Source organism: Pustulibacterium marinum (assembly GCF_900116665.1).
GTDB lineage: Bacteria > Bacteroidota > Bacteroidia > Flavobacteriales > Flavobacteriaceae > Pustulibacterium > Pustulibacterium marinum.
This window is the reverse complement of sequence record NZ_FPBK01000012.1, coordinates 1-57,671: the sequence shown is the minus strand read 5'-3', so window position 1 is coordinate 57,671 and position 57,671 is coordinate 1. Positions and strand designations below refer to the sequence as shown.

General features: G+C 35.7%; 50 protein-coding genes and 1 tRNA gene (1 of these 51 running past the window's edge). 29 read left to right on the top strand and 22 right to left on the bottom strand.

All coding sequences use genetic code 11. The features are described from left to right. The 14 genes from BM383_RS14380 to BM383_RS14315 form a co-directional block, all read left to right on the top strand. On the top strand, positions 1-253 hold the 3' portion of the coding sequence (locus BM383_RS14380; protein WP_093025845.1) for a xylulokinase. 1,241 nt of this gene lie to the left of the window's left edge; 253 of the gene's 1,494 nt are visible here — the last part of the coding sequence; its start codon lies beyond the left edge, outside the window; the stop codon is at positions 251-253. 2 nt (positions 254-255) lie between these two features. Then, positions 256-1,578 carry a xylose isomerase gene (gene xylA / locus BM383_RS14375; protein ID WP_093025844.1) on the top strand — a complete coding sequence of 441 codons (1,323 nt, stop codon included), beginning with the start codon at positions 256-258 and terminating at the stop codon, positions 1,576-1,578. 42 nt (positions 1,579-1,620) lie between these two features. Beyond that, a complete protein-coding gene (locus BM383_RS14370) occupies positions 1,621-4,752 on the top strand; it encodes a SusC/RagA family TonB-linked outer membrane protein (RefSeq protein ID WP_093025843.1) in 3,132 nt (1,043 codons plus the stop codon). Positions 4,753-4,759: 7 nt separating this feature from the next. Further along, positions 4,760-6,355: a RagB/SusD family nutrient uptake outer membrane protein gene (locus BM383_RS14365; RefSeq protein ID WP_093025842.1), complete on the top strand. Its 1,596-nt coding sequence runs from the start codon at positions 4,760-4,762 to the stop codon at positions 6,353-6,355. A gap of 30 nt (positions 6,356-6,385) precedes the next feature. Further along, positions 6,386-8,242 (top strand): hypothetical protein, encoded by a 1,857-nt coding sequence (locus BM383_RS14360; protein ID WP_177229134.1) that lies wholly within the window; start codon positions 6,386-6,388, stop codon positions 8,240-8,242. A gap of 67 nt (positions 8,243-8,309) precedes the next feature. Then, a complete protein-coding gene (gene galB, locus BM383_RS14355; RefSeq protein ID WP_093025841.1) occupies positions 8,310-10,790 on the top strand; it encodes a beta-galactosidase GalB in 2,481 nt (826 codons plus the stop codon). 11 nt (positions 10,791-10,801) lie between these two features. Next, on the top strand, positions 10,802-12,364 hold the full coding sequence (locus BM383_RS14350) for a GH39 family glycosyl hydrolase (RefSeq protein WP_093025840.1): 1,563 nt from the start codon (positions 10,802-10,804) through the stop codon (positions 12,362-12,364). A gap of 17 nt (positions 12,365-12,381) precedes the next feature. Next, complete coding sequence (locus BM383_RS14345) at positions 12,382-14,778, top strand: glycoside hydrolase family 31 protein (protein WP_093025839.1); 2,397 nt, start codon at positions 12,382-12,384, stop codon at positions 14,776-14,778. Between the two features lie 100 nt (positions 14,779-14,878). Next, on the top strand, positions 14,879-16,885 hold the full coding sequence (locus tag BM383_RS14340; protein WP_093025838.1) for a glycoside hydrolase family 97 protein: 2,007 nt from the start codon (positions 14,879-14,881) through the stop codon (positions 16,883-16,885). 49 nt (positions 16,886-16,934) lie between these two features. Next, positions 16,935-19,100 carry a glycoside hydrolase family 3 C-terminal domain-containing protein gene (locus BM383_RS14335; protein WP_245766597.1) on the top strand — a complete coding sequence of 722 codons (2,166 nt, stop codon included), beginning with the start codon at positions 16,935-16,937 and terminating at the stop codon, positions 19,098-19,100. 6 nt (positions 19,101-19,106) lie between these two features. After that, positions 19,107-21,347, top strand: coding sequence for a glycoside hydrolase family 3 C-terminal domain-containing protein (locus BM383_RS14330; protein ID WP_093025836.1), 2,241 nt, complete (start codon positions 19,107-19,109; stop codon positions 21,345-21,347). A gap of 9 nt (positions 21,348-21,356) precedes the next feature. Beyond that, positions 21,357-22,817 (top strand): cellulase family glycosylhydrolase, encoded by a 1,461-nt coding sequence (locus tag BM383_RS14325; RefSeq protein WP_093025835.1) that lies wholly within the window; start codon positions 21,357-21,359, stop codon positions 22,815-22,817. A gap of 37 nt (positions 22,818-22,854) precedes the next feature. Beyond that, on the top strand, positions 22,855-24,366 hold the full coding sequence (locus tag BM383_RS14320) for an alpha-L-fucosidase (RefSeq protein WP_093025834.1): 1,512 nt from the start codon (positions 22,855-22,857) through the stop codon (positions 24,364-24,366). A 3-nt stretch (positions 24,367-24,369) separates the two neighbouring features. Further along, positions 24,370-25,881 carry a family 43 glycosylhydrolase gene (locus tag BM383_RS14315; protein WP_093025833.1) on the top strand — a complete coding sequence of 504 codons (1,512 nt, stop codon included), beginning with the start codon at positions 24,370-24,372 and terminating at the stop codon, positions 25,879-25,881. 32 nt (positions 25,882-25,913) lie between these two features. Here the strand turns inward: BM383_RS14315 and BM383_RS14310 are convergent, their stop codons facing one another. Continuing rightward, entirely contained in the window at positions 25,914-26,795 is an 882-nt protein-coding gene (locus tag BM383_RS14310) for an AraC family transcriptional regulator (RefSeq protein WP_093025832.1), read from the bottom strand. 219 nt (positions 26,796-27,014) lie between these two features. Between BM383_RS14310 and BM383_RS14305 the strand changes: the two genes are divergently transcribed. Continuing rightward, on the top strand, positions 27,015-27,608 hold the full coding sequence (locus BM383_RS14305; protein WP_093025831.1) for a T9SS type A sorting domain-containing protein: 594 nt from the start codon (positions 27,015-27,017) through the stop codon (positions 27,606-27,608). A gap of 129 nt (positions 27,609-27,737) precedes the next feature. Here the strand turns inward: BM383_RS14305 and BM383_RS14300 are convergent, their stop codons facing one another. Further along, the gene (locus BM383_RS14300) at positions 27,738-29,090 is read right to left on the bottom strand and encodes an NAD-dependent succinate-semialdehyde dehydrogenase (protein WP_093025830.1); all 1,353 of its coding nucleotides are present in this window, start codon (positions 29,088-29,090) and stop codon (positions 27,738-27,740) included. 145 nt (positions 29,091-29,235) lie between these two features. Between BM383_RS14300 and BM383_RS14295 the strand changes: the two genes are divergently transcribed. Next, complete coding sequence (locus BM383_RS14295) at positions 29,236-29,643, top strand: glyoxalase (RefSeq protein WP_093025829.1); 408 nt, start codon at positions 29,236-29,238, stop codon at positions 29,641-29,643. Position 29,644: 1 nt separating this feature from the next. Here BM383_RS14295 and BM383_RS14290 read toward each other — a convergent pair whose 3' ends face one another. Then, complete coding sequence (locus BM383_RS14290; protein ID WP_093025828.1) at positions 29,645-30,316, bottom strand: DUF2461 domain-containing protein; 672 nt, start codon at positions 30,314-30,316, stop codon at positions 29,645-29,647. Between the two features lie 97 nt (positions 30,317-30,413). Here BM383_RS14290 and epsC point away from each other — a divergent pair, with 97 nt between their 5' ends. Beyond that, complete coding sequence (gene epsC, locus BM383_RS14285; protein WP_093025827.1) at positions 30,414-31,199, top strand: serine O-acetyltransferase EpsC; 786 nt, start codon at positions 30,414-30,416, stop codon at positions 31,197-31,199. After that, positions 31,192-32,076: a cysteine synthase CysM gene (cysM, locus tag BM383_RS14280; protein WP_093025826.1), complete on the top strand. Its 885-nt coding sequence runs from the start codon at positions 31,192-31,194 to the stop codon at positions 32,074-32,076. The genes epsC and cysM overlap by 8 nt, the downstream gene beginning before the upstream one ends. A gap of 110 nt (positions 32,077-32,186) precedes the next feature. On the opposite strand, the gene corA is transcribed toward cysM, so the two are convergent. Then, complete coding sequence (gene corA / locus BM383_RS14275; RefSeq protein ID WP_093025825.1) at positions 32,187-33,263, bottom strand: magnesium/cobalt transporter CorA; 1,077 nt, start codon at positions 33,261-33,263, stop codon at positions 32,187-32,189. A gap of 96 nt (positions 33,264-33,359) precedes the next feature. On the opposite strand from corA, the gene BM383_RS14270 reads away from it, so the two are divergent. Continuing rightward, positions 33,360-33,890 (top strand): 5' nucleotidase, NT5C type, encoded by a 531-nt coding sequence (locus BM383_RS14270; protein WP_093025930.1) that lies wholly within the window; start codon positions 33,360-33,362, stop codon positions 33,888-33,890. Between the two features lie 26 nt (positions 33,891-33,916). Here BM383_RS14270 and BM383_RS14265 read toward each other — a convergent pair whose 3' ends face one another. The 11 genes from BM383_RS14265 to hisG form a co-directional block, all read right to left on the bottom strand. Continuing rightward, entirely contained in the window at positions 33,917-34,375 is a 459-nt protein-coding gene (locus BM383_RS14265; RefSeq protein WP_143106428.1) for a hypothetical protein, read from the bottom strand. 56 nt (positions 34,376-34,431) lie between these two features. Beyond that, positions 34,432-35,073 carry a thiamine diphosphokinase gene (locus tag BM383_RS14260; RefSeq protein ID WP_093025823.1) on the bottom strand — a complete coding sequence of 214 codons (642 nt, stop codon included), beginning with the start codon at positions 35,071-35,073 and terminating at the stop codon, positions 34,432-34,434. Beyond that, entirely contained in the window at positions 35,073-35,672 is a 600-nt protein-coding gene (gene hisIE / locus BM383_RS14255) for a bifunctional phosphoribosyl-AMP cyclohydrolase/phosphoribosyl-ATP diphosphatase HisIE (protein WP_093025822.1), read from the bottom strand. Before hisIE ends, BM383_RS14260 begins: the two co-directional genes overlap by 1 nt. A 9-nt stretch (positions 35,673-35,681) precedes the next feature. Continuing rightward, entirely contained in the window at positions 35,682-36,848 is a 1,167-nt protein-coding gene (locus tag BM383_RS14250) for an esterase (protein ID WP_093025929.1), read from the bottom strand. 78 nt (positions 36,849-36,926) lie between these two features. After that, positions 36,927-37,682: an imidazole glycerol phosphate synthase subunit HisF gene (gene hisF, locus BM383_RS14245; RefSeq protein WP_093025821.1), complete on the bottom strand. Its 756-nt coding sequence runs from the start codon at positions 37,680-37,682 to the stop codon at positions 36,927-36,929. Positions 37,683-37,712: 30 nt separating this feature from the next. Beyond that, positions 37,713-38,435, bottom strand: coding sequence for a 1-(5-phosphoribosyl)-5-[(5-phosphoribosylamino)methylideneamino]imidazole-4-carboxamide isomerase (gene hisA / locus BM383_RS14240; protein ID WP_093025928.1), 723 nt, complete (start codon positions 38,433-38,435; stop codon positions 37,713-37,715). 65 nt (positions 38,436-38,500) lie between these two features. Continuing rightward, a complete protein-coding gene (gene hisH, locus BM383_RS14235; RefSeq protein ID WP_093025820.1) occupies positions 38,501-39,085 on the bottom strand; it encodes an imidazole glycerol phosphate synthase subunit HisH in 585 nt (194 codons plus the stop codon). Between the two features lie 78 nt (positions 39,086-39,163). Beyond that, complete coding sequence (hisB, locus tag BM383_RS14230) at positions 39,164-40,300, bottom strand: bifunctional histidinol-phosphatase/imidazoleglycerol-phosphate dehydratase HisB (protein WP_093025819.1); 1,137 nt, start codon at positions 40,298-40,300, stop codon at positions 39,164-39,166. Then, positions 40,297-41,352, bottom strand: coding sequence for a histidinol-phosphate transaminase (hisC, locus tag BM383_RS14225; RefSeq protein WP_093025927.1), 1,056 nt, complete (start codon positions 41,350-41,352; stop codon positions 40,297-40,299). Before hisC ends, hisB begins: the two co-directional genes overlap by 4 nt. A gap of 50 nt (positions 41,353-41,402) precedes the next feature. Further along, positions 41,403-42,686: a histidinol dehydrogenase gene (hisD, locus tag BM383_RS14220; RefSeq protein ID WP_093025818.1), complete on the bottom strand. Its 1,284-nt coding sequence runs from the start codon at positions 42,684-42,686 to the stop codon at positions 41,403-41,405. After that, a complete protein-coding gene (gene hisG / locus BM383_RS14215) occupies positions 42,686-43,543 on the bottom strand; it encodes an ATP phosphoribosyltransferase (protein WP_093025926.1) in 858 nt (285 codons plus the stop codon). Before hisG ends, hisD begins: the two co-directional genes overlap by 1 nt. Before the next feature lie 403 nt (positions 43,544-43,946). Between hisG and BM383_RS14210 the strand changes: the two genes are divergently transcribed. After that, the gene (locus BM383_RS14210; RefSeq protein ID WP_143106427.1) at positions 43,947-44,438 is read left to right on the top strand and encodes a hypothetical protein; all 492 of its coding nucleotides are present in this window, start codon (positions 43,947-43,949) and stop codon (positions 44,436-44,438) included. A gap of 62 nt (positions 44,439-44,500) precedes the next feature. Here the strand turns inward: BM383_RS14210 and BM383_RS14205 are convergent, their stop codons facing one another. Next, positions 44,501-45,349 (bottom strand): DUF2911 domain-containing protein, encoded by an 849-nt coding sequence (locus BM383_RS14205; RefSeq protein WP_093025816.1) that lies wholly within the window; start codon positions 45,347-45,349, stop codon positions 44,501-44,503. 140 nt (positions 45,350-45,489) lie between these two features. On the opposite strand from BM383_RS14205, the gene BM383_RS14200 reads away from it, so the two are divergent. The 3 genes from BM383_RS14200 to BM383_RS14190 are packed head-to-tail and all read left to right on the top strand — an operon-like array spanning position 45,490 to position 48,174. Continuing rightward, positions 45,490-45,987, top strand: coding sequence for an SRPBCC family protein (locus BM383_RS14200; protein WP_093025815.1), 498 nt, complete (start codon positions 45,490-45,492; stop codon positions 45,985-45,987). 2 nt (positions 45,988-45,989) lie between these two features. Then, the gene (locus BM383_RS14195; protein ID WP_093025814.1) at positions 45,990-47,294 is read left to right on the top strand and encodes a cryptochrome/photolyase family protein; all 1,305 of its coding nucleotides are present in this window, start codon (positions 45,990-45,992) and stop codon (positions 47,292-47,294) included. A gap of 40 nt (positions 47,295-47,334) precedes the next feature. After that, entirely contained in the window at positions 47,335-48,174 is an 840-nt protein-coding gene (locus BM383_RS14190; RefSeq protein WP_093025813.1) for an OmpA family protein, read from the top strand. On the opposite strand, the gene BM383_RS14185 is transcribed toward BM383_RS14190, so the two are convergent. From BM383_RS14185 to BM383_RS14170, 4 genes are all read right to left on the bottom strand, one after another. After that, a complete protein-coding gene (locus tag BM383_RS14185) occupies positions 48,154-49,014 on the bottom strand; it encodes a type IV pili methyl-accepting chemotaxis transducer N-terminal domain-containing protein (protein WP_093025812.1) in 861 nt (286 codons plus the stop codon). The genes BM383_RS14190 and BM383_RS14185 overlap by 21 nt on opposite strands. A 73-nt stretch (positions 49,015-49,087) precedes the next feature. Beyond that, the gene (gene murA / locus BM383_RS14180; RefSeq protein ID WP_093025811.1) at positions 49,088-50,398 is read right to left on the bottom strand and encodes a UDP-N-acetylglucosamine 1-carboxyvinyltransferase; all 1,311 of its coding nucleotides are present in this window, start codon (positions 50,396-50,398) and stop codon (positions 49,088-49,090) included. 16 nt (positions 50,399-50,414) lie between these two features. Further along, positions 50,415-51,074 (bottom strand): DUF4290 domain-containing protein, encoded by a 660-nt coding sequence (locus BM383_RS14175; protein WP_093025810.1) that lies wholly within the window; start codon positions 51,072-51,074, stop codon positions 50,415-50,417. Positions 51,075-51,133: 59 nt separating this feature from the next. Then, positions 51,134-51,421, bottom strand: coding sequence for a DUF493 family protein (locus tag BM383_RS14170; protein WP_093025809.1), 288 nt, complete (start codon positions 51,419-51,421; stop codon positions 51,134-51,136). Positions 51,422-51,545: 124 nt separating this feature from the next. Between BM383_RS14170 and BM383_RS14165 the strand changes: the two genes are divergently transcribed. The 5 genes from BM383_RS14165 (at position 51,546) to BM383_RS14145 (ending at position 56,081) form a co-directional block, all read left to right on the top strand. Further along, complete coding sequence (locus BM383_RS14165; protein WP_093025808.1) at positions 51,546-52,088, top strand: AAA family ATPase; 543 nt, start codon at positions 51,546-51,548, stop codon at positions 52,086-52,088. Further along, a complete protein-coding gene (locus tag BM383_RS14160) occupies positions 52,088-53,986 on the top strand; it encodes a RecQ family ATP-dependent DNA helicase (protein ID WP_093025807.1) in 1,899 nt (632 codons plus the stop codon). Before BM383_RS14165 ends, BM383_RS14160 begins: the two co-directional genes overlap by 1 nt. Further along, positions 53,983-54,939 (top strand): methionyl-tRNA formyltransferase, encoded by a 957-nt coding sequence (gene fmt, locus BM383_RS14155; protein WP_093025806.1) that lies wholly within the window; start codon positions 53,983-53,985, stop codon positions 54,937-54,939. Before BM383_RS14160 ends, fmt begins: the two co-directional genes overlap by 4 nt. A gap of 178 nt (positions 54,940-55,117) precedes the next feature. Beyond that, on the top strand, positions 55,118-55,390 hold the full coding sequence (locus tag BM383_RS14150; RefSeq protein ID WP_093025805.1) for an HU family DNA-binding protein: 273 nt from the start codon (positions 55,118-55,120) through the stop codon (positions 55,388-55,390). A 127-nt stretch (positions 55,391-55,517) separates the two neighbouring features. Further along, positions 55,518-56,081 (top strand): YqgE/AlgH family protein, encoded by a 564-nt coding sequence (locus BM383_RS14145; RefSeq protein ID WP_093025804.1) that lies wholly within the window; start codon positions 55,518-55,520, stop codon positions 56,079-56,081. On the opposite strand, the gene BM383_RS14140 is transcribed toward BM383_RS14145, so the two are convergent. After that, complete coding sequence (locus tag BM383_RS14140) at positions 56,078-56,923, bottom strand: aminotransferase class IV (RefSeq protein ID WP_093025803.1); 846 nt, start codon at positions 56,921-56,923, stop codon at positions 56,078-56,080. The two genes, BM383_RS14145 and BM383_RS14140, sit on opposite strands and share 4 nt — an antisense overlap. Positions 56,924-56,977: 54 nt before the next feature. Then, on the bottom strand, positions 56,978-57,361 hold the full coding sequence (locus BM383_RS14135) for an START-like domain-containing protein (protein WP_093025802.1): 384 nt from the start codon (positions 57,359-57,361) through the stop codon (positions 56,978-56,980). Between the two features lie 155 nt (positions 57,362-57,516). On the opposite strand from BM383_RS14135, the gene BM383_RS14130 reads away from it, so the two are divergent. Continuing rightward, positions 57,517-57,590 (top strand) — tRNA-Met (locus tag BM383_RS14130). Positions 57,591-57,671: the final 81 nt, after the last annotated feature.

Sequence of the window (57,671 nt, the reverse complement as noted above, 5' to 3'; positions counted from 1 at the left end):
CAACTTATTCTTGAGTCCCGTATTCCGTGAGATATTTGTAAACACTACCGATACGGCTTTAGAATTGTACAACACTTCTGGTGCCGAAGGTGCTGCGAGAGGCGCTGCCTTTGGTTATGGTTACTACAAAAGTTACGAAGAAGCATTTGAAAATCTTGAATGTTTAGAGCGAATAGAACCAACTGCTGCATTAACAAATCAATACAAAGAAATATACAATAACTGGAAACATCACATTAATACAGAACTATAATTATGGACACTACCAAACAATCATTTTTTAAAAGTATAGATAAAATTGCTTTCGAAGGAAGAGAAAGTGATAATCCGTTAGCCTTTAAATGGTATGACGAGAACAAAGTTGTTGCAGGAAAAACGTTGAAAGAACATTTACGTTTTGCAATGGCTTACTGGCACACATTTAACAATAAAGGTGGGGATCCGTTTGGTGCACCAACCGAAACATTTGCTTGGGACAAAAAAGAAAACGTAATAGAAAGAGCAAAAGACAAAATGGATGCTGCTTTTGAATTTGGAAGCAAACTTGGTGTTCCTTTTTACTGTTTTCATGATGTAGATGTAGTAGACGAAGCTCCAACCCTAGCGGAATTCGAAAAGCGTATGGAAACGATGGTAGACTACGCAAAAGAGAAACAAGCAGAAAGCGGCATCAAACTACTTTGGGGAACTTCTAACCTGTTTAGCAATCCTCGTTTTATGAACGGAGCTTCTACAAACCCAAATTTTGATGTGGTTGCCTATGCTGGTGCACAAGCAAAAATTGCTATTGATGCTACCATTGCTTTAGGCGGTGAAAACTACGTATTCTGGGGTGGTCGTGAAGGCTATATGAGTTTATTAAATACCGATATGAAACGCGAGCAAGAACATTTGGCTCAGTTCTTAACTATCTGTAGAGATTATGCTCGTAAAAATGGTTTTGAAGGTACATTCTTAATTGAACCAAAACCAATGGAACCTACCAAGCACCAATATGATTTTGATGCAGCTACATGTTTAGGTTTCATGAACAAATTCAATCTTCAGGATGATTTTAAGCTGAATTTAGAAGTAAATCACGCTACGTTAGCCGGTCATACTTTTGAACATGAATTACAAGTTGCAGTAGATGCAGGTAAATTAGGAAGTATAGATGCCAACAGAGGTGATTACCAAAACGGATGGGATACAGACCAGTTCCCTATTGATCTGTTTGAAGTTACACAAGCTATGTTGATTATTCTTGAAGGTGGCGGAATTCAAGGTGGAGGAATCAACTTTGATGCAAAAGTGAGAAGAAATTCTACCGATTTAGAAGACAAATTCATCGCACACATTTCTGGTATGGACATTTTTGCAAGAGGATTGATCATGGCAGATAAAATTCTAAAAGAGACTAAATACAAATCACTTAGACAAGAGCGTTACGCAAGCTTTGACAGTGGTAACGGTGCTGCTTTTGAAAAAGGAGAACTTTCACTAGAGCAACTTTCACAAATTGCAAAAGCTAGCGGTGAACCTCAGCAAATAAGCGGAAAACAAGAACTATATGAACAAATAATAGCAAACGCTATTTAATTCAATTTTTTTCAAACAAATAACAGTAAACCTTAATTAATTATGAGAACAAAATATCTTATCTCTCCAGGAAAAATATTTTTCTGTCTGATGGTTTTGGGTTGTTTACTTGGTTTTCAACGTGCAAACGCACAAGACAAAATCACAGTAACAGGTGCAATTACCGGAGCTGAAGACGGAATGTTATTACCGGGAGTAAGTGTTATGGAAAAAGGTACCTCCAATGGTACTGCTACAGATTTTGACGGGAACTACACTTTAAGTGTGGCTCCCGATGCTGTATTGGTGTTTAGTTACATTGGTTTTGTTACCAAAGAAGTTTCAGTAAACGGTCAAACCGCAATCGATGTAGTTTTAACTTCTGATACTCAACAATTAGACGAAGTAATTGTTGTAGGGTATGGTACTCAGAAGAAAGAATTAGTTACCGGAGCTAACGTACAAGTTTCTGGTGATGATCTTCAAAAACAAAGTACCACTAGTGCATTACAAGCTTTACAAGGACAAACAGCAGGGGTGCAAATTACCTCTACATCCGGGCAACCTGGTGATGGTTTCAATGTATTGATTCGTGGTGCAGGTTCTACAGGAAGTAACTCTCCTCTTTACGTAGTAGATGGAGTTTTAACAGATGACATTTCTTATTTGAACAATGCAGATATCGAAAGTATTTCTGTATTAAAAGATGCTGCTTCTGCTGCAATTTATGGTTCACAAGCTTCTAATGGGGTGGTTTTGGTAACTACCAAAAAAGGTAAAAAAGGCCATGCTCAAATTACTTTTGACCAGTACTACGGTATTCAGCAAGTTGGTAGAACTACAGACATGTTAAACTCTACAGAATATGCTACATTAATTAATGAAGCTTCCTTAAATTCTGGTAGTTCTGTAGTATTTTCTAATGAAGACATTGCTAACATTTCAACAAACACCAACTGGTTAGATGAAATGTTTACAGATGCTAAAACAGAAAATTACACACTTGGTATTACAGGTGGTAGTGATGCTTCTTCATACTCTTCTTCTATTTCTTATTTGAATCAAGAAGGTGTTGTAGGTGGTGAAGATCTTTCTAATTATGAGCGTTATAATTTCCGTTTCAATTCAGATCATAAATTATATAACGATCGTATTACCTTTGGTCAAAACTTAAGTTTTGCGTACATCAAAAACAACGGAATTGGTGTTGGCGGTATTGCAAACAACTCTTTGCGAAGTGCGTTCAATGCAAGTCCATTAGTTCCAATGTATGATGCCGATGGAAATTACTACAATACTTCAGGCGATAGCGCGGTATATTTGGCAGGGTTCTCTAACCCATATGCTTCTATGTTGTATTCAAATCAAAATGCTTATGAAACTCAAAAACTTTTGGGTAACATTTATATGCAGTTTGAATTGTTAGACAATTTAAAATTCAGAACAAGTTTAGGACTTGATTATACGGCATCTCAAGGGCATACCTTTAGTCCTATTTATACATTGTCTTCTTATGATTTCAACTTGTATAGTACTGCTAGCCAAACAATGACCAAAGCAAAATCATTGATCTGGGATAACTTACTTACCTATAATTTTGATCTTAACGATGAGCATCATTTTGAAACTATGTTAGGTACTTCTTCATACAACTATGAAGGTGAATCTATGTATGGTAGCAATGTAAACTTAATTTTTAATGATTTGTCTCACGCTTGGTTAAGCAACGCAACCAATACTGATGGAGCACAAATTACTTTGAATGGTGGACCTTATGCACAAAACAAGCGTATGTCATATTTTGGTAGAGTTAACTATAACTTCAAAGAAACCTACCTTTTAAATGTAACCTTTAGAGCAGATGGTTCTTCTCAGTTTGCTGATGGAAACCGTTGGGGATATTTCCCATCTATTTCTGGTGGTTGGATCATGACCAATGAAAACTTCATGGAAAAAACGCAAGGTTGGTTAGACTATTTCAAAGTGAGAGCTAGCTGGGGACAAGTGGGTAACCAAAACTTAGGAAACTTCCAGTACCTATCTCGTATTACTTATGCATATACCAATTACAATTTTGGTAGTGAAGAAGCAGTTCAAACTCCGGGAGCATATCCAAACAGTTTAGCAAATCCTGATTTGGTTTGGGAAACTTCAGAACAATTAGATTTAGGTTTTGATGCACGTTTCTTCAATTCAAAACTTCAAGTAGCTTTTGACTGGTATAACAAAACCACAAAAGATTGGTTAATCAGTATTCCTACTTTAGCTACCTCTGGTGTTGAATCTCAATACATCAACGGTGGTGATATTACAAACAAAGGGGTTGAAGTAGCGCTTTCATATAGAGAAAATGTGAGTGAAGACTTTAGCTTTAGCGTTGGTGTAAATGGAGCTTTCAATAAAAATGAAGTTGGAAACATTCCTACATCTGACGGAATTATTCACGGAGAAACCAATCAATTATGGGATAACTCTCCAGAATTTTATAGAGCTGAAGAAGGACATCCACTAGGTTATTTCTGGGGATACCAAACAGCAGGTGTTTTCCAAACAGAAGAAGATGTTCAAAACTACGTAGGTGCAGACGGAACTCAAATTTTACCAGATGCAGAACCAGGAGATCTTATCTATGTAGATGTAAACGGAGATGGTGTAATTGATACCAACGATAAAACTGAAATTGGTAGTCCAATGCCTAAATTAAACTATGGTTTCAACATTGGTGCAAACTACAAAGCATTTGATCTTTCTATTCAAACCAATGGTGTTGCAGGAAATCAAATTGTTCAATCTTACAGAAATCAATCTAGTGCTTATGCTAATTATTCAGGAGAATACTTAGACCGTTGGCATGGTCCGGGATCGTCTAACGATTTACCTAGATTAACCCTTGACAATAGAAACTACACCAAATTCTCTGACATTTATGTAAAAGATGGAGATTTCTTAAGAATCAGCAACGTTACCTTAGGGTTTGATATTGCCAAAGTGATCAAGAAAGAAAACTTCTTTGCAAGTCAATTAAGAGTTTACTTCTCTGCCTTAAACTTGTATACATTTACAAAATATACAGGTATGGATCCAGAAGTTGGTTACGGAGTTTCAACGGATGAATATAACTTTTCTTCCGGTGTAGATGTTGGATATTACCCACGTCCAAAAACGTATATGGTGGGACTAAATATTAAATTCTAAAAGCAAGATGAAAAAGATAACAATATACGCAGCAGCAGTAGCAATGCTTTCATTAGGTTCTTGTTCTAAAGATTACTTAGATACCGAACCAATGACAGAGCTTACCAGCAGTAATTTCTATACAACACCAAGTGAAGCTTATGACGCCCTTGTTGGTTGTTATGACGGAATGCAGATTGCAGAAGGTGCTTCGGGAACACCGTTTGCATTGGCTTCAGAAATTTTATCAGATGACTGTTATGGTGGTGTTGGTAATTCAGATGCCTATAACTATCAAGCCATTGATGAGTTTGACCCTACAAGAGCTCCGTCTTATGTAGATATCTATGATGATACTTGGACAAAATACTATGCTGCTATTTTTAGATGTAATACATTATTACAAAACTTAGACAATATAGATTGGACAGGGAGTGAAGAGCTACGCCCTATTTACGAAAGTGAAGCAAGGTTTATAAGAGCTTATATGTATTTTGACTTGGTACGTTTATTTGGTAATGTTCCTTTACTTACAGAACCATCTGTAGAGAATTTACCTCAAGCAGAACCAGATGAAGTATATACAGTAATAGCTCAAGATCTTTTATTTGCTGCGGAAAACTTAGAAGACGTAACTTATAGTTCAACTACGCATGGTAGAATTACAAAATGGGCAGCAAAATCTATGCTAGGAAGAGTATATTTATACTACACTGGCTATTACGGACAGTCTGATTTGGTTGGTTTAGTTTCTCAGTCAGAAGCTTTACAACACCTTGAAGATGTTATTGACAATAGTGGTCACGGCCTTGTAAGCGATTTCAATACATTATGGCCAGCAGCATCTCCAGATACGTACGCTGGTGAAGATAATGAAGAAGTTGTTTTCTCTGTTAAATTCACATACACTAGTGACTATGATGGAAATACTGATGGTAACCACTGGATGGTTATGTTTGGTATGCGTGAGTTCTCCTATTATCCTTATGGAAATGGTTGGGGAGTTACTGTAAACTCAGATCTATATGATCTTTATAATGATGGCGATAGCAGACAAGAAGCTTCTGTAATCGCTTTAGATGAAGAGGAAATTCCATTTACAAATATTGATAAACAAAGAGAATATACGGGTTATTACAACAAGAAATATGCTCCAATGTTGGCGTATGATGAAGATGGAAACCTTAACAGTGCTGCTGTTATTTTGGGTGGTGATGACTTTATGATTGGTCAATTCCAAGATTATTTTGTTATTCGTTATTCCGATGTATTGTTAATGGCTGCTGAACTTGGTAGTGGTAACGCTCAGAGTTATTTCAATATGGTTAGAGAACGTGCAATGGGTGATAGTTACACGCAAATTCCTGTGAATACTACAAACCTTATGAAAGAAAGACATAAAGAATTCGCTCTTGAAGGAGTTCGTTATTGGGATCTATTACGTCAAGGTGTGAGCACAGCTGCAAACACTATTGCAACCAGTACTACTCTATTAAACGGTGGTGTGGAAGTAACCAAAACGATATCGGCTTCTAAAATTCAGGAAACCGAAGGTTTACAGCAAATTCCAAATACACAGATTACGCTGTCTGACGGTGTTTTAGAACAAAACAACGGTTGGTAATACTTAGCTAAACTATAAATGTAAAGAACAATGAAAAAGTTATATAAATACGCATTTCTTTTGGCAGGAATTAGTTTAATAGCTACTTCCTGTGGAGACAAAGATTTTGACTTGGGTACAAAACTAGATGCATCTGATCTGGATTTTGAGATCATTCAAGATTATTCGATAGACGAAGGTGGTAATACCATTATTCTTATCAACAATACAGAAGAAACCATCCCGGTTTGGGATTACGGTACAGGTAGGTCTACCAGAGCTATAGATACAATACACTACGCTTTTGCAGGTGATTATACCATTCAATTCTCTGCAATGACAGATGGTGGTTTGGTAGAAGCAGATCCTGTTACGCTCACGGTAACTTCTGATAATTTCAACTATATCGAAGACGAACTTTGGGAAAACATCTCTGGTGGTGTTGGTAACAGTAAAACTTGGTTACTAGATCTAGATGCCGATGGTGTTTCTAAATATTTTGATGGTCCACTTTATTTCTACGGAACCGATAATGGTTGGTTAGAAGGTGGAGAAGATGGATGTTATGGTGAAGACTGTTGGAACTGGAATCCAGAGTGGTCTGGAAACACTTGGTTAATGGATGCTGCAGACTTTGGTAGCATGACATTCAGCTTAGACGGTGGTCCATATTTAGAAGTAGAACATTTAACTATTCCTGCTCTTGGTTCACAATCCGGAACCTATTATTTAGACCCAGATGAATACACACTTTCTACAACAGACGCTACTATTTTACATGATAGCGGTAGAGATGCTTGTGTAGCAAATTGGGGAGATATCAAAATATTCTCTCTAACTGAAGATACTATGCAGTTGGCTGTTCTTAGAAAAGATGAATGTGAAGGTGCTGCTTTACTTGTCTATAACTTCATTACTCAAGAATATAGTGACAACTGGACTCCAGAAGAAGAAATTGTGGAACCAGATGAAGGTTTTGAACCTACGTTTGAAGCTGGTGAGTTATTAGATATTCTTACAGGCGGTGCAGCTGCCGGTAGATATTGGAAATTAGATGGAAGTGGAAACCCTGTGGATTGGATCACTGCCGGAAACGGATGGACTTCTTCTGCAAATGATTCTTACGATTGGGGTTGGAATGATGCTTGGGCAACTATTGCTTCTGAATCTTACATTCGTTTTGACCAATATGGAGGTACTCAAAATTACCTGAAAAATGAAAACGGAGTTGAAACTACCGGAACATTTACCATCAATGAAAGTACCAATGAAATTACATTAAGTGATGATGGCACGTTGATAGGAAATAGTGACAGTTGGATGACGCCTACAGCTGCTACCTTTACAGTTATCAAAGCTGTACCAGATGATTTTGAGAGTTTCGGACTTTGGTTCGGTACTACCTATGATGCTTCAAGTGACCAATGGTTAGCATACCATTATGTTATTAATAATGAAATCAGCGGCGGTAGCGGCGGAGATCCTGTAGAAGGTGAAGATACCGAAGTAGACGTAGACAACGCATTAATTACTTATGGAGATATCGAAGAAAATGGAAATTTCCGTATCGAAATCTATAACGAATATGGTACTACTGCTACCACTCCTCCAGTGAATACTAGTGACTTTGTTTTTGATAACACTGTAGAAGTTACATTTACCATTAGTGGAACTGGCGTAACCGGAGACTATAGCACTTCTATCTATTATGCAGATTCAGATTGGAGTCCGCAAGGAAATGGAGATGCTATTTCTGTAACCGGTGACGGAACGTATACTGTAAGCTATACTCCAGGATCAAGTGCAGACGGTTGTGTAGTATTTGTAGTTGATATTGTAGGTTTAGCTGCAGACATTACAGACCTTTCAACAGTTACAGCAACTGTAGATTCTATCATAATTAACTAATTAAATAAAACAGCAATGGCAATAGTTTTTTACCTATTGCCATTGCTTATTAACATTCATAAAGCAAATGAATAGCCTAAAATCACTCATAAAACCAATTACCTTTTTAGTAATTTTTATTTCTTTATCAGCGTGCAATTCTGGTAAAGAAGTAAAACTGCTTCAAGAAAGAAAAGTTAGTTTCAACAACAACTGGCAATTTCATTTGAACGATAGTACCGATAACGATACTATCTCCAATAGTACAACTTGGAGAAACTTGAATCTCCCACACGACTATAGTATTGAACAACCTTTTGATATCAATAGCCCTACCGGATTTGGTGGTGGAGCGTTGCGTGGTGGTTTAGCGTGGTACAAAAAAACATTTACGGTAGATGATAGTACCAAACTTACTTCTATAGCTTTTGATGGTGTGTATGAGAATAGTGAAGTTTGGATAAACGGCAATTATTTGGGCAAGAGACCAAATGGCTATAGTAGTTTTGAATACAACCTTACTCCCTACCTCAACTACGGAGATCAGAAAAACGAAATTCTGGTAAAAGTAGACAACAGCAATCAACCCAACTCTCGCTGGTATTCCGGAAGTGGAATCTACCGAAATGTTTGGTTAAAAACTACAAATAAAATACACGTAGCACATTGGGGAACTTTTATTACCACGCCAATGGTAAATAAAGAATCGGCAAGCGTAAATCTGCAAGTAACCATTGCAAATAATTATCCTGATAAAAAAGACATTACAACCAAAACAACCATCTATAAAGATAACTCAGAAATAGTATCATTTTCTGAAATTAAAAAATCCATTTCTGGTAATGAACATTTGAAAATCAGTACGGAAGGAACTATAGAAAATCCTTCGTTATGGTCTCCAGAGCATCCTGAAATGTATACGGCAATTACAGAAATCTATGCAGATGGAAACTTGGTTGACGAATATAAAACCCCTTTCGGAATCAGAAATTTCACATTTGATCTTGAAAAAGGATTCATTCTAAACGGCGAACAAGTAAAAATCAAAGGTGTGTGTTTACACCACGATTTAGGTCCACTTGGTACCGCTATAAATACACGAGCGCTAGAGCGTCAATTACAAATTATGAAAGATATGGGTGTGAATGGTATCAGAACTTCTCACAACCCTCCTGCTCCAGAATTATTAGATCTGTGTGATTCTATGGGATTCATTGTCATGGACGAAGCCTATGACATGTGGGAACAAAAGAAAACCACCTATGATTATGCCAACTTTTGGGAAGCTTGGCACAAAAGAGATTTAGAAGATTTAATTCTTAGAGATCGAAATCATCCAAGTGTATTCATGTGGAGTATTGGTAATGAAATCCCGGAACAATGGAGCGAGCGCGGTGCCGAAATTGGTCGTGAACTTTCAAAAATTGTTAAAAATCTAGATACTACACGCTACGTAACAGCTGCGATGAATCCACCAGTTCACGTAACCGACGAAAGTGTAACTGTTCAATTCGAAAATACAGCTGATAAACCAAACGCACTAGCTGGTTCTGGCGCTTTAGATATCATCGGTTATAACTATGCGCATCAAACTTATCCTAAACATCAGGTGAATTTCCCTAATACGCCTTTCATTGCTACCGAAACTACTTCTGGCTTGCAAACCAGAGGATATTACGAATTTCCTTCGGATACTACCAAAATTTGGCCGGTTCGTTGGGATATCAAATTCACAGACGGAAACGATGACAACACCGTTTCTGCTTTCGACCAAGTGAGAACGCCTTGGGGTTCGTTGCATGAAACTACCTGGAAAGTCATCAAAAAACATGATTTCTTATCAGGAATGTTCGTCTGGACAGGTTTCGATTACATTGGTGAACCTACTCCGTACGAATGGCCATCGAGAAGTTCGTATTTCGGAATTGTAGACTTGGCTGGTTTTCCAAAAAATGTTTATTATATGTATCAAAGTGAATGGACAGATAAAGATGTACTGTATTTATTACCACATTGGAATTGGGAAGAAGGTCAAACGGTAGATGTGTGGGCGTATTACAACCATGCAGACGAAGTTGAGTTATTTCTGAATGGAAAATCCATGGGTGTGAAAAGCAAAAAAGGTGATGATTTACACGTAATGTGGCGCTTCCCTTTTAAAGCCGGAACACTTAAAGCAGTGTCTAGAAAAGATGAAAACATTGTCAAAGAAACCGAAATAAAAACGGCCGATGTACCTGCAAAATTAGAACTGCTTGCCGACAGAACAAATATCATTGCAGACGGTTCCGATCTTTCGTTTATTACAGTAAATATTACAGATAAAAACGGCACAATAGCGCCAAGAGCTAACCATAAAATTAGCTTTAGTGTAGAAGGTCCGGGAGAAATTGTGGGCGTTGCCAGTGGAGATCCTACCAATCACGAATCATTCAAAGGCACTTCTCATAAAGCGCTTAACGGAAAATGTTTGGTGATTGTACAAAGTACAGAAAAAGCAGGAACCATTCAACTAACAGCAAGCGCTGATGGCTTAGCAACAAATACCATTTCTATAACAACGAAATAACAGCAAACAGTATGAAAAAAAACAATCACATACTCGCTTCTATTTTAGGCTGTCTTACTTTTTTAGTTCAAGCACAGCAACGCACTATTTCGTTAGATTATAACAAAACTGAAGGTCCGTTGAACACCATGTTCAAAGAGTGTATTGGTGCCGGAAGAGCCAACGAAGGTTTACGTGCCGATTGGCAACAGCAACTCTCCGAAGTTAAAAAAGATTGTGACTTTAAATACATAAGAATGCATGGCTTGTTAACCGATGATATGGGCGTGTATAAATTAGACGAAAAAGGAAATCCACAATACAATTATCAATACATCGATGTGTTGTATGACTACATTCTGGAAATTGGAATGAAACCTTTTGTTGAGATCAGTTTTATGCCTAATTATTTAGCCAGTGGCGATAAAACTATTTTCTGGTGGAAAGGAAACATCACGCCACCGAACGATTATGAAAAATGGAAAGCGTTGGTGACAGACATGGTAAATCACTGGACAGAACGTTACGGGGTTGAAGAAGTAAAAACCTGGTATTTTGAAGTGTGGAACGAACCAAATTTAGACGGATTTTGGGCTGGAACACAAGAAGAATATTTCAAACTTTACAAATACACTGCCGAAGCCGTAAAGAGCGTAAATCCTGAATACAAAATTGGTGGACCAGCAACTGCCGGTAATGGTTGGGTTGAAGAAACTATTGCATATACCAATGAAAAAAACGTTCCTATCGATTATATTTCTACGCATTCCTATGGTGTAAAACAAGGTTTCTTAGATGAGTTTGGAACCTCTGGAACCGTGTTAAATGAGGATGAAATGAGCGTTAGTGGTGAAGTGATCAACGTTCGTAAAAAGATGGACAGCCTTTCTAAACAAAACTTAGAATTGCACTACACCGAATGGAGTTCTTCGTACACTCCTGCAGATCCTATTCATGATAGTTACCACCAAGCAGCCTATATTCTTCAAAAGATCAAGCAAATTGGCCCGGCTGCCAACTCCATGTCGTATTGGGTTTTCACTGATATTTTTGAAGAAGCCGGACCAAGATTTACTCCTTTTCATGGTGGTTTTGGTTTAATGAACACGCAAGGCATCAAAAAATCGGCTTATTATGCTTATGAGTTTTTGAACGGATTAGGAACAACAGAATTAAGCAATGAAGATGCTGAATCGTTCGCTACTATAGATGCTTCCGGAAATGTACAAGTGTTGTTTTGGGATTTCACGTATACGCTTCCAAAAGATACCGAATTGAATCAAACCTATTATTCGCAAAAATTACCAGCAAAAGCCAAAGGAACTGTGACGGTTGATTTGAAACACCTTCCAGAAGGAACCTATGAAGTAAAAACATATCAGGTTGGTTTTCAGAAAAACGATCCTTACACGCGTTACATTGAAATGGGAGCACCTGATCAATTAACTAGAAGTCAGGTTTCTGAACTAAAAGAAATTAGTAACGGAGCACCGGAAAAGGTTGAAAAAATCACCATCAAAAAACGTGGAAAACATACGGTAGAAATTCCAATGCGCGAAAACGATGTGTTCTTACTAACATTGAACAAACTATAAAACAAACAGCAAACAATATGAAAAGAATAACCCTACTTCAAATTTCACTCGCCTTTATGGGCTTGGCCGGAATTGGGTCTGTAAATGCACAGATTCAGAATGGCCAAACGCTCAACGAGCCGATTGATGTGAGTAAAGATTTTGAGAACTACCAAAACACCTTTTATTTTGCAGATGAATTGACTTCTTTCGATCCTTCCACAGGAAAAGGAACTGTAAAATATAAGCGTTACGAGTACAAAACGCGTCAGGCATTCAACAATATGTTGATGAAACCAGATTCTATTCCAGCCAACGAATTTCCTGCTACAGAATATGCTGTTTCGCCAGAATTGCCTTTTCAAATTCAGTTTGTATCAGATAGAACGGTTCGCATCAAAATGGAATCGGGTCCGCAATTCCATCAACCAGAGGAATCTTTAATGTTGGTAGACGGCGTGGCTCCAAACCATCCAGAGTTATGGAAATCTCAAAAAACTGCTGAAGGATACACGTATACAAGTGATCATGGAAAAGTGGAAATCATTAGCAAACCATGGCACATCAATATTTATGATGAAAAAGGAAAATTGCTAACTAGTACTTTACACAATAGCGATGTGCAAAATACCTATACGCCTGTTTTACCATTTTCATACGTAAGAAGAAACGAAGATTACAGCAGAAGTTATGCGGCTGTAATGAGCTTGCAACCGGATGAAAAAATCTTTGGTTGTGGAGAATCGTTTACGCAATTCAATAAGCGCGGACAAAAAGTAGTTCTGTACACCGACGATGCTAATGGCGTGCAAAACGAAACCATGTACAAGCCTATTCCATTTTACATGAGTAGCCGCGGATATGGCGTTTTCATGCACACCTCTACTCCTATCACTGTAGATTTTGGTAAATATTTTAGTGGTGCCAACAAAATGATGATTGGTGATGATGTTGCCGATTTGTTCTTCTTCCTTGGTGAACCAAAAGATATTTTAGACGAGTATACCGATTTAACCGGAAAAGCAGCCATGCCACCACTTTGGTCGTTCGGTTTTTGGATGAGTAGAATCACCTATTTTTCTGAAGATGAAGGAAGAGCTATTGCTAAAAACCTTCGCAAATATAAAATTCCAAGTGATGTAATTCACTTTGATACCGGTTGGTTTGATGTGGATTGGAGAAACAATTACGAGTTTGCTTCCGAACGTTTCAATGATCCTGTAGACATGCTTTCAGACATGAAAGACGATGGTTTCCATGTATGTTTATGGCAACTACCTTACTTCACACCAAAAAACACCTTGTTTAATGAAATTGTTGAAAATGGTTATGCAGTAAAAGACAGAAAAGGAAACATTCCGTACGAAGATGCGGTGTTAGACTTTTCAAATCCTGAAACTGTTGATTGGTATCAAGGAAAATTGAAACATTTATTTGATCAAGGTGTGAGTGTTTTCAAAGTTGATTTTGGAGAAGCAGCACCTGTTAGCGGCATTTACAGCAATGGCAGAACTGGCTTTTACGAGCACAATTTATATCCGCTACGTTACAACAAAGCGGTTGCCGATATTACTAAAAAAGAAAAAGGATATACGCTTATTTGGGCTAGAAGTACTTGGGCTGGTAGTCAACGCTATCCACTTCATTGGGGTGGCGATGCGGCTACAACCAACACTGCAATGTCTGCTACGCTGCGCGCAGGGTTATCACTTGGGTTGAGTGGTTTCAGTTTTTGGAGTCATGATGTAGGTGGATTTGTTACCAAATCTCCAGAAGCTTTGTACAGAAGATGGACACCGTTTGGCATGTTAACATCACACGTACGTAGCCACGGAGAACCACCAACAGAGCCATGGGAATACAGCAAAGACTTTTTAGAAGGTTTCCGCAAAGCAGATAATATGCGTTACGAATTAATGCCATACATCTACGCGCAAGCCAAAGAAAGTTCTGAAAAAGGTTTACCTATGATGCGTGCTCTTTTTGTAGAATATCCAGATGATGCAGGATCTTGGTTGGTAGACAACGAATATTTATTTGGAAGCAGCATGTTAGTAGCTCCACTTTTCGAAGAAGAAACCGAGCGTGATGTATACCTTCCAGAAGGAACTTGGATAGATTATCAAACCAAGAAAGTATACCAAGCAGGTTGGCACAAAATCAAAGCTGGTGATATTCCGATCATTGCTTTGGTGAAAAGTGGAACAGTACTACCACATATTAAATTGGCACAAACTACAAAAGACATGGATTGGAGTAAATTAACCTTGAAAGTGTATGCAGATGAAGCTACAAATACAGCTAGCGGAATTGTGTATTTACCAAACGGCGAAGCGCTTCAAACTATAGAAGTAAGCAAAAAAGGAAACAAATTTGAATTGAACAATAATCCATTAGAAGGTCAAACATCCTTCAAAATAGAATGGATAAAATAAAACAAGAAGCATCACAGTATTCTGAAACATTTTTAAGGGTTTATTCGTTTCAGGATACTGCTGCTTTCATAAAAAACACAAACACAAAACAGCTACCAAAATGATTAAAAAATCTTTAGTAATTTCTACTTTGGCACTGGCAATTGTTTCTTGTTCACAAGAAACTACCCAAGAGAAAACATTCACAGTTGCTTCTCCGGAAGGTGCAAATGCCATTACATTTTCATTAGAAAACAATTTCCCAACGTATTCCGTTAAACACGGAGAAACTTCGGTTATTACGCCCTCAAAACTAGGTTTTGTTTTCAAAGACCAAGATTCTATTGCTTCGAATCTAGAAATTATAGATACCGAAGAGTCTTCCTTTGATGAAACTTGGGAACAGGTTTGGGGAGAAAAACATAACATCAGAAATCATTACAACCAATTAACGGTTCACCTTCAGGAAAAAACAGAGAAAAAAAGAAAACTAGATATTGAATTTCGTGCTTTTGATGACGGAATTGCTTTCAGATATGTTTTCCCTAAACAAGGCGTAAATGACAGCATCATTATCATGAATGAATTGACTGAATTCAATTTAAAAGATGATGGAGATTCTTGGTGGATTCCTGCCTACAAATCAAACCGATACGAGCATTTATTTACCCAAACAAAAGTAAGCGCTATCGATACTGTACATACGCCATACACCATTAAAAGTGATGATGGTTTGTACTTAAGTTTTCACGAAGCTGATTTGAAAAACTATGCGAGTTATACGATTGCCAAAAAAGAAGGAACCAAGTTAGATTTAGATTTAATGCCTTGGCATGATGGTGTAAAAGTACGAACTACAGAAAGCTTTCAAACCCCATGGAGAACGTTACAAATTGGTCAAAAACCTGGAGATTTAGTAGAGTCTTATTTGATCTTGAATTTGAACGAACCTAACAAACTAGAAGACCTAAGCTACATTGAAACCTACAAATACACAGGAATGTGGTGGGGAATGCACATTAGCAAATACACGTTCTGGGAAGGTCCAAAACACGGAGCCAGTACTGAAAATTGTATTCAGGATATCAAAGAAACTAATGAGCTAGGTATTCATCATATGTTGATAGAAGGTTGGAACAAAGGTTGGACACCAGCTTGGTACGAAAACAAAATGCATGAATTCAGTTTTACAGAACCAACAGATGATTTTGACTATCAAACTGTAGTGGATTTTGCAAACAAAAATGATGTAAAAATTATTGGTTATCACGAAACAGGATCGAACATTATCAACTACAAAAAACAAATTGATGCCGGAATGCAGTTGTATAAAGACTTAGGCATTCACGATGTAAAAATTGGTCAGGTTGGTGATAAACTAAACATGAAAGAATGGCACGGAAGTCAGTTTGGTGTAGAATATTACCGTTGGGTTTTAGAAAAAGCAGCGGAATACCAATTGACTGTAAACTTCCACGAGCCTATCAAAGATACCGGAGAGCGTAGAACCTATCCTAACATGATGGCACGCGAAGGTGCAAGAGGACAAGAATACAATGCGTGGAGCGAAGGAAATCCTCCAAATCACACGGTATTGTTACCATTCACAAGAATGTTAGCCGGACCAATGGACTTTACTCCAGGAGTTTTAGATATCATGGAAACCAAAGGTTTCAACAATCGTAGAATCAACTCTACAGCTGCAAAACAATTGGCTTTATACGTGGTTATCTACTCTCCTATTCAAATGTTGGCCGACTTACCAGAAAACTATATTGGGCATCCTGCATTTCAATTCTTAGCCGATGTTCCAACAGATTGGGAAGATACTAAAGTCTTAAATGCTGAAATTGGCGAATACGTAACTACCGTTCGTAAAGATTTAAACTCTGATGATTGGTATTTAGGAAGTATCACCAACAAAAAAGCAAGAGATTTTGAATTAGATCTTTCTTTCTTAGGTGAAGGAACTTACGAAGCGCAAATGTACACAGATGCTGAAGGAACTGATATTGATAACAATCCTGCAGCAGTTGGAATTTCTAAAAAAGAAGTGAAAGCTACAGACAAATTACCATTGCATTTAGGTGCTGGTGGTGGAGCAGCCATTCGTTTCAAAAAATTATAAATCATTCAACCGGATGTTTTCATAAGCATCCGGTTTCAAACTTGTTGAATTGAAAAACATTCTTACATATTGTTTCTTTTTAACCTGCATCTGCAATAGCTGGGCACAAGACGTTCCATATCCGTTTCAGAATCCAAACTTAGATTCAGAAAAACGTATTGAAAACTTGTTGTCACTAATGACGCTAGATGAAAAAGTACAATGCTTAAGTACCAATCCTTCCGTACCAAGATTAGGCGTTCAAGGAACCGAACATGTAGAAGGTTTGCATGGCTTGGCTTTGGGCGGACCTGCTGAATGGGACAGTAAAACCAAAGCTCCGCAACCTACAACTCAGTTTCCGCAAGCCTATGGTTTAGGGGAAACCTGGGATACCGATTTGTTACAAAGAGTGGCTGAAGCAGAAGGGTACGAAACACGTTTTGCCTATCAAAAATACGGAAGAGGCGGACTCGTAGTAAGAGCTCCGAATGCAGATTTGGCGCGTGATCCCAGATGGGGACGCACCGAAGAAAGCTACGGAGAAGATCCGTTTTTAACAGGAAGCCTAACCGTTGCTTTTGTAAAAGGATTGCAAGGAACTCATGAAAAGTACTGGCAAACTGCTTCGTTAATGAAGCACTTTTTAGCCAATTCTAACGAAGACGGCAGAACTTATACTTCTTCTGATTTTGATGAGCGTTTGTGGCGCGAATATTATTCGGTTCCATTTAGAATGGGCATTTTACAAGGTGGTTCCCGCGCTTACATGGCGGCTTACAACAAAGTAAATGGCATTCCGGCGATGGTGCATCCTATGTTAAAAGACATCACGGTGAACGAATGGGGACAAAACGGAATTATTTGTACCGATGGCGGCGCATTTCAATTACTATTATCAGATCACCACTATTATGAAGATAAATTTCTAGGCGCTGCGGCAACCATTAAAGCTGGCGTTAATCAGTTTTTAGATGAATATACAGAAGCTGTTTATGGCGCTTTGGCTAACGGTTATCTCACCGAAGCTGAAATTGACGAAGTTTTAAAAGGCGATTTTAGAGTGATGTTGAAATTGGGAATGTTAGATAATGCTGAAGACAATCCGTATGCAAATATTGGAAAAGACACTGATGAAGATCCTTGGAATTCTGATAAACACAAAGCATTGGCATTGGAAGCTACTCAGAAATCAATCGTCTTATTGAAAAACGATCCGAAAGCAAAGTTACTTCCGTTAAACCAAAAGAAACTTACCAAAATAGCCATTATTGGTCCTCGTGCCGATGAAGTGTTGCTAGATTGGTACAGCGGTACACCGCCCTACACTATTTCGGCTTTAGAAGGTATCAAAGCAAAAGTTGGCGACTCGGTTGAATTGCTCGTTGCCAAAAACAATGCAGATGGTAAAGCAGCTAAAATTGCAGCCGAAGCTGATGTTGCATTGATTTTTATCGGAAATCATGCAACTTGTAATGCAGGTTGGGCGCAATGTCCGGTGCCAAGTGAAGGAAAAGAAGCGGTAGATCGTCAATCTTTAACTTCAGAATACGAAGATTTGGTAAAGGTTGTGTATGCTGCCAACCCAAAAACCGTAGTCTGTTTGATTAGTAGTTTTCCGTATGCTATCAATTGGACACAAGAAAATGTACCGGCTATTGTACACATGACACAAAACAGTCAGGAACTAGGAACTGCTTTGGCCGATGTATTGTTTGGCAATTACAATCCTGCTGGAAGATTGACACAAACTTGGGTAAAAGACATCAATGACTTACCCGATTTAATGGATTACAACATTCGTAATGGACGCACCTATATGTATGCTGAAAAAGATCCTTTGTATGCTTTTGGACATGGATTAAGTTATACTGATTTTAAGTATAGCAAGCTTCAGGTTTCCGAAAATACATTGAAGTCGGATCAAACCATTTCAGTATCCATAACGGTTCAAAATACCGGAAATTACGATGGCGAAGAAGTAGTTCAATTATATATAAAACATCTAAATTCAAAAGTAACACGACCACAGCAAGCGCTGAAAGCTTTCCAACGTGTGTTCATTAAAAAAGAAACTTCAAAAGAAATTACTTTAACACTTAACGCAAACGATTTAAGGTATTGGGATGTAGCCAAACAAGCTTTTGTATTAGAACCCGAACGTATTCAAATCTTAGTAGGAAAAGCATCTGACAATATTCAACTTAAAAAAACAATAACAGTAAAAACACTATAGCAAACCATGAAAAATAATTTGATATACGCCTCCGCTATTGCAGCAACCTTACTAGCTTCTTGCGATACTGATAAAAAACCAGAAGCAGCAACTGCTCCAACTTACGTGGCAGAAAGCTATCAGGGAACTCCAATTACCCATGATTTTGATGCCAAAATTGATAGTTTGATTGCGCAAATGACGGTAGAAGAAAAAGCAGGAATGCTACACGGAAATTCCATGTTTGCTACCGCTGCTATCGAACGTTTGGGCATACCAGAACTTACCATGGCCGATGGACCTTTAGGAGTTCGTGAAGAAATTTCTCGTAATTCATGGGCACCAGCCGGTTGGGATAACGATTTTGCAACCTACTACCCTGCTGCAGGAAGTGTGGCGGCTACTTGGAGTCCGGAGCTTTCTTATACATTTGGACACAGCGTGGGTGAAGAATCTATTGCCCGAGACAAAGATGTGTTGTTATCGCCTGCGATCAACATCATCAGAACTCCGCTAGGTGGTAGAACCTACGAATACTTTACAGAAGATCCGTTTCTAAATAAGAAATTGGCCGTTCCTTTTGTTGTTGGATTGCAAGAAAATGATGTGGCAGCTTGTGTGAAGCACTTTGCAGCGAACAATCAGGAAACACACAGAGATTATGTAGATGTTCAGATTGATGAACGTACGCTGCGCGAAATTTATTTACCAGCTTTCAAAGCAGCTGTTCAAGAAGCGGATGCGTACAGTATGATGGGCGCTTACAACAAATTCCGTGGGGAATATCTTTGTGAAAACGATTATATGCTGAATAAAGTTTTACGTGATGAATGGGGATTTGAAGGAATTGTAATTTCGGATTGGGCTGCGGTTCACGATACCAAAAAAGCCTTAGAAGCTGGTACCGATGTAGAAATGGGAACTCCAAAACCATTCAACGAATTCTACTATGGTGATGCTTTGATCGAAGACGTGAAAAACGGAAAAATCGATGAAAAAGAATTAGACAAATCAGTTAAAAGGATTCTACAATTGATGTACACCATCAAAAGTGTAGACGATAAAGGAAGAGCCAAAGGAAGCATTAGTACCGAAGCACATTATAAAGATTCTTATAATATTGCTGCGGAAAGCATTGTATTATTGAAAAACGAAGCCAATACCCTGCCACTTCAATTAGACGGTGTGAAAAGTATTGCGGTGATTGGTAACAACGCCATGAAGAAAAATGCTTTAGGCGGGTTCGGTGCCGGAGTAAAAACCAAAAGAGAGGTGACTCCTTTAGAAGGTTTGAAAAATCGCCTTCCGGAAGGAATTCAGATCAATTATGCTGAAGGATACCAAGAACGTTATTCAGAAAATAAAAAAGCAGTTTTAGGAGACATTACTTTAAACGGTCCGGTTCCTATTAACGACTTAGACCCAAAAATGGTGGAAGAAGCTGTGAATGCAGCTAAAAATTCAGACGTTGCTGTAATTTTTGCAGGTTCTAACCGTGATTATGAAACCGAAGCATCGGACAGAGCTAATTTAGATTTACCATTCGGACAAAAAGAATTGATTGAAAAAGTATTAGCGGTTAATCCAAATACTGTAGTGGTTTTCATTGCCGGAGCTCCTTTTGATATCAAAGAAGTTACCGAACAATCAAAAGCTGTTGTTTGGTCTTGGTTCAATGGTTCTGAAGGCGGAAATGCTTTAGCTGATGTGTTGTTAGGAACTGTAAATCCATCTGGGAAATTACCATGGACAATGCCAATTTCTATTGACGATTCACCTGCACACGCTACCAATAGTTTCCCTGGAGATGAAACGGTTTCTTATGACGAAGGAATTTTAGTAGGATATCGTTGGTTTGATACTAAAAACGTAGCTCCATTGTATCCTTTTGGTTACGGACTTTCGTACACTAATTTTGAAATGACCAATCCAGCAACAGACAAAACTGAATATACAGAAGCTGACACCATTTTTGTTTCAGTAGATGTAAAAAACACAGGTGATGTTGACGGTAAAGAAGTCGTTCAAGTATATATGTCTAAGAAAGATTCTAAAGTACAACGTGCTGCGCAAGAGTTGAAAGGTTTCAATAAAACAACAATTAAAGTGGGTGAAAGCAATACCGTAACGGTAGCTATTCCTGTAAAAGAGTTAGCCTTCTACAATGTAGATTCTAAAAAATGGGAAGTAGAAAAAGGAGCTTACACTTTCAACATTGGAAATTCATCCAGAAATATTTCAGAAACAATTACAATCAAAATTAAATAACAAACTCACATGAAAAACATATTTAAGTACAGTAGTTTATTAATGGTTGCCTTAGCAATGCTAATGTTTACAACCGCTTGCGACGATGATGACGATACTACAAACATTGTTTTATCGGTTACTCCAGATTCATTTTCCTATACAGCTACGGGAGGTTATAAAGTTCTTAATATTAAAACAAACGCCACTGAATCCTGGACTATTACTGCAGATGCAGACTGGATTTCTTTCACTGAAACTTCAGGTACTGGTTATAAAAGTTTAAATGTACAAGCTGCAACCAACACGGTTACAGAAGAAAGAAGCGGAACAATTACCGTATCTGATGAAGACGAAAGCATTACTATTACAGTAACTCAAGAAGCTGGAGAAGAAGAAGAACCAATTGAAGAACCTGTTGAAGAAAACATTCCAGACGATGCTACCTTAATGAGCGAAATGACGGCGGTAGAATTGACAGAAACTATGGGCTTAGGTTGGAATATTGGAAACTCGCTAGATGCCGTTGGAGGAGAAACTGCCTGGGGAAATCCGTATATCACCGAAGAACTTATTTTAGCTATAAAAGAAGCTGGATTTAACACAGTGCGTATTCCTGTGGCCTGGAGTCAATTTTCAGATTCCGAAAATTTTACCATTTCAGAAACCTGGATGGCTCGTGTGCAACAAGTAGTAGACTATGTAGTTGATAACGATATGTATGCCATTGTGAATATCCACTGGGATAATGGATGGATGCAACCTACGTATGCAGATCAGGAATATGTAAACAACCGTTTGAACATTATGTGGCAACAAATTGCCATTAACTTTAGAGATTACGATTATCATTTATTGTTCGCTGGTACCAACGAAGTGATGGTTGAAGGAGATTATAGTGAGCCTACGGAAGAATATTATACTGTTCAGAATAGTTTCAACGAAACCTTCATCAACACCGTAAGAGCAACCGGAGGTAGAAATGCATACAGATACTTGGTAATTCAAGGATTCAATACCAATATTGATTATACGGTTGATTATGCAACTCTTCCAGAAGATACTGTGGAAAACAGAATGTTAATGGAAGTACACTATTACGATCCGTATGAATTCACCCTAAACACTGGTAACGATGATGCTTGGCAATGGGGTAATGATGCTGCAGATGCAAGTGCAACTGCTGGATGGGGTAATGAAGATTATCTAGATGCACAATTCCAAAAAATGAAAACCAACTTTGTAGACAATGGTATTGGAGTTATTTTAGGAGAATTTGGTGTGGTAAACAGAGCCAATGTTGATGGGTTTGATGCCTATTGGGAATATTATTTAGGGTATTTAGTAGATTCAGCTTTTGAACACGATATGGTTCCAGTTTACTGGGATAATGGTCCTACAGGAAACCACGATATGGGCTTATTCAATAGAACTACAGCCGAGGAAGTTTATCCTGATGTGATAGACGCTATGACAGATATGATTCCGTAAGTAGCTTTAAAAACTGACTTTAGAGAAAACTTTGTAAATGAAAAAAGTAAACATCACAATAGGGTTATTTGGATTGATCGCCATGTTCACAGCATGCGATCAATCCAAAATAACTCCAACTGAAACTATTGAGCAACCCGCTTACGAAGCCAATTGGGATTCTTTGGCTAAGTATCAGGAAGCTCCGGAATGGTTTCGCGAAGCTAAATTTGGTATTTATGCACATTGGGGCGTTTTAAGTGTTCCGGCATATGCCAATGATTGGTATCCGCGTAACATGCATATTGTAGGTTCAAACGAGTACAAGCATCATGTAGAAACCTATGGCGAACCAAAAGATTTTGGGTATCATGATTTTGTACCCGAATTCAAAGCAGAAAATTTCAATGCGGAAGAATGGGCTACTCTTTTTGAAAAAGCAGGTGCTAAATTTGCCGGAGTTGTGGCTGAACATCACGATGGATGGTCTAACTGGAAAAGCAAGATTAATCCATGGAATGCGTACGATAAAGGTCCGCACAAAGATGTGTTAGGTCAATTAGAAAAAGCCATTCACGGGAAAGGAATGAAGTTTGTAGCTTCGTTTCATAAAGCCCGAAATCTTCAAATTTTCCAAAACGATTCTACTAAGTGGTTAGATGACACTTCGTATTTTCCGTACAATCCAGATATGCCAACTTCATCAACAGATTCCATCATCAGTATTATGTATGGAAACATTCCAAAGGAACAATTCTACAAAAATTGGTTGGGCGAGCTAGAAGAAGTGATAGACAACTACTCCCCTGACCTTATCTATTTTGATAGCAAGTTGGATAAAATTCCAGAGGAATATAAAAAAGAATTTGTGGCTTACTATGTAAATCACGCTGCCAAAAATAATCAGGGAGTAGTGATTACACACAAAGAAGGTGAATTGCCAAAATCGGTAAGTTTAGAAGATTTTGAAAAAGGAAGAATGAACAAAATCACCAAAGATTATTGGTTAACAGACGAAACCGTTTCGGTAGGTAGCTGGAGTTACACCAATGATTTAGGATTAAAATCAACCGGAGAAATCATTCACGTGTTGGCCGATGTGGTTAGTAAAAATGGAGCATTAATGCTAAATGTTTCGCCAAAAGCAGACGGAACTATTCCGGAAAACCAACAAGCCATTTTATTAGAAATTGGCGATTGGTTACAAACCAACGGAGAAGCTATTTATGCTAGCAAACCTTGGTATGTATTTGGAGAAGGCCCAACCAAACAAGAAAAATCTGGGATGTTTTTGGATAAAATTACCTACACCAACAAAGATGTTAGGTATACTACCAAAGGAAAAACCATTTATGCGATTGTTTTAGGATGGCCGGGAGCCGATACTACTTTTGATTTTACAGCTTTTGCAACTTCAAATAGCTATGAAATTCCTGAAATTACTTCGGTTAGTTTATTAGGATCTAAAGCTCACATCAAATATACACATGACAAAGATGGATTGCATGTTACAACTCCATCTGAAAAAGTAGACGATAAAGCGATTGTGTTTAAAATTGAAACGAAATAAACAATGAAACAAAAACTCATTCTTACATTCATTGTTTTGTGCAGTTTTGTGACAAATGCGCAATACCAACGCAACGAAAATCAAAATAAAAAAACGTACACCAACCCAATTTTTTCGGGAGATTATGCCGATCCGAGTTTGCTAAAAGATGGTGACGATTATTATATTGTTCATTCTTCATTTGAATATTATCCTGGTTTAACCATTTTTCACTCCAAGGATTTAATCAATTGGACACCCGTTCAAAGTACGTTACAAACCTATGTGGGTTCAGTTTGGGCACCCGATTTAGTCAAATACAATGGAAAGTATTACATCTATTTTCCTGCCGTAGATACCAACTACGTTATTTGGTCAGATAGAATTGAAGGACCGTGGAGCGAACCTATTAATTTAAACATTGGTAATATTGATCCTGGTCATGTGGTTGATGACGAAGGAAATCGTTATTTATACTTTAGCAATGGTGGCTATGTGGCGCTTTCTAAAGACGGATTATCGGTTACCAGTGAATTGAAACACACCTACGATGGTTGGGAAATTCCCAGAGAATGGTCTATTGAATGTTTTTGTATGGAAGGCCCTAAACTTTTCAAAAAAGGAGATTACTACTATTTAACCGTTGCCGAAGGTGGAACTGCTGGACCAGCAACCGGACATATGGTAGTTTCTGCACGTTCCAAAACGCCTTTTGGTCCTTGGGAAAATTCACCTTACAATCCTATCATCAGAACTGAAAAGCCGGGAGAAACGTGGAATTCTATGGGACACGGAACTATTTTTGAAGGTCCCAAAAAACAATGGTATATGGTTTTTCATGGATATGAGAAAGACTTCTATAATATGGGACGCCAAACCATGCTATCACCTGTTGAATGGACCAAAGATGGATGGTTTAAAATTCCGGATAACATAGATGTGAGTCAACCTATCAATTTACCATTACCCAAAAGCAAAGCTAAAAGTAGCTTTAGTTTGAGTGATGATTTTGAAGCTGGAACGCTGCAACCACAATGGAAGTTTTTTCAGGAATATGAAGCTGACAGGTATTCATTTTCAGATGGTGCTTTAGTTGTAAAAGGAAAAGGAAACGGTATTGCCGGAAGCTCTCCTTTATTAACCATGCCACACGATCATTCGTACACTGCAGATATCGAATTAGAAATTGAAGGCGATGCTGTGGGCGGTATTGTATTGTTCTATAACAATGCTGCATTCTCTGGTATTTTAACCGACGGCGAAAACATTCTTACCAATTTAAGAGGATGGCAATTTCCAACAGAAAAAGAAGTAGTAAAAAATAAAAAGATATTTTTAAGATTGAAAAATACCAATAATCTGGTAGACATGTATTATAGCACCGATGGTAAAAACTGGACAAAAACCGAAAACTCGGCCGAAGTTTCAGGAATGCACCATAATGTACTTAGCGGTTTCTTAGCACTAAGAATTGGACTTACTGCTACTGGAAACGGAAAAGTTCATTTTAAGAATTTCACATATAACTCTTTATAAAAACAAAAACGGGACTTTAAAAGTCCCGCTTTTTATTTCTCTGAATTTATCACTTTCTTCAACTCTTGTCTGTACTGCGAAGCACTTTTCCCTGTAAATGCTTTGAACGATTTATTAAAATGACTAAAATTATTAAATCCGCTTTCAAAACAAATATCGGTAATGCTCATTGGCTGTTCTGCCAATAGTTTTGATGCGTGTACCAAACGGTATTCATTTACAAATTGGGTAAATGTTTTGTTGGTGATCTTTTTAAAATATCTACAAAAAGATGGAACCGTCATACTTGTTAACATAGCAATCTCCTCCAATGCAATTTGTTCTTTAAAATGATCTTTCACATAATTAAATACCATATTAATACGATCATTGTCTTGCATTTGAGTTTCCATAGCAAAACCCTTTGCATTCAAAATCTTGTAATTATTAGAATTTGCCAAAGATTGTAAAACCGATAGCATACTTAACAATCTCTCAAACGGAGATTGATATTCCATCTGTTCTATTTTATCACCTATAATTTTTTTGGTTTCATCAAAGAACACAATTCCGGCTGCGGATTGCTCTATCATCGAAGAAATCGATTTCATTTCCGGAAGACTGAAAAAATCATTCCCCAAAAAGTCAGGTTTCAAGTGAATCACGGTTTCATTCTTATTTCCTGTTTCTTTGTCTGTAAAACCACAATGCGGCAGATGACTTCCTATAAGTATAAGATCTCCATCTGTAAAATAGGAAATATGACTTCCTATTTGTCGTTTTCCACTACCCTCATTTACAAACACCAACTCAATCTCTGGATGATGATGCCAAACGTGGGTTTTGTTATTTGTATTCTCTTTAAATCTATTGTATGAAAATGAACTTCCAAACGAAGGTTGAATCACTTCAAAAGCTGGTTTCAAATTCTTCATTAGTTATCCCCTTTTTTAAAAATTAATATGTAACCGATGTTATGCAATATATACTCAATTAACTCCAAGTGGTGTAATTTTACCATATTACCCTACCATAGTTAGTATTCATGTTAAAATAGCACACAAATTTGAAAATTTACTCTTTTTCTGTGTGTAATTAACACTATACTTTAGCAGTGTAATTAATAGTTCACTAAAAATTAAAACCCCACGCTTATGAAAAAGTTACTAAAAACCAGCGTAGCAGTAGCAATGTTCTTTACCACTTTAACAACATTTGCTAACACAACGGATTTCTCTTTAAAGGTAATTAAAGAAGAAGGAAAAACAATCAGTTTTGTTTTAAATGATGCGAAAAGCGTTTCTTTAGAATTAAAAAATGACGAAGGAGTAGTAGTTTACTCTGAAAACATGAAAGGTAATAGCGACGATGTTGTAAACAGAACTTATGATCTAAGTTATTTACCAAAAGGTATTTACTTTTTGGAAGCTGAAACCGCTACAAAGGTAATTACACACAAAATTACTGTTGAAAACAACATTACTATGGCAGAAGAAGCTTTGTCTGAAGTTTACAAACCAGTAATGTACACAAGAGGAGATCAAGCAATGTTACAAATTCTTGACATCAACGAAACTCCGGTAACTGTTGAAATTTTAGATGCTGAAAACAACTTGTTATACGAGCAAACTTACAACGGTTCCATCGACTTTTCTAAAAAGTATGAACTTAAGAAAGATATGAGCGAAGATTATACCTTCATTATCAAGTATGATAACAAATCTTTCATCAAAAAAATTTCTCTATAAGCTTTAGAGATTAAAAAACTGGCTTAAATATTTGTTTGTTTAAATTGATTACTATGGAAAAGAGATTCAGATACATTTGAATCTCTTTTTCTTTTTTTGACCTATTTTGAAATCATCAAAACCGATGAGTTAATTGATATACACAGTTTTCATATTTACAAACTCTTTGATTCCATGGTGACTCAATTCTCTACCAAATCCGGAAATCTTCACACCTCCAAAAGGTAATCTAGGATCTGACTTTACCATATCGTTTACAAAAACAGCGCCTTCATTGAATTTTGAAATATGAGCTTCAAATCCAGCAATATCTTTGGTGAAAATAGAAACTCCCAAACCAAAATCGGAATTGTTTGAAATAGTAATTGCTTCTTCTAAGGTTTTAAAAGTTACCACAGCAATCACAGGTCCAAAAGTTTCCTCTTTAAAAACCGGCATATCTTCGGTAACATTGGTGAGCACTGTGGGTTCAAAATATGCTTTCTCTCTTTTTCCTCCAAGAAGTACTTTTGCACCTTTAGCTACAGAATCATTCACTTGACTTTCCAGTTCTTTCGCCAAGTCTTCACGAGCCATTACGCCAATGTAGGTTTCTTCATCCAATGGATCACCCGATTTCTTTTCTTTGATAGCATTTATATACTTCTCTAAAAATTCATCTGCAATAGCTTCGTGGAGTAGCAAACGTTTTGCAGCAATACAACTTTGTCCTGTGTTTTGATATCTAGCATTTACAGCGGTGGATACTGCTTTTTCCAAATCAGCATCTTTGCAGACAATAAAGGCATTGTTTCCTCCTAATTCTAATACTGATTTTTTTATTTCCTTCGCAGCGGTGCTAGCTACCATACTTCCTGCAGGTTTACTTCCAGTAAGTGTAACTGCTTTCACTAACGGATTTTTTATAATGTTCTCAACTTTATCACTTTTGATAGGTAAATTGATAAAAACATCTTTTGGAAAGCCTGCCAACTCAAATACTTTTTGAATGGTTTCTCCACATTTCATGACGTTAGAAGCATGCTTAAGAATTGCCGTATTACCAGCCATTAATCCAGGAGCAGCGAATCTAAATACTTGCCAAAATGGATAGTTCCAAGGCATTACAGCAAATACTACTCCCAGTGGTTCGTAACTCACATAACTTTTAATAGCATCTGTTTCTATCAATTCATTTTTCAAAAAATCTTCAGCATTGTGTGCATAGTATTCACAAACCCAAGCACATTTTTCTACTTCAGCAATGGCCTGCGTTATGGGTTTTCCCATTTCTAATGTGATGATCTTTCCAAAATCTTCTTTATTATTTCTAAGCACGTTTGCTGCTTCATGCATGAGAATGCTTCTTTCACTAAAAGTAGTGTTTTTCCAGCTTAGATGAACTTTGTGAGCAGCTTCAATTTTTTGGTTAATTTGAGGCTCATTGAGCTCTTCAAATTCATATAATAATTGTCCGTTGAACGGATTTACAGATTTCATAATACTTCTATTTTTTCTTAAAATTACAAGGATTTTGAGCCCTCTGTTCTTAAAAGAATGTTATTTTGTTTATAACACGTTGAAAACTATACTTTGGTTGGTTTATGTGCGTTACATTAATATGTATCTTTAAGAAAACTACTTTTATATGGACACACGTACAAAGGACTTACTTTCTGTTCGTCCTGAAATTCCTTCAGCAAAAGTTACGGATAACATGTCTAGAGATGAGCAATTTCAAAACAAGACATTACGTCCGGTAATTAAATTACAAAATGATCTTTTAGTAGAAGCATTCCGCAATTACGTGAACAAACACAAAGGTTTCTTTTACACGCTAGGTTTACCAAAACAACTCAATTACATTGAAAATGCGATTCACCGTGACATTAAATTCAGAAATTCATTGAAAGGTATGATCATCGGACAATTTACCGTTGAAGAATACCAAACGTATATTCAAAATTCTTCTTCATTAAACAAGAGAATGATGAATACTGTTATTGAACGCTTGAAAGACCAAGTACAACTATTTGATAAAGAACAAGTAGCGTAAATTACAAAACAGATGCTCCATTGAGGTCTGTAGTCAAAATATCACTCATTAAATCTAAAAAAGGGCGGGCAGTTGTAAAACTCTCGCCTATTTTTTGCTGAAAATCTTCTGAAAGCACCTCGTTATTGGTAAACTTCTTCGTAAAAACGTATTGTTTTTTTCTAATAAGATCAATGTTTGGATCTTCCTTATCAAATCCTTTTGGAGCCGTTTTTAACTCCTCTCCTTCCAAAGTTCCCCAAGTAATTTTAAATTGTTTTTCATCTACAATTTCTCTAAACTCTTCAGCATCCATTTCAAACTCTTTTCGAATTCTGAACAAATCATCTTTTTCCGGAGCCCAAAAACCAATAGCTAAAAAAGAGGCATCTGGCTCCAAATGCAAATAATAACCACCGCGCAAAGCAGGTTTTACACGATGAAAAGAACAACCAAAATTGGTTTTATAAGGGGTCTTATTTTTTGAGAACCGAACGTCTCTATAGATTCGAAACATCTTATAGCTATCTACATCGTCATGCGTTTTTAAATCTTCAAAAACAGCTTCGTTAAATTGCTTCATTTCCTGTTGAAGTGACTTGAACTCTTTTTTATGATCTTCAAACCAATCTCTATTATTATTTTTCTTTAAACCTTCTAAAAATTCAAATAAAGTAGCGGGGATTCTATTCATAACACTTTTTAGTTTTTTAGTATTGATAAAACTATCCCAATGTATGGAAATAGTTATAGATAATTGATACTTTTGAATAGAATTGACATGAAGCCTTATGAACAAAAATCAAATTATTAACGAAATTAAGAGCAAACAACCAGCTATTAATTATAGGTTGAAAGAACGTGTAGAAGTATTTACAGATCTTATTTTCAAGTGTTTATTTGATGCTTCTACAGATCTGGAAGAACATTTAGATTTGTTGTGCAAAGAGTTTACCACTATTGCCGAAATTGTTTGTTGGGACGAAGCAAAAAACTGCACCAAAATTTGGGATACCTTTTTACATAAGTTGCCTGAAATTTTAGATCTTTTAAATGCCGATGCGCATGCTATAGAAGTAAACGACCCTGCATCTGACTCGCTAGAGGAAGTTTATCTCGCATACCCAGGCTTTTACGCTATTGCTGTTTATAGATTGAGTCATGAATTGTATAAGGTTGGTTTTCCACTATTACCGCGCTTAATGACAGAGTTTGCGCATAAGCTTACAGGTGTAGATATTCATCCGGGAGCAAAAATTGGTAAATCGTTCTTTATAGATCATGCGACGGGAGTTGTTATAGGTGAGACTTCAGTAATCAAAGACAATGTAAAGATTTATCAGGGAGTTACGCTGGGTGCTTTATATGTAGATAAAAAACTGAAAAACGTAAAACGACATCCAACGGTAGAAAGTAATGTGACCATTTATGCAAACGCGACTATTTTAGGAGGCGAAACCATTATTGGAGCCAACAGCATCATTGGTGGTAATGTTTGGGTTACCGCGTCAATTCCATCGAATTCATTGGTGTATCACACACCAGAAATCAAAGTAAAAGAATTAAAAAATGAGTAAACATATTTTAGACCTCATAGGAAATACACCTTTAGCAAAAGCGAGTAGTTTGGTGAAAAATCCAAATGTTGAATTGTATTTCAAGTTAGAAGGAAACAATCCCGGCGGAAGCGTTAAAGATCGTGCTGCTTATAACATGATTAAAAGTGCTTTGGACCGTGGAGATATTACTAAAGAAACCAAATTGATTGAAGCTACTAGCGGAAATACAGGTATTGCACTGGCCATGATTGCCACACTTTTTGGTTTAGATATTGAGTTAGTAATGCCTGAAAACTCTACCAAAGAACGTGTACAAACCATGCGTGCCTATGGTGCAAAAGTTACGCTAACCCCAGCTGATGTGGGGATTGAAGGTTCCAGAGATTACGCTGAAAGTAAAGTAAAAGAAGAAGGGTATGTTTCTCTGAATCAATTTGGTAATGATGATAACTGGAAAGCTCATTATAAAACTACGGGTCCTGAAATTTGGAAAGATACTGATGGAAAAGTAACGCATTTTGTATCTTCTATGGGAACTACAGGAACCATTATGGGAACTTCTACTTATTTAAAAGAACAGAATACAGCTGTGCAAATTGTAGGTGTGCAACCGGCAGATGGTGCTAAAATACCAGGTATTAGAAAATGGCCTAAAGAATATTTGCCTGCCATTTTTAATGCTGATAAAGTAGACCAAGTAATTGAAGTTACCGATACCGAAGCTAGAGAAATGACCAAAAGGTTGGCCAAAGAAGAAGGTATTTTTGCGGGAATGAGCAGTGGCGGTGCAGCAGCAGCTGCGGTAAAACTTTGCGAAACTTTGGAGAGTGGCGTGGTTGTATCAATAGTTTGTGATCGTGGTGATCGTTATTTATCTTCAGATTTATTTGATTAAAAAATAAACTGCGTTAAGGATAGAGGTATTGTCGGAGCTCTTTTGCACCTTTTTTCGAGGTGCAAAAAGCGACTACCGAAAGCCTGACCCGAAGGGAAACGCCCAACATATTATAACCATTTTTTCCTTTTGAAATAATACACCATTGCAACTAGCATTACTATCATAATACCCCAAACTACAAAATAACCATATTTATAGTGCAGCTCTGGCATGTAGTCAAAGTTCATTCCGTATATACCAGCGATGAAAGTTAATGGGATAAAAATGGTTGCTATTATGGTAAGTACCTTCATTACATTGTTCATTTTGTTACTCATGGTACTCATGTACAAATCTACCATGCCCCAAATCATATCTCGGTAAATTTCAATAGTTTCTATCACCTGTACAATATTGTCATACAAGTCTTTATAATAATTTATGGTCTGCGGATAGACATAGGAAACTTCGGTTTTTTCTAAACGGCTTACCACTTCACGCAGTGGAAATATATTTTTACGAACACGAAGAGATTCTCTCTTTAATTCTTGGATTTCTTGAGAAGCAGATTCCTGTGGATCTTCAAACAATTCGTCTTCAAGATTTTCTATTTTTTCAGCAAGTGCTTCTACAATTAAAAAGTAATTATCTATCACAGAATCTAGAATACAAAAAAGCAAATAGTCTGATTTTTCAGTTCTAATTCTTCCTCTACCGGCTTCTAAACGAGCGCGTAAACCATCAAAAACATCAAATTCTGATTCTTGAAATGTGAGTACATAATCCTCTCCCATTACTATAGATATATGTTCTACAACCAACTCTTTATCTTTGTAATACAACATTTTAGCAATCACAAAAATATAATCTTCATACTCATCAACACGTGGTCTTTGGTGTGGATCTACAATATCTTCCAAGATCAATGGATGTATATTGTAAAAGGTTCCTAAACGCTTGATATCATCTACATTACCAAGTCCGGTAATATTGGTCCAGGTTATGGTATCTTCCGTACCTAAATGATAGGTTTCTTCAACGGTATTATAATTTTTTATAGAGTAATGATCTTTGTTGTAATCTATTACTTCTACATGCAAGCTTACATCTTCTTTATCTCCCATATAGGTCACCGTTCCCGGTGCCATACCTATCTTCTTATGCGTTTTGGAAACTCTCTTTTTACGCAATCTTCGTTTTGCCATATCTAACGTGATGTTTTAGCTAAAATAAAGATATTATTTAGATTGATTTCTTAAAAAATGTTAGCTTTACAAAGAAACCAAAATCTTAATCTCATCATGAAAAAAACCGTAGCCGTGGATATGGACGGAGTTTTAGCGGATGTTGAAAATCATTTCTTAAACCTATACAATCAAAATTTTGGAACAAAACTCACCTACGAAGACATCAAAGGTAAACCTGAAAGAGAAGCTTTTCCTGATCCAGGAGTGGTTATGAAATTTGCTAGCACACCCGGTTTTTTCAGAACTGTTCCTGTGATGAAAGATGCCGTGGAAGGACTCAAAAAATTATGTGATATTTTTGATGTTTATGTTGTTTCTTCCGCAATGGAATTTCCTCAATTCTTAGAAGAAAAATATGATTGGCTTGCCGAACATTTTCCATTTATTCACTGGAAAAAAATTGTACTTTGTGGGGATAAGAAAATTGTAAATACCGATTTTATGATTGATGATCATTGCAAAAACTTAGACTTTTTCAAAGGAACTCCTATTTTGTTTTCAGCATTTCATAATATAGATGTAGACAAATATGTACGCGTGGACAACTGGAAAGATGTGGTTTCCTTATTAAAAATTTATGCATAACATACAAAGAGTAAGCTTATTATAGCTTACTCATCAATTTTCACATATCTGGCGCCACACGCTTCAATACATGGATAATAAAGCGTTAGTGTTTCTGAATTTTCAAAATTGTACGTTATATTCAGTTCTTCTGCACTAGTACAATTTGTATTACTCAACGTAATGGTTCCATAGGTATTGGTTTCATCTTCCGGACTAAAAACAAAGTTAGCAGATGAACTTTCATCGGTATCCATCGTAACATTACAAACAGAGCCGTTACTACTAACCATATCATTGGCATCAGAAAAACTTAGTGTTTTATCGCTTTCCACGTTATTCCATGAACCACTACCATCACCTGGATCAGAGAAAATTTGAATCAATTTCCATGATCCTTCTAAACCTTCAATAGGAACATCACAACATAACATAACTTCATCTTCTTTGTCTTTACAACTAAACAATAGAATAAAACTGAATACGAGTAAAATTTTTGTCTTCATTTTTAAGTTGGTTTTATACTTTAGATGAACTGTTACTGAAATGGTTGCGTGAATTCTTACTTTAAATTTTGAACAAACAACAACAAATTACCTTTGGAAAATTCAATTTGAGCTGTTTCTGCTGTAATAGTATTACGTGTACCCACACGCTTTGCTATGGATAAATTCTCTTTTGTTAATGGATACTTTACTCCTGTAGAAGTAATTTTTTTTGCCTTGGGAAAGGGAAATAAAGAAATGATTTCGTTTTGAAAACCTGATATCTTAGTCTTCTTTTCGGCAAAGAAATAGAATCCAAAATCATCAAAACAAGTAATATTCAACTCTTTTTTGAATTTTAAAATGGAATGTAAATTTCCTAAAAAATGATCGTGTTCTAAACCACTACACCCAAAAACTGCAACACTTTTGTACCCTTCATTTTTAATGAGCTGTAGTGCTTTTTCAAAATCGGTAAAGTTTTGATCTGGAGTGGGTATAATTTCTACCGTTTCATCAATTTTATCTTCTGATAACGAATCAAAATCACCTGAAACCACATCTGGCAACACACCTCTTTTTACAAGTTTATGGTAAGCACCATCGGTACAAAAAATCTTTTTAAACTCTTGTACCAATGGCATATGCTTTGGAAATTGCCCATTAATAAACAAAACTACTTCGCTTCTAGAAGTATAATTTTCTCTAGTAATATGCATTATGATTGTCTTGCTTCTAAAACAGCTGCTATATCTCTTAACGTATAGCCTTTGGCTTGTAATAGTATTAAGTAATGAAATAACAAATCGGCAGATTCGTTTAAAAACAAATCTTCATCATTGTCTTTTGCTTCAATAACAACTTCTACTGCTTCTTCACCAACTTTTTGCGCAATTTTATTGATTCCTTTTTCAAATAGTGATGCTACATAACTTTTCTCTGCTGTTGCATTTTCTTTTCGGTCTTTGATAGTTGCTTCAAGTTCAGAAAGAAATCCGTAAGATGGTGTATTCTCTTCGTCCCAGCAAGTATCAGCTCCTGTATGGCAAGTAGGCCCAACAGGATCTACTTTTACAAGCAGTGTATCGTTATCGCAATCAACAGCAATATCAACCAAGTTTAAAAAGTTACCACTCTCCTCACCTTTAGTCCATAATCGTTGCTTACTTCTGCTATAAAACGTTACTTTTTGTGTTGCCACTGTTTTGGTGTAGGCTTCTTCATTCATGTAGCCCAACATCAACACCGATTTTGTAGTAGCATCTTGAATTATTGCAGGAACAAGTCCGTCACTATTTTTTGTAAAATCAATTTTCATTATCATTTTTTATTTGAAAAGCTTCGGAAGGAATAAAATCAAGTAATCTCTCCAATTAGTCCACTCGTGTCCTCTTCCACTTTCGTGATATTCATAGGTCATGCCTATTGTATCTAGTTTCTCTTTAAATTCTGTATTTGCTTTGTATAAGAAATCTTCAGTACCAATACCTATCCAATATAATTGATAACCATTTTTTTTCTGCTGTTCTAAAGTAACATCTATATTTTCATAAACAGGAGATTTCTTATCAGCTGTTGGTAATGTAGCTGCTGAAAATAAGCCAACATAATCAAATGTATTTGGGTAATATCTTGAAATATGAAGCGAATGATAACCACCCATAGAAAGCCCTGCAATAGCTGTATTTTCTTTTCCTTTTTTAATACGATAATTATCTGCAACAAATTTCATAATATCAGGAAAACTCTCCTCATACGTACCGTCCATAGTTTTAGGTATCATAAATTGTGGTTGATAAAACCCTTTGATTCCTTCACCAGGAGCTGCTTGCTGTATTACATTACCGTTTGGCATTACCACTAGCATTGGTTTTACTTTTCCTTCAGCAATTAAATTATCTAATATTTGTGCTGCAAGCCCCAAAGCCAACCAAGCTTCTTCGTCTCCACCAGCACCATGCAATAAATATAGTACAGGATATTTTTCTTTACTAGTCTCATAACCCGCAGGTGTGTATACGCTTAAACGACGTTGCATATCTAGTTTAGGCGACTCATACCAACGTTTTGAAACTGTACCGTGAGGCACATTTTGTACTTTATAGGTATCTGCATTACCACTTGGTACAATAAACATATTGTAAAGTGTAGAAACATCGCGCACTACAAATGGGTTGTTTGGGTCTGTAGTGGTTAAACCATCTACTACAATTTGATAGGTATGTAAATCTGAAGTCAAAGGTTTTGAAGTATAGCTCCAAATTCCATCTTCAGCTTTAGTCATTTTTGCAGGGATTGTTGCGTAGCCTTCTTTCGGAAGCCAATCTCCTACTATAGCAATACTTGTAGCGAGTGAATCTTTTACTTTAAATGTCACCGATTTATCATCGTTAATAACCGGAGAAGCTAATGGAGCTGCATCAAAAATGGCTTGTTGAGACCAAGCCGCTGTAATCTGTAGCATAACAAATGCCACTAGAAGTATTTTTTTCATGATATGGATTATTTGTTGCATTAAAGATACGGCTTCTTTACCATTTTTCATGCTCCTGTTTTCGGTTTACATTTTAATTTACAAACGAACTAAAACATCATTTTCTTGGAGATACATTTTCAAATCTGGAATTGCAATTTCTTTAAAATGAAACACACTTGCCGCCAAAGCAGCATCTGCTTTTCCTTCTTTAAAGGTATCTAGAAAATGTTCCATAGTTCCCGCTCCGCCAGAAGCAATAATCGGGATGTTTAATGCTGAAGACAATTTTGCCAAGGCTTCATTAGCAAAACCATTTTTGGTGCCGTCGTTATTCATAGAAGTGAACAAAATTTCGCCTGCTCCACGTTCTTCTACTTCTTTTGCCCAATCGAATAAATTTAATTCAGTTGGTACTTTTCCGCCTACTAAATGCACTATCCATTCTCCATCAATTTGTTTGGCATCAATGGCGACTACTACACATTGACTCCCGAATTTAGCGGATAATTCGTTAATCAACTCCGGACGTTTTACTGCGGAAGAATTGATAGAAACCTTATCAGCTCCACTTTGCAACAAAATATCTACGTCTTCAACAGACGAAATTCCACCACCCACTGTAAACGGAATATTCACCTTCTCTGCTACGTGCATGACCAAATTAGCTAGTGTTTTTCTGCGTTCTTCTGTTGCCGAAATATCTAAAAAAACCAATTCGTCTGCTCCGTTTTCAGCATAAATTGCCGCCAATTCTACCGGATCTCCAGCATCGCGCAAATCGAGAAAATTAACGCCTTTTACGGTTCGTCCGTTTTTAATATCTAAACAAGGTATGATTCGTTTTGTAAGCATAATTTTATTTTCTAATTTCTACCTGCTAGTTTATTTCACTATATAATTTTCTAACTGTTTCATCGAAATGCGGCCTTCGTAAATGGCTTTTCCAATGATGGTTCCTTCACAACCGATTTCGGCTAGTTTTGGTAATTCATCAAACGTAGAAATTCCTCCTGAAGCAATTAATTTAATGTTCGCGCATTCAACCAACATTTTTTCGTACAAGGCAAACGAAGGGCCTTGCAACATACCGTCTTTACTAATATCTGTACAAATTACATATTGAATTCCATTTTCTTGATACTTTTGCACAAACGGAATCAACTCTTCTTCAGAAGCTTCTTGCCAACCGCTTACCGCAATTTTTTCATCATTTGCATCAGCTCCTAAAATGATTTTTTCTGCACCATATTTGGCAATCCAACTTTTAAACGTCGTACTATCTTTTACAGCAATGCTTCCTCCTGTAATTTGATAGGCTCCACTTTCAAAAGCAATTTTTAAATCTTCATCAGATTTTAAACCACCACCAAAATCAATTTTCAAACTGGTTTTAGATGCAATACTTTCTAACACTTTGTAATTGACAATATGCTTGCTTTTCGCTCCGTCTAAATCTACCAAATGTAAATGTTGAATACCGTGCGCTTCAAACTCTTTGGCTACCTCTAACGGACTTTCATTGTATATTTTTTTGGTATTGTAATCGCCTTTAGACAAGCGTACACATTTACCGTCTATAATATCTATGGCTGGGATGATTCTCATTTTAAGTTTGATTTTAGAAGTTTGAATTAAGATGCTGAAAACCAATTCAGCATAACACTATCATTTTAACTTAGCTTTAAAAAATTGTCTACTATTTTTTCTCCTGCTTTGCTACTTTTTTCTGGGTGAAATTGTACTCCGTAGAAATTATCCTTTTGTAAGGCAGAAGCGTACAAAATGTCATATTCGGTAGTGGCAATCATTTCATCACAAGCAGCAGCGTAGAAACTGTGCACCAAATACATATATTCGTTTTCTTTGATGCCTTCGAACAAATGTGATTTCAAGTTTGCAATTTGATTCCAACCAATTTGAGGTACTTTTACTTTTGGTGAGAATTTCTTCACTTCCACATCAAAAATTCCGAGTCCGTTAGTGTCGCCTTCTTCAGAATGTGCACACATTAACTGCATACCCAAACAAATGCCTAAAACAGGTTGTTTTAGTGTAGGGATAACAGTATCTAAGCCAGTTGCTTTTAATTTAGCTATAGCACTACTCGCTTCGCCAACACCAGGAAAAATAACCTTATCTGCATTTTTGATTTCTTCAGCATCATCAGATAAAACCGCTTCATAACCTAAACGCTGAATAGCAAATTTGATAGACTGTATATTTCCTGCTCCGTAATTTATGATTACAATTTTCATTTTTTAATAGTATTGATAATTAAGTATTTAGTAATGAGTATCAAACTCGATAACCTAATCGTTATACTCAAATCTATCTTATAACATTCCTTTTGTTGATGGTAAAATCATTTTATCAGGATCGCGTTTTACCGCTACTTTTATCGCTTTGGCAAACGCTTTAAAAATGGCTTCAATTTTATGGTGTTCGTTAGTGCCTTCAGCTTTGATGTTTAGGTTAGCTCTAGCTCCATCTGTAAACGATTTAAAGAAATGATAGAACATTTCTGTAGGCATTTTACCAATCATTTCACGGTTGAATTCAGCATCCCAAACCAGCCAATTTCTTCCACCGAAATCAATTGCAGCTTGCGCTAAACAATCGTCCATTGGCAAACAAAAACCGTAACGTTCAATTCCTAATTTATTTCCCAACGCTTTGCTAAAGACCTCGCCTAAAGCAATTGCGGTGTCTTCAATAGTATGGTGTTCATCAACCTCTAAATCGCCATTCACCTTAATGGTTAAATCCATTTGTCCGTGACGCGATAATTGATCTAACATGTGGTCGAAAAAAGCAATCCCCGTTTCGATTTCACTTTTCCCAGTTCCGTCTAAATTTAGTTTGATGTAAATATCGGTTTCATTGGTTTTTCTAGAAACTTCAGCAGTTCTGTCTTGTAATTTCAAAAACTCATAAATTTCTTTCCAACTATTAGTTTGCAAAGCAATGGCTTTGACCACTTCTTCTTTACCAGCTGTGATTTCATCTGCTCCTAAACTTTCGTGATCGTTGATAAAAATACCTTTTCCACCTAAATTTTTTGCTAATTCAATATCCGTCAATCGATCGCCAATTACGAATGAATTTGCCAAATCATAAGCTTCATTATCAATATATTTGGTCAACAAACCAGTATTGGGTTTACGTGTTGGAGCGTTGTCTTTTGCAAAAGTACGATCGATAAAGATTTCATCGAATTGAACACCTTCATTCTCAAAAGCCTTAAGAATAAAATTTTGGGTTGGCCAAAACGTATCTTCCGGAAAACTATCGGTACCCAAACCATCTTGGTTGGTTACCATCGCAATTTCGAAATCTAATTCGTTGACAATTTTACTCAAGTATTGAAAAACTCCTGGGTAAAATTCTAGTTTGGTTAAACTATCTAATTGATAATCTTCGGGTTCGTAAGCTAACGTACCGTCTCTATCTATAAATAATACTTTTTTCATTGTTGAATTGCTTTTAAGGCATTAACTAATTTTTGATTTTCTTCTGGAGTTCCTACCGTAAAACGAAGGGTGTTTTCGCACAAAGGCTGTGTAGTTCCGTTTCTGATTACGATTCCTTTTTCTACTAGTTGTTCGTAACGTAAATTAGCATCATCAACCTTTACCAATACAAAATTGGAATCGGTTGGATATATTTCATTGATGAATTTTACTTCTGATAAGTTGACAATTAACTTTTCGCGCTCTAGTAAAATAGCATCTACTTCATCTAAAACGTCGTCTATCGCCAACACGCGTTCTAATGCCTTTTGTTGGGTAAGTTCGTTTACATTATACGGCGGTTTGATTTTATTCAACACCGAAATTATTTCTTCGGAAGCATAACAAATTCCCAAACGAATCCCGGCCAAACCATAAGCTTTAGATAAGGTTTGCGTCACTATCAAATTTGGATAAAGATCTAAGAAATTTGCCCAACTTTCATAACCAGAAAAGTCGATATACGCTTCGTCAATTACCACCAAACCATTGAATTCATTCAACAATTGTTTGATGACTTGTGGATCGAAAGCATTGCCTGTTGGGTTGTTAGGTGAACAAATGAATAAGAGTTTTGAATTTTCATCAGCTACCTCTAAAATTTGCTTCACATTGGGTTGAAAATCTTTTTTTAACAGCACTTCTCTGTTCTCCACATTATTAGTTTCTGCCAATACTTTGTACATTCCGTACGTTGGCGGTAATGTGATGCTATTGTCTTCTTTTGGCTCGCAAAAAGCTCTAAAAATCAAATCTAATACTTCGTCACTTCCGTTTCCTAAAAGAATTTGTGCTGGTTTTATCTTTTTTAAATTGGATAAAGCCGATTTTAAATCACGCTGTTGCGGATCTGGATAACGGTTCACTCCATTTTCATACGGATTTTCGTTAGCATCTAGAAAAACCATTTCGGTACCGGTAGCCTTGTATTCGTCACGCGCAGAAGAATACGGCTTTAATTTAGCCACGTTTGGGCGAACCAATTTTTCTATATTGAATGTATTTCTTTTCATTGTGTTTTTCATAAGTTGATGAGATACTGAAACAAGTGCAGCATAACGGTTTAATTTAAACTTTTTAAACGAAGTGATACTGCATTTTTGTGGGCTTCTAAACCTTCAGCTTCAGCCATTAGTTCAATTGCTTTCCCGATGGTTTGAATTCCGGTTTCATCAATTTTTTGAAACGTCATGCTTTTGGTAAAACTGTCTAAATTCACACCACTGTATTGTTTAGCATAGCCATTGGTTGGCAAGGTATGATTGGTTCCCGAAGCATAATCTCCTGCACTTTCTGGCGTATATTTCCCTATAAAAACCGAACCTGCATTTTGAATTCCGTTCACATAGAAATCTTCATTTGTACAACTGATGATAAAATGTTCTGGCCCGTAAGCGTTTATCAACTGTAAAGCCGTTGCGTCGTCTTTTACATAAATCAATTTTGAATTTTCTATAGCTTTTGAAGCGATCTCCTTTCGTGGTAATTCAGCTAATTGTTTTTCAATTTCGGTTTCAACTTCCCCAACAAAATCTTTTGCTGTAGTTACTAAAATCACCTGACTATCTGCTCCGTGTTCCGCTTGTGATAATAGATCGGAAGCTACAAAACTTGCATCGGCAGTAGCATCGGCAAAAACTAGCAATTCAGATGGTCCAGCAGGCATATCTATCGCTACACAATATTTAGTTGCCAATTGTTTTGCTACCGTTACAAATTGGTTTCCTGGACCGAAAATTTTATACACTTGCGGAATGGTTTTCGTTCCAAACGTGAATCCGGCAATTGCTTGAATACCTCCTACTTTTAATATTTTAGTCACTCCACATAATTCAGAAGTATATAAAATAGTAGGATTTACTTTACCTTCTTTATTTGGTGGTGTACACAACACAATTTCTTCGCAACCCGCTAAAGTTGCAGGAATAGCCAACATTAAAATAGTAGAAAATAAAGGAGCCGAACCACCAGGAATGTACAAACCAACTTTTTGAATTGGGCGTTTTTCTTGCCAACATTCAATGCCGTTTTGTGTAGTTACTGAAACTCTTTCGGTTTTTTGAGCAGCGTGAAATTTGGTAATATTTTCTTTCGCTAATTGAATAGCTTTTTTTAATTCAGCTGAAACCTGAGATTTTGCTTCTTGAATTTCTTCTTCGGTCACCGCAAAATCATCTAAAGCAACACCATCAAATAAATTGGTATACTTAATAATGGCCTGATCGCCTTTGGTTTGTATTTCGTGAAAAATTTCGTTTACCGTAGCTTCAATGTCTTCTACAGTTTTAGTTGGCCTTTGTAAAAGAGTTGACCAAGTTTCCGGAGTTGGATTTTCTACTTTTACCATTACAATACCATTTTTTCGATTGGGTTTATTAAAATACCTTCAGCTCCGTTAGCTTTTAATTCGTCTATCACTTCCCAAAATCTATCCTCATTAATTACAGAGTGTACAGAGCTCCAGCCTTCTTCAGCCAACGGCAAAACAGTTGGACTTTTCATTCCTGGAAGAATTTTGATGATATCTTGAACCTTATTATTAGGAGCATTTAGCAGAATATATTTTGAATTACGAGCTTTTAAAACCGACTGAATTCTGAATTGTAATTTTTCAAGAATTGCTTTTGCTTCCTCACTAATTTTTGGAGAAACCGTAAGCACGGCTTCACTTTTAAGAATTTGCTCTACTTCTTTCAAATTATTTTTGAACAGCGTGCTGCCACTAGACACAATATCTACAATAGCATCGGCCAGACCTATATTTGGAGCAATCTCAACCGAACCATTAATAATGTGCAATTCAGCTTTAACACTGTTTTCATCTAGAAAAGCTTGGACAGTGTTAGGGTACGAAGTTGCTATTTTTTTGCCTTCTAAATCTTTAATGGAAGTATACGAAACACTTTTAGGAACCGCCACACATACTCTACATGTTGAAAAACCAAGTTTTTCTACCACTGGAAGATCTTTACCTTTCTCAAACAACAGGTTTTCTCCTAAAATAGCAATATCTACCACACCATCACGAAGGTATTGCGGTATATCTCCGTTACGTAAATACAGTACTTCTATAGGAAAGTTGCGAGCGGAAGCTTTAAGTTGATCGATACCGTTATCGATAGAAATTCCGCAGTCTTTAAGAATTTTAAGGGAGTCTTCATTGAGTCTGCCCGATTTTTGAATTGCAATGGTAAGCTTTGTCATTTCTTTCTTCTTTTTTTGATTTGGTTTGAGCAGTTCTAAAAACAAAAAACCCGTTTGAACTACTCAAACGGGTTTTAAAATTATCTGTCTTTCAATTTATAACATACCAATTTCATCTCGCTTGAGTGCAAGTATGAAAATGATGATGATGAAATTGAATGCTGTTCATTACTTTGTTTTAAACTATGATTCAAACTTAGTAATTATTTTTCAACTAAATGCCACTAAAATCAAGAAAAAATTATTTTTTAAATAAATATCACAACTTTAGAGTTTTACATTTTTTTTAACAAATATTTATTATTACCTTATGAGCTCACAATTAAGCCTTTAACATAAGGCAGTATAAACTAAACAACCAAGCTTAAATTAATGTAGAATTTAAAAAATAATTAAACACTAAATGTTTTACGTAATTACCCCCTCGACAATCCTAGATTATGTAATTTTATTAAGTATTTGTCTCTTTGGTTTTGCCATTGGTTTTTTCCTAGCCATGGCTAAATTTAAATCGCTACAATCAACTACTTCCGAAACGGAGATTCGCACTGAAAACAACTATGTGGTTTCAAATTTTGGCGTACCTGGCCAAATTAAAGCGGTTAAAACCTATGAAAGAGGTATGTATGTAAAATCTGAACCTCAAGAAGATTACCAACCTGAAGACAATGCTTTGGAAAAAGATGATCTCAAGAAATTAAAAGGAATTGGACCTACAGTAGAAAGAAGATTCAATGAAATTGGATATTTTACTTTTAACCAATTAACTGCTTTACAGCAAGAAGATAAAAAGACGATTTCCCAAATTTTATCTTTTTTACCAAATCAAGTTAAGATAGAAGATATTTGCAGTCAGGCTAAATTGCTTTGTACTGCAGAGAAAGTTTCTGCATAAAATATAAAGGGATGTGTTTTTCAAACACATCCCTTTATATTTTTTTGAGCTTTCGGTGAACTTTATTTAGCTCCCCATTCTTTAAGGGATTCTTCATTCATTTTAACGTAATCCTGATTTCCTGCCTTTAAAGCACCATCTAAAGACTTTCTTGCTACTGCTATAGCTCCTTTTTTATCGCCAGCTTTAGCGTAGATCAAAGATTGTTTTCTAAGCATCCAATAGGTAACCTTATTCCCTTGCATTTCCACAGCCTTATCAATATAAGTTTTGGCTTTAGAAATATCCATATTTTCTTCATAATAATAGGAAGCTGCCGCATAATAATCACCTGCTGATGGTCCATTTAGTGCTTTTTCAATGCTCGCCATTGCTTTCTCTTTTGTCATCACCTCAAATGGAACCGCAACATATGTACTTGCCCAAAGAAATTCTAGACTTCCACTATTATTCGTTAAGTTATTAAAATCAATAGTGAACGTTTCTACATCAAATGGAACTCTCATTGTTTCCGCAACATAAACAGCTGCAATTTTTGATTCATCTAATTCCTTCGGTGCTCCCCAATTATTCGTATCTGTATAAAATATAACATCCCAATTTTTTTGTCTTGGTTTCGTGTAGATAGCATAAGATCCTTTAGTTAGCTTGTTACCAGCAATCATTACATCATCACTAAAAGTAATTACTGTATTTTCATTGGCTCCGGTTCTCCAAATCTTCTCAAAAGGGACTAAATCACCAAAAATTTCACGTCCTTTCATAGATGGTCTAGAATAGGTTACGGTAATATCAGTTAATCCAACGCGCTGCTCAATTTTTGCATGTGGACTAGGTTGCGGAGTTGTAATTTGTGCGTTTACAGCAACGCTTGAAATCACCGCTAAAAAAAATAGTTTAAAGTTTTTCATTTTAAATAATTTGATTGTGATCTAAAATAGAAATTAAGCCACTCTTCAAACGTTAATATTATCTTAAAATAAGTAAGATGAAAATTTGTTTAACTTTTAATTTAAATAATTAAACAAAAAATCTAATTACTTTTGACTTCATGAAAATGTATCAATTAAAAGGAACTCAAAAACTACATATTTCCATGGAAGAGGCTTGGAAATTTCTTTCAGACCCCAAAAATCTTAAAACGATTACTCCTGACTATATGGGGTTTGATATTGTTTCTGGATCTACTGGGGAAATGTTTGAAGGACAAATCATTCAATATATTGTAACACCTGTTGCCGGCATCAAAACAAAATGGGTTACCGAAATTACTCATATAAAAGACAAAACATACTTTGTTGATGAGCAACGTTTTGGTCCCTATGCGCTCTGGCATCATAAACACTTCATAGAAGAAATTGAAGGTGGAGTTCTTATGACTGATATTGTTGATTACAAATTACCGGCTGGAATCATTGGTCAACTTGTGCATCCATTTCTAGTGAAACCAAAACTGAGAGAAATTTTTAGTTATAGAGCTGAAAAATTGAAGGCAATTTATGGCGAATTGCAAGAATCGGCTACTACTCTTGAATTTAATTCCTTTTGATTATGAAAGAACAGCCACAAGCCATATTTTGGTTTCGTAGAGATTTACGCTTGGATGATAATGTAGGATTTTCTAAAGCCTTAAGAAGTGGTAAAAAAGTACTACCCATCTTCATTTTTGATGAAGAAATTATCAATTCACTCCCTAAAGACGATGCTCGTATTACGTTTATATATGAAACGTTACAGTCAATGCGAAAAGAATTGCAAGATAATAACAGTTCACTAGCCATTTATCTAGGAAAACCAAAAAACATCTTTGAAAATCTTATTGAAGAATACGATATTAAAGAGGTGTATGCCAATCATGATTATGAGCCCTACGCAAAAGAGAGAGATAAAACGATACAAAAACTTCTTCGGAAAAAAGAAATAGCCTTCAATACTTATAAAGATCAAGTCTTTTTTGAAAAAGATGAAATTGTTAAAAATGATGGCGACCCGTATGTTGTGTACACTGCTTACATGCGCAGATGGAAAGAGCATTTCAAAGAAGAACTACTTTCAGCTCATCAAACTACGCGATACTTTGATGCTCTTTATAAAAATACAAGATTACCTAATGTAAGCTTATCTGATATTGGATTTGAAAAATCTTCTGTAGAGGTAAAACCATATCATGTGACGCCAAGCATGATTCAATCTTACGAAGAAGTTAGAGATATTCCTTCAAAAGATGCCACTTCTTATTTAAGTCCACATTTACGTTTTGGCACTGTTAGTATTCGAAAAATGGTTAAAAAAGCAATTGCTGAGAAAAATGAAACTTTTTGGAGTGAACTGATTTGGAGAGAATTTTTTATGCAAATACTTTATCATTTTCCTCATACTGTTACCAAAAGTTTTAGACCCGATTACGACAATATAAAATGGAGAAACAATCAATCTGAATTTGAAAAATGGAAAGCCGGAAAAACCGGATATCCTATTGTTGATGCCGGAATGCGACAATTAAATCAAACGGGATACATGCACAATCGAGTACGAATGATTGTAGGAAGTTTTTTATGCAAGCATTTATTAATTGATTGGCGTTGGGGTGAAGCTTATTTTGCCGAAAAACTCCTAGATTATGAAATGAGCAGTAATGTGGGAAATTGGCAATGGGTTGCCGGAAGTGGTGTTGATGCAGCGCCATATTTCAGAATATTTAATCCAATTACACAATTAGATAAATTTGATAAGGATAGAAAATACGTTAAACACTGGGTTAAAGAATTCGGTACAAATGAGTATCCAGAGTATATGGTAGATCATAAAGAAGCACGTGAACGTTGCTTAAAAACATATAAAGAAGCTTTGAATTAAAAGGTAAGGATTTTGTATTTTTAGGCGCAAACCTAATATTATGAAATCCTTCTTTGGATTAGTTATCTTTTTACTTGCTTTTAGTAGTCAATTAAACGCACAAAATAAAATCATACAATTGTTTTATGATATGGATGTTCATGCATTGAACAATCAACAAGAACAACTACTTTCCACTTCTCTAGACTCTCTGAATAATGGAAATAATTACTATTTTGATATTACAGGATATACAGATTATGTAGCGTCTAAAGAATATAATATGAAGCTCGCCAAAAAAAGAGCCGATGTGATCAAAAATTTCATACAAACTAATTATCCACAATTAATCAAAAACATTAAAACTTCTGCTCACGGTGAATTGATTACTGAACAAATTACATCTAACAATTCAGGTAACTCAGAAAATAGAAGAGTTGATGTTGTAGTTCTTTTTGCTGAAAAAACAGCTTATATTCCTTTGGATAAAAGTATGTTCATGGGAAAAAATTACAACGAACTTAAAAAGGGTGACTCCATTGAATTAAAAACGCTTCGATTTGTACTAAATACTACCAATCTCAAAGAAGAATCTAAAAAAACACTTGACACAGTAGTACAAGAATTACGTAACCATACTTCTGTAAAACTTCGTATTGAAGGGCATGTTTGTTGTGGAGATATTTATACACCCTACGCAGCTGATTTCAAAAAAAATCAAGAAAAACTTTCAAAAAATAGAGCTCAATCTATTATGAATTACTTGATTTCTAAAGGAATTAAAGAAACTAGATTGAGTTATATTGGTTACGGATTTAAACGTCCAAAAGTATATCCTGAAAAAACTGAAGCCGATAAAGCAGCAAATAGAAGAGTTATTTTAAGAATCACCTATTTGTGATATATCATCTATTGTATCGCCTTTAAAAGTTTTTGTATTCTCTACAATATTTGAGATACTTTTCTCCAAATCTTCGGCAGAAGTCTTCAATTTTTCTAAATACAAAGGGTTATATTCATCCCTATCGTCAAACTTTATCAAATGAACTAATCCCAGAATATTTGATAAAGGCCTTCTTAATTCGTGTGATTGAATATGTGCTATACGTTTTAATTTTTCATTCTTATCTCGTAAGCTCTTCTCTGAATCTTCCAACGCTAAAATATGAGACTCTAATCGTTTACTTATAGGACGATAAATAAGAAAAACTTCTGAAACAATGATTAAAATAGAAATTAAGGCTAAAATAATTTCAGTAATAATGATGAAAACCAGTTTATTATTGGCGCTTTGTTCCAACTTCTTAACTGCTGCATCCATAACTTGCAAAAAATCATTAAGCTCTGTAGAAACTTCTATTAGTTCTGCTTCATTCATTGTTGAGTTATAGTGAGCTTTCTTTGAAACTGCTGAAATTATAGGAGTAAGTTGCTTTAATAATATTTGAGCTTCACTATCATCTACAGGGTGTAAATCCCACTGATCATCACCGTTGAGTAAAGCATTATGGGCACGCATCCATTGATTTAAAAACGAATTTAAATTCTCACTAGTTGTGTGCCCATCATGTATTTTGTAAAATTCTAAATTAATACGCTGGCTTAGCATACGTTGCCTACCCGCAATATTAATAACCTCGGCATCTTCTTTCTTCTTCTGCAACCAGTATTGAATAAATATTTGGTTACATGTAAGTACCAAAACAGAAATAGCAACACCAATTAAATACTTTCTTTTCATGTTTATAGCAACCGATATGAAGATTTTTTCTAAAATAAGAAAAAAACCACAGATTCCTCTAAAAAACTAACTTTTAGCTAACTCTGGTAATTTTAGCTCCTATTGCTCTAAGACGTTTATCTATATTTTCATAACCTCTATCTATCTGTTCAATGTTATGAATGGTAGAAGTTCCTTTTGCTGATAGTGCTGCAATTAAAAGCGAAACTCCTGCTCTAATATCTGGAGAAGTCATGGTTGTTGCTTTTAATTTTGACTTAAAATCATGACCTATTACCGTAGCTCTATGTGGATCACAAAGAATAATCTTTGCTCCCATATCAATCAATTTATCAACGAAGAACAATCTACTTTCAAACATTTTTTGGTGAATCAATACTTCACCTCTTGCTTGGGTGGCTACAACCAAAATAATACTTAGTAAATCTGGTGTAAAACCTGGCCATGGAGCATCTGAAATCGTAAGAATAGATCCATCTATAAAATTCTGAATTTCATAACCATCGGTATGTGCAGGAATGTGAATATCATCCCCACTTCTTTCTATGGTAATTCCAAGTTTCTTAAAAACATTTGGAATCAACCCTAAATCATCCCAACTAACATTTTTAATGGTCAATTCGCTTTGCGTCATAGCTGCTAAACCAATCCAGCTACCTATTTCAATCATATCTGGTAGCATCGTGTGCTCACAACCACCTAATTTCTCAACACCTTCAATAGTTAGCATATTAGAACCAATACCAGATATTTTGGCGCCCATTTTATTAAGCATTTTACAAAGTTGCTGTAAATATGGTTCGCAAGCAGCATTGTAAATAGTGGTAGTACCTTCTGCCATAACAGCTGCCATGACAATATTTGCAGTACCGGTAACAGAAGCTTCATCTAAAAGCATATAGGCTCCTTTTAGTTTTTTTGCCTCAACGCCGTAAAAATGTTCTTCTTTATTATAACGAAATTCAGCTCCAAGTTTGATGAAACCTTCAAAGTGGGTATCTAATCTTCTACGACCAATTTTATCTCCACCTGGCTTAGGAATATATCCTTTCCCAAATCTGGCTAAAAGCGGCCCTACTATCATAATAGAACCCCTAAGACCTCTACCATCTTTCTTAAACTGTTCTGATTGCAGATAGTTTACATCTACATCATCCGCTTGAAAAATGAAACTTCCTTGTTTTTTCTTTTGGATTTTCACTCCTAGATTTCCTAAAAGATCAATCAATTTGTTAACATCAATAATATCTGGAATATTGTTGATAGTTACTTTTTTGTCGGTTAACAAAACCGCACATAAAATCTGCAAGGCTTCATTTTTTGCTCCTTGAGGTGTAATTTCTCCTTGAAGCTTATGGCCTCCTTCTATTTGAAAAGTTCCCATGATGTGTACTTACTAATTAATGGCGTTTCTTACCGTAATTTTTTCCTTTGTTATTACGGTTGTTTTTACTTTTGTAGTTATTATTGTTTGAACGCGATTTTGGTTTGGTTCTTAAAAGATCTGAACTTGCGGTAAGGTCTTCTTCAAAACGAGCTAGATTTATTTGTCCATCACTAAGTTCATATAAATGCTTGAAAATAACTTCGTCTTCCACAGAATCTTTATTCCAACTCAAGAAACTTTTTTTCATATGGTTGGCAATATTATATTTCAATGCTTGCTTCAAATCTCCATCTTCCCAGCTTATGCATACATCTATCATTCTTTTAATATTATTTCCGTAGAAACGATATTTTGGATGATTTTGAGGATACGCTAGCGGTTCAGGTCTTTGTAAATATAATTCTTCAGACGGTTGTGGGTAAGGAGAATCCACATCTAAATCAAAGTCTGCCATGATAAATAACTGGTCCCAAAGTTTATGCTGAAAATCAGGAACATCTCTTAAGTGAGGATTTAAATTTCCCATCACTCCTATGATAGCCTTAGCTATTTTATTACGTTCGTCTCTGTCTTCAGTTTCTTTGCAATGATTAACCATTTTTTGGATATGGCGACCATATTCAGGAATTCTCAAATAATCCCTCTCTGTATTATATTCGATTGAATCTATCAAAATGTAGTAGAATTAAAAAATCTTCAGTGTATACCTGCAAAATAGTAAAATTCCTTTATTTACAAAGAAATTACACCTTCTATTTTGCCAACTTCTTTATAAAAGAAAATTACTTCGTCTGGATTTTTCAATTTTAGATTGATTGAAATACTAGAAAATTTTCCACCAGAAGATTGTTTGGTTGTGATTACAGCTCCTTTATTATCAAAAATAGACTCAATTTGCTGTATTTTTTCTTCGCTTGTAGGTACAATAAATTTGTATAAATATTCAGATGGCCATAAAGAAGTATTGTTTAATTCTTCTCTCAATCTATCATAAAATGCTGCTTCTTTTTCTGTACTCATAAAATTTCTTATTGGGTTCAAATATACTTATTCTAAAGTAATATGCTTGCAAGAGTTATACCGTTTGCAGCAGAACTGACAAATTAAGTACCTTTACGCCCAATTATAAGTATTGATTTGATATATGAAGCCGAAAAAAATTGTAATAACCGGAGGACCGGGTTCTGGAAAAACATCAATTATCGATGAACTTCTCAAGAGAAAATTTCATTGTTTACCAGAAATATCGAGAGAAGTAATTCTAGAAGCGAGAAAAAAAGGTATAGAACAATTATTTTTAACACATCCGCTTTTATTCTCTGAAAAACTATTGCAAGGAAGAGTTGAACAATACAATCAAACCTTACAATTAGATGAAACAATGGTTTTTCTAGACCGTGGAATTCATGACGTTTTGGCGTATATGGATTTTATTGGTGATGAATATCCCGAAAGCTTTGTAGATTCTTGTAAAAATCACGTATACGATACTGTTTTTATTTTACCACCATGGAAAGACATCTACATTTCAGACAATGAACGTTATGAAAATTACGATCAAGCTTTGAAAATACATGAAAATCTAAAGAAAACATACGAGTCCTATGGCTACGAACTTATGGAAGTACCTACTGGAACCGTAGAAGAACGTACTGATTTTATCATCAACGTAATCAATTATCTATAATGAAAACTCCTCTTGAAGTTTTACAAACATACTGGCAATTTGATGCCTTTAGAGATACTCAAGAGGATATCATCAATACCGTTTTAAACAACAAAAACACCGTAGCTTTGTTACCTACAGGCGGTGGAAAAACAATTTGTTTTCAAGTTCCTGCGCTGGTAAAAGAAGGTATTTGTATTGTGGTTTCTCCTTTGGTCGCCTTGATCAACGAACAGGTTACAAAACTCAAAGAAAAAGGTATTAAAGCAATTGCTTTAACTGGTGGAATTTCTAGCAATGAGCTTGATTCCTTACTTGACAATGCCATTTACGGAAACTACAAATTCCTGTATATTTCTCCTGAAAGATTACAGCAAGAAATTGTGATAGAACGCATAAAGCAAATGAATGTTTCGCTGATTGCAATTGACGAAGCTCACTGCATTAGTCAATGGGGAAATGACTTTAGGCCAGCTTATAGAAACTGTAATATTTTAAAGGAATTATTTCCAGAAATACCTACCATAGCGCTTACCGCTTCTGCCACACCTAAAGTTTTAGAAGATATTCAAGAAAATCTTGGAATAAAAGATGCGAAGGTTTTTAAAAGTTCATTTGCTAGGCCCAATGTTGCTTACATGACTTTTAAAGACGAGAATGTAATCTATAAAACCATTCAAATTCTTAGAAAAAATCCGGGGTCTTCTATTATTTATGTTCGAAATAGAAAAGCTACCAAAGACATTTCAGAAAAACTTCAAAAAGAAAAAATAGCAGCAGCATATTTTCATGGTGGATTAAGTACAAAAGAGAAAAACGAAAAGCTGCAAAAATGGTTACATAACGAAATTCAAGTTATGGTGGCCACCAATGCTTTTGGAATGGGTATTGACAAACCCGATGTACGAACAGTAATACATTTAACCTATCCTGATAGTATTGAAAGCTATTTTCAAGAAGCCGGTCGTGGAGGAAGAGATGGTAAAAAAGCATTTGCAGTGTTACTAAAAAATAGGTTTGAAGAACAGCAAGCCATAAAACAATACATTTCCGTTTTACCTACTTTAAAAGAGATCAAATACATTTATAAAAAACTGAACAATTACTTTCAGATTTCTTTTGGTGAAGGTACCGAAACAAATTATCCATTTCAATTCAATGATTTTTGTAGTACATACGAATTACCGCAAGCGAAAACTTTTCAAACTTTAAAGCTGTTAGATCAATTTTCTATTATTTCTTTAACTGAAAATTTTAGAGAAAAACACACCATTCATATTTCGGTTTCATATTATGTGTATGAAGAATATTTGAGAAAAAATCCGTTGTTTCAAAAACCAATGGAAGCCATCATTAGAACCTACGGAGGAATTTTTGAAGGCGCTACTCAAATAAATCCAGATTTGATTGCAAAAAAATGTGGCGTGAAAGTATCACAATTAGAAAGCATTCTAAATCAATTAGAGGCAGATTATGTAATAGAATATACTGCCACCAAAACAGATGCTGAAATTTTATTTTTGGTTCCCAGAGAAGATGATCAAACCATAAATGGTATTGCTAAACAAATTTTAGCTCAGCAAAACCATATCAAAGAACAAGTGAAAAGTACAGTTCACTTTATTAATAATGATGAAGTTTGTAAAAGTATTCAGCTTCTCTCCTATTTTGGCGAAAAAAATACTACACCTTGCGGAATTTGTTCAGTTTGTATAGCACAAAAAAGGAATTCCACACCAGCCCTTTATGATATCATTAAAGATGATATTTTAAAAAAAATCCAAACCAAAGCATTAACATCTCAAAGCATTTGTTCTTTGCTTACATATAAAGAAGATCATATTATAGATAGTTTACAAAGAATGCTATCTGAAAACACGATACATATCAACGATAGAAACGAATATTACATAAAATGAAAGACCTTAGAATAGTTTTTATGGGAACTCCCGATTTTGCTGTTGCAACTTTAGATGCATTGGTAAAACATAATTATAATGTTGTAGGTGTAATTACAGCACCCGACAAACCTGCAGGAAGAGGAAGAAAGTTGCAACATTCTGCTGTAAAAGAATATGCGCTAAGTAAAAACCTTCACATTTTACAACCTACCAACCTTAAGGATGAAACGTTTCTTTCTGAATTAAAAAGTTTGAATGCTAATCTACAAATTGTTGTAGCTTTCAGAATGTTACCAAAGGTTGTTTGGCAAATGCCCGAATTAGGAACTTTTAATTTACATGCTTCATTATTACCCAATTACCGTGGAGCGGCTCCAATTAATTGGGCTATCATAAATGGAGAAGAAAAAACAGGAGTCACCACCTTTTTTATTGATGAAAAAATAGATACCGGAGCTATGATTCAACAATCAGAAGTTATTATTGACGAGAAAGATTCTGCCGGGACACTTCATGATAAATTAATGACTGTTGGCGCAAATCTGGTTATAGATACTGTTCAACAAATTGAAAAAGAATCCGTTGTCACCACAATTCAAGACGACTCTATAATTACAAAAGATGCATTTAAAATTCATAAAGATACTTGTCTAATCAACTGGGAAGATTCGGTAGAAAACATCTACAATTTTGTTCGTGGTATGAGTCCTTACCCTACGGCGTGGACGGTTTTGGAGCAGGATAATGAATCACTAAATGTAAAAATATATACAGTATCTAAAGAAAAAACTGATGTTACTGAAAAACCAGGAACCCTTATTGCTTCAAAAAAAGAGGTAAAAGTTTCCGCCTTAGACGGTTACATTTTTCTGAAAGAAATTCAACTACCAGGAAAAAAACGCATGGATATTAAATCAGTTCTTAACGGATTTTCGTTTTCTGAAAATGCCATAATGCGAAAACCCTTGTAAACACTAAGGTTCTTAAAATTTTAAGATATGCAAGTTCAAATATCAACATTTCCATAAACTTATGAACATTTCATCGGATTTCCCACGAAAACACTTGCATAGTAAGCAAATCCCTCTATATTTGTTAACGGTAAACTATTAAGAATACACCAATCATTAAAATTTTAAATTTAAACTTATGAATAAAACAGAATTAATTGACGCAATGGCAGCAGACGCAGGAATCACCAAAGCAGCTGCAAAAAAATCATTAGAATCTTTCTTAGGAAATGTTGAAAGCACTTTGAAAGGTGGAGGAAAAGTTTCATTAGTAGGTTTTGGTTCTTGGTCTGTATCTGAAAGATCAGCAAGAGATGGTAGAAATCCACAAACCGGAGAAACTATTAAAATTGCTGCTAAAAAAGTAGTTAAATTTAAAGCCGGAACAGAATTAAGCGACGCAGTAAACTAATTTATAGTTTTTGTATAAAGATCTTGAAAGCACCCATGATTGGGTGCTTTTTAATTTTCTACCTTTTTTTTTATTTGCTTGCTATTTTCATGAAAATCTTCTAAGTTTATGAAAAACCCGATAGCTTATGGTTGCACTTAAACCCGAAAAAGGATTACTTCTTGTAGCAGAACCATCTATTATTGGTGATGTTTCTTTTAATCGTTCAGTTGTTTTACTTGCCGAGCACGGTACATTGGGCTCTGTTGGTTTTATATTAAATAAACCTCTTGATTTTAAGTTAAGCGAAATCATTCCTGAAATTGAAGACGATCGTTTTAAGGTTTATAACGGAGGACCTGTAGAACAGGAAAATCTATATTTTATACACAGAATCCCACAACTTATTCCAAATAGCATTGAAATAGCTTCAGGGATTTATTGGGGCGGCGATTTTGAAAGCATTATAGATTTGATTGCTAAAGGAGCTGTTCAAATTTCCGATATCAAGTTCTTTTTAGGATATTCAGGTTGGGCTGCAAACCAATTGAATGATGAACTTTCTGCAAGCTCTTGGGTGGTTTCAAAAAATAACCTGCATAGCAGCCTTATAAAAAAGTCTTCTAAAAATCTATGGAAAGAGAAAATAGAAGAATTAGGCGGTGATTATCTTCTCTGGTCAAACGCACCGGAAGACCCTACTTTCAATTAAGAAAGTCGGGCAGCTGCATTTAATTTTCCAACTAAACTTTTCGCAAAGTCAGTTGTATACGTTTTTTTTCGGTATTTGGTAATTGGTTGAATACCTATAACTGTGTTGGTTATAAATAGTTCATCTGCCTTTTGTAATTCAAACGGAGAAATTGAAGTTTCCTCTAAAGTATAGCCTTCTAAATTCTTTAAAATCTTTAATAATTGCTTGCGTGCAATTCCATTGATACAACCATCTAAAATTGGAGGCGTTTTAATTACATTTTTCTTTAACAAAAATATGTTTCCATTCAAAGCTTCTACTACATTCTTAGATGTGTTTAGCAATAAACAGTTCTGCAAATCATTTTCGGAGGCAAAAATACTTCCCACAACTTGTAGTGATTTATTATTGGTTTTTAATGATGATAACAAACCTGGCGCACTATAAAAATCTTTATAAAGATCCACCTCATAAGCAGCATCATCAATAGTGTAAAATGGATTTTTAAGGCGTTTTACTTCTATATAATAAGAAACATCATTTGTGCTAGGTGTGTACAAACCTCCATCGTTTCTGTATACATTAAACCGAACTCTTACCGCTAGTTTTGATAATTGTTGCGCTTCAATCAGCTTTAAAATTTCAGCTTCAAAAAATTCCAAGGTAAAACTCATTGGGATTTCCATTCGTAAGATTCGCATAGAAGCCATTAATCGTAGATAATGCTCCTCTGCAAAAATCACTTTCCCATTGATTACTCTAATAGTTTCAAAAAGTGCGTCTCCAAATTTAAAACCTCTGTTATCAAAAGTTAATTGATTTTGACTTGTAGACTGAATCGTTCCGTTAAAATTTACCATAAAAAAAGCCCTGAAAAATTTTCAGGGCAAATATATAATATTATGATTTAGTTTCTAAGCTGAACCTAATACATGTTTTAAATCTGAGATTTGATTTTCCCAAAGCATCTTTGCTTCATCCATTTCGTCTTCTTCGGCAAAATCTGTTACTACCAATGAAACATCTTTGGTAATTTCGTCAACTACGATTTTCATCTCAAAAAAGTAAGCATCATCATTGTCTTCCCATTTAAACTTTACCAATTCTCCATTCTTTTTGCGTACCAGTTTGGCATATTCTTCTGCACCATCCCAAATAAAGGTAAATTTTTCTCCACGTGAATTCACATTGTCTGCAAACCACTCCGACAAACCAGAAGGAGTTGATATATATTGATATAACAATGATGGTGATGAATGCACCACAAATTCTAACTCGTACTTAACTTTTTCTTCCATATAAAAACCTTTATTTCTATTATAAGTCCGACAATATAGCCAATAAATTAAAAATTCAAAACTAAATTTTCTTTAAAAATATTTTTTAAAATTACATTTGGAGGAATCAATTTTAGTTTTATATTTGCACCCGCATTCAAGGATGTATGAATAATGGCGAGGTAGCTCAGTTGGTTAGAGCGCAGGATTCATAACCCTGAGGTCACGGGTTCAACTCCCGTCTTCGCTACTCCAAAGCTCGAAACGGTAGGAAATACAATGGTTTCGAGCTTTTTTTCTATTTTAGGTGTGTCAAAATTGTGACACGTGT

Excerpts from the sequence above, each read along its gene's own strand:
- xylA (WP_093025844.1), top strand. The coding sequence starts at position 256 with ATGGACACTACCAAACAATCATTTTTTAAAAGTATAGATAAAATTGCT.
- BM383_RS14370 (WP_093025843.1), top strand. The coding sequence starts at position 1,621 with ATGAGAACAAAATATCTTATCTCTCCAGGAAAAATATTTTTCTGTCTG.
- BM383_RS14365 (WP_093025842.1), top strand. The coding sequence starts at position 4,760 with ATGAAAAAGATAACAATATACGCAGCAGCAGTAGCAATGCTTTCATTA.
- BM383_RS14360 (WP_177229134.1), top strand. The coding sequence starts at position 6,386 with ATGAAAAAGTTATATAAATACGCATTTCTTTTGGCAGGAATTAGTTTA.
- galB (WP_093025841.1), top strand. The coding sequence starts at position 8,310 with ATGAATAGCCTAAAATCACTCATAAAACCAATTACCTTTTTAGTAATT.
- BM383_RS14350 (WP_093025840.1), top strand. The coding sequence starts at position 10,802 with ATGAAAAAAAACAATCACATACTCGCTTCTATTTTAGGCTGTCTTACT.
- BM383_RS14345 (WP_093025839.1), top strand. The coding sequence starts at position 12,382 with ATGAAAAGAATAACCCTACTTCAAATTTCACTCGCCTTTATGGGCTTG.
- BM383_RS14340 (WP_093025838.1), top strand. The coding sequence starts at position 14,879 with ATGATTAAAAAATCTTTAGTAATTTCTACTTTGGCACTGGCAATTGTT.
- BM383_RS14330 (WP_093025836.1), top strand. The coding sequence starts at position 19,107 with ATGAAAAATAATTTGATATACGCCTCCGCTATTGCAGCAACCTTACTA.
- BM383_RS14325 (WP_093025835.1), top strand. The coding sequence starts at position 21,357 with ATGAAAAACATATTTAAGTACAGTAGTTTATTAATGGTTGCCTTAGCA.
- BM383_RS14320 (WP_093025834.1), top strand. The coding sequence starts at position 22,855 with ATGAAAAAAGTAAACATCACAATAGGGTTATTTGGATTGATCGCCATG.
- BM383_RS14315 (WP_093025833.1), top strand. The coding sequence starts at position 24,370 with ATGAAACAAAAACTCATTCTTACATTCATTGTTTTGTGCAGTTTTGTG.
- BM383_RS14310 (WP_093025832.1), bottom strand. The coding sequence starts at position 26,795 with ATGAAGAATTTGAAACCAGCTTTTGAAGTGATTCAACCTTCGTTTGGA.
- BM383_RS14305 (WP_093025831.1), top strand. The coding sequence starts at position 27,015 with ATGAAAAAGTTACTAAAAACCAGCGTAGCAGTAGCAATGTTCTTTACC.
- BM383_RS14295 (WP_093025829.1), top strand. The coding sequence starts at position 29,236 with ATGGACACACGTACAAAGGACTTACTTTCTGTTCGTCCTGAAATTCCT.
- BM383_RS14290 (WP_093025828.1), bottom strand. The coding sequence starts at position 30,316 with ATGAATAGAATCCCCGCTACTTTATTTGAATTTTTAGAAGGTTTAAAG.
- epsC (WP_093025827.1), top strand. The coding sequence starts at position 30,414 with ATGAACAAAAATCAAATTATTAACGAAATTAAGAGCAAACAACCAGCT.
- cysM (WP_093025826.1), top strand. The coding sequence starts at position 31,192 with ATGAGTAAACATATTTTAGACCTCATAGGAAATACACCTTTAGCAAAA.
- corA (WP_093025825.1), bottom strand. The coding sequence starts at position 33,263 with ATGGCAAAACGAAGATTGCGTAAAAAGAGAGTTTCCAAAACGCATAAG.
- BM383_RS14270 (WP_093025930.1), top strand. The coding sequence starts at position 33,360 with ATGAAAAAAACCGTAGCCGTGGATATGGACGGAGTTTTAGCGGATGTT.
- BM383_RS14265 (WP_143106428.1), bottom strand. The coding sequence starts at position 34,375 with ATGAAGACAAAAATTTTACTCGTATTCAGTTTTATTCTATTGTTTAGT.
- BM383_RS14260 (WP_093025823.1), bottom strand. The coding sequence starts at position 35,073 with ATGCATATTACTAGAGAAAATTATACTTCTAGAAGCGAAGTAGTTTTG.
- hisIE (WP_093025822.1), bottom strand. The coding sequence starts at position 35,672 with ATGAAAATTGATTTTACAAAAAATAGTGACGGACTTGTTCCTGCAATA.
- BM383_RS14250 (WP_093025929.1), bottom strand. The coding sequence starts at position 36,848 with ATGAAAAAAATACTTCTAGTGGCATTTGTTATGCTACAGATTACAGCG.
- hisF (WP_093025821.1), bottom strand. The coding sequence starts at position 37,682 with ATGCTTACAAAACGAATCATACCTTGTTTAGATATTAAAAACGGACGA.
- hisA (WP_093025928.1), bottom strand. The coding sequence starts at position 38,435 with ATGAGAATCATCCCAGCCATAGATATTATAGACGGTAAATGTGTACGC.
- hisH (WP_093025820.1), bottom strand. The coding sequence starts at position 39,085 with ATGAAAATTGTAATCATAAATTACGGAGCAGGAAATATACAGTCTATC.
- hisB (WP_093025819.1), bottom strand. The coding sequence starts at position 40,300 with ATGAAAAAAGTATTATTTATAGATAGAGACGGTACGTTAGCTTACGAA.
- hisC (WP_093025927.1), bottom strand. The coding sequence starts at position 41,352 with ATGAAAAGAAATACATTCAATATAGAAAAATTGGTTCGCCCAAACGTG.
- hisD (WP_093025818.1), bottom strand. The coding sequence starts at position 42,686 with ATGGTAAAAGTAGAAAATCCAACTCCGGAAACTTGGTCAACTCTTTTA.
- hisG (WP_093025926.1), bottom strand. The coding sequence starts at position 43,543 with ATGACAAAGCTTACCATTGCAATTCAAAAATCGGGCAGACTCAATGAA.
- BM383_RS14210 (WP_143106427.1), top strand. The coding sequence starts at position 43,947 with ATGTTTTACGTAATTACCCCCTCGACAATCCTAGATTATGTAATTTTA.
- BM383_RS14205 (WP_093025816.1), bottom strand. The coding sequence starts at position 45,349 with ATGAAAAACTTTAAACTATTTTTTTTAGCGGTGATTTCAAGCGTTGCT.
- BM383_RS14200 (WP_093025815.1), top strand. The coding sequence starts at position 45,490 with ATGAAAATGTATCAATTAAAAGGAACTCAAAAACTACATATTTCCATG.
- BM383_RS14195 (WP_093025814.1), top strand. The coding sequence starts at position 45,990 with ATGAAAGAACAGCCACAAGCCATATTTTGGTTTCGTAGAGATTTACGC.
- BM383_RS14190 (WP_093025813.1), top strand. The coding sequence starts at position 47,335 with ATGAAATCCTTCTTTGGATTAGTTATCTTTTTACTTGCTTTTAGTAGT.
- BM383_RS14185 (WP_093025812.1), bottom strand. The coding sequence starts at position 49,014 with ATGAAAAGAAAGTATTTAATTGGTGTTGCTATTTCTGTTTTGGTACTT.
- murA (WP_093025811.1), bottom strand. The coding sequence starts at position 50,398 with ATGGGAACTTTTCAAATAGAAGGAGGCCATAAGCTTCAAGGAGAAATT.
- BM383_RS14170 (WP_093025809.1), bottom strand. The coding sequence starts at position 51,421 with ATGAGTACAGAAAAAGAAGCAGCATTTTATGATAGATTGAGAGAAGAA.
- BM383_RS14165 (WP_093025808.1), top strand. The coding sequence starts at position 51,546 with ATGAAGCCGAAAAAAATTGTAATAACCGGAGGACCGGGTTCTGGAAAA.
- BM383_RS14160 (WP_093025807.1), top strand. The coding sequence starts at position 52,088 with ATGAAAACTCCTCTTGAAGTTTTACAAACATACTGGCAATTTGATGCC.
- fmt (WP_093025806.1), top strand. The coding sequence starts at position 53,983 with ATGAAAGACCTTAGAATAGTTTTTATGGGAACTCCCGATTTTGCTGTT.
- BM383_RS14150 (WP_093025805.1), top strand. The coding sequence starts at position 55,118 with ATGAATAAAACAGAATTAATTGACGCAATGGCAGCAGACGCAGGAATC.
- BM383_RS14145 (WP_093025804.1), top strand. The coding sequence starts at position 55,518 with ATGGTTGCACTTAAACCCGAAAAAGGATTACTTCTTGTAGCAGAACCA.
- BM383_RS14140 (WP_093025803.1), bottom strand. The coding sequence starts at position 56,923 with ATGGTAAATTTTAACGGAACGATTCAGTCTACAAGTCAAAATCAATTA.
- BM383_RS14135 (WP_093025802.1), bottom strand. The coding sequence starts at position 57,361 with ATGGAAGAAAAAGTTAAGTACGAGTTAGAATTTGTGGTGCATTCATCA.